Raw genomic sequence first — 52,986 nt, forward strand, 5'->3', positions numbered from 1 at the left:
GGACACGCTGGTAGAGCAGAAGACACGGAAAACGATGGATGACGACGAGTCAACACTCGCATAAGCATAGGAGAACATACATCCCCTTATCGATAGAATATCCTTACCCGTTTAGGACTACCAAAAATTCCATAGGAATGTTTCCCTCGTGAACAAACTTGCTGTTCAGCGACCTCTTAGCTTTCTCTTATTTTCGTGGATTAAAGCTATTGCATTCTTGTCTTTTACGTGATTTCTATCCTCAGATCTCAAATCACTATTCTACGTAGGTATAATGCATCGAATCTGCCATACATATATTCTTAAGTTGTCTATAAAAATTCCACTTTCCCATAATTTGAGGCAAACAACATGAATTTCATAGAGCGCTTTTTCGGCAGAATCTTCGGGAATATTCTATCTCGAATTCGACGCAGCTTTACTTCCTCTGTTGAACGACAAGTTAGGACTTCCGTTGAGAGACAGTATAACAATTCGGTTTCATCTAGGAGTAAGAAATCAAACAGTCGACAAGGACTAGAGCCTGACGAAATTGCTTAGGACTTCTTGTTAGGTTTCTTTTCTAAGAAAAGGTTGAAGGCATCTTAATTGCAACAAAGGTCTAATTGCTTTCAAAAAGTTTGCCTTTATCTTGATGATATCAAAGCGCATCTTACTCGCATATGCTTAACTCTCTTCTTCAAACCCTTGCGGAAATTTTAGCCAGCGGTACTGCCCTCGCTAGTACTGAGCAAATTGACTTCAGCCACCCTTCTGCATTTCTGCGGGAGACCGGTAGGGGTTCATCCTTGAATCTCCATCTGTATGATGTGCGAGCAAGCCAGCAAATGCCGCTAATGGGGCGTCAGGTTGAGCGCCACTATGAAGGCGGACGGCCGGTTGCTAGCATTCAACGGGCAGCCAGTTGGTTTGATGTTTCTATTTTGCTGACGGTTCGTGATCAGACTGTGCTTGGTGAACATCGCTTGTTTTCAGAAGCCCTTGCTTTGCTGATGCGCCATCCTGTTTTGCGAGAGGAGTTCTTGGTGTCAGACCTTCAAGGTTATGGTGACCTGCCCATCTCTCTTTCGCGCGATCCCCCGATCGATATTGGGAGCTTATGGAGTTCTCTGTCGGCTCCCATACGTCCCGCAATTTATTTGACAGTTACGGTTCCGTTCAATCCTTGGCACAAGACGACCGTTCCTCTGGTTGTCGAACGACGCCTCAGAGAAAGCAGTCGATTTCCAGATTCTATGGGCGAAGACTTAGCGGCGCATCGGGTTGCGATCGCAGGTCTGGTCAAGAATGAACTGACCCGAAGGCCGATTAAAAAAGTGCGCGTCATGTTGGAAGGCACAGAGAAGTCCGTGACCACTAATCCAGAAGGACTGTTCTTCTTCGAGAATCTGAGAACTGGCAGCTACGTTCTGCAGTTAATGCGCTTCGGTTATCAAGCTCAGAGCTGCAGTGTTCTAGTCGATCAGCAAATCGACACACCCCAGGAAATCTTTCTGATGCCTTCTTAAAGATTCCATCGAAGATTCCAAAACTTATTCATCACAGTAAATACGGAGTAATCCTATGGCTAGATTAGACTATTCGGCTCCAGGCGTATATGTAGAAGAGGTAGACAGAGGCGCTCGCCCCATTGATGGCGTCAGTACTTCAATAGCGGGCTTTATCGGTTTCACCGAAGATATTCGGGATGACGCTGAACTCTTTAAGCCTATGTTGGTCACAACCTGGACGCAGTACCTTCGCTACTTTGCAAAACCTAACTCTGATGGGTACACAGATTTTGATGCCTATCTCCCCTTTGCAGTTCGAGGCTACTTTCTTAATGGAGGCGGGCGATGCTGGGTCACCAGCATTGGTACTCAGCTCCCAGGAATGAAACAGGTTGAGGTAGAAGAAGAAACACCAGCTTTGGAAATTCCCCGACGCGGAAACCGCCCTAGCTTAAAGCTGAATCTCCTTCCTCAGCAGGCTGAAGAAGGGAACGTCAAGATTGAGATCATCGATGGCTTTCCCCGAGCGCTACCGCCTGGGATGGACGGAGATGAAGAAGACGCAGAGGGAACTGGGACTCTGGGGGGCAACACCTGGTCTGAGACACCACCGGATACCGGAGAGTTCTTCGATATCAGAATTTCTCGGGATGGCGAGGTCTTAGAGCAATATGAACACCTGAGTATGGACCCTGAGCCCCAAGCGGCCACCTACGTCGTCGAGGCGTTGAGAGGATCTCAATACGTTGCGATTGGTGACATTGCTCAGCCGGGACAACCCCTAGCGCGTCGCCCGTTAAATGGTGAGTATGAGGTAAAGGCTCCACTAGAGCAAACATCACCGGAGCAGTTCACTAAAAAAGTTGAAGGGGTGCGTGATGATCGCACAGGGGTACGCGGCATCTTTGAGATCGATGAGATTACGATGCTCTGCTTCCCTGATCTAATGCGTGCCTATGAGACGGGTCTCATTGATCTTGAACAGGTCCATGGCGTTATGGAGACCATGGTGAGTCTGTCGGAAGGGTCCAGTGATGGAGATATTCCGGGCGCCTCAAACCGAATGGTGGTGCTTGATCCCCCCCCGGATCAGACTCGCCCTCAAGATGTCGTCAAATGGCTAGATGCCTTTGGCCGCCGGTCGATGTTCTCTGCAATGTATTATCCCTGGATCAAGGTTCCGAATCCTCGTAAGGCAGGACGGCCCATTCTTATTCCACCCAGTGGACACATGATGGGGGTCTGGGGACGCACTGATGAAACCCGAGGAGTGCATAAGGCACCGGCCAATGAGGTACCGAGGGGTGTAACGGGTCTGGCATATGACGTCAACTTTCGTGAGCAAGAACTCCTTAACCCTTTGGGTATTAACTGCATTCGTAAGTTTCCTAACCGTGGCATTCGCATCTGGGGCGCTCGAACGCTAGTAGAACCTGACATAACAGAATGGCGCTACATCAGTGTTCGACGGCTGATTAGCTATATTGAGCGCTCCATTGAAATCGGGACTCAGTGGGCTGTCTTTGAACCCAATGATCCGAAGTTATGGAGCAAGGTCAGGTATGTTGTCAGCAGCTTTTTGGAACGAATCTGGCGCGAAGGTGCTTTGGTGGGCAGAGTGCCTCAACAAGCTTTCTTCGTGAAATGCGACGAAGAGATCAATACGCCTGAGACGATGGCACTCGGTCGTTTATATGTTGAAGTCGGCGTCAGTCCAGTCCGACCCGCTGAATTTGTGGTGTTCAGAATCAGCCAAATGAATTTCCAGTTAGATCAAGGTGACGATTGATGGATAGATTCAAATAATTTCTCAGCACAATTTATAACCTAGGAAATAAATCATGGCAGCAGAGCAGACATTTTGTACGAGTTTCGGTCTTGATTTAGGCGGAGGTGCGGAATTACCTGTCCTTGGGGTTCAGAATTTGGAGGTTGCGGTTAAGCTGGCTGAACACAATACAGGTACTGCTTCGGATGGATCATTCGGCAGTAAACCCGTTCCTGGCCCACGGAATGGCACGGTTGTCACAGTTGACTTTGCCTTAACCAAAAGCAGAGACGTCTACGATTGGTTTAACACAGTGAACCCTAAATACAATGTAGGTGCTACGGAAGACCCTAAAGATCTTACTTTATACGGCTATGACGGAGGGACAGCTGTTGGTTTGGAGTTGGTACTTGAAGGTGCTTACCCTATTCGTTGGAGTTTATCGGCTGCGGGTATTGAGGAAGAGGGCATCATGAAGGAATCCGTAGATTTTGTTGTTACCAATGTTGTGCAGGCGTAATTTCAAGCTGGGGCTGACGTCGCAAAAAAACAGCGCATTTCTAATGATGTCAGCCTCAATGAATCCTATTTACAGGGAAAATTCCCCTTATAAATAAGATGCGTCAAGTCAGAGCATAACTAGAACAAATATTCATATGTCATTAGATTTTTCTTCATGATTCCTAATATTTTGAAGAACAAAGACAGATCCAATTAACGCCTCATCAAGTCAATATATCAGGAGAATAATCATGGCAGATTCAAATTACGATGTTGCTTTTGCAAGTAAGTATGAAATTAATATTCCAGGATATACTGAGAATCTACCGATCTTTTCGATTGAGGAACTCTCAGCCAGTGTAGAGGTAATTGCAAGCAATGTCGGGAACAAGGCAGCAGAGCAACTTAGCTGCCCTCAGACTGGCCCCCGGCAGCCTGGAAATGTCATTATTACAGCACTTGCAAATACAGACAGCAAAGTATTGTTTGAATGGTTCGATAAAGTTAATCCTGTCGGTGGTATGGGGGCCGATTTATCAGGCAACTTACAACCACCCAATATCGTTATATCAGATGCAAGTGAGAAGCCGATCCTAACGGTCGACATGATAGATGCATACCCCTTCTCGGTTGTATATGAGGGTCTTGATTCTAAGCCTTCGGCTCCTGTAAAAATCAAGGTAACAATAGCTTGTTCAGATATTGACTGTTCGTAGCTCTGATCCAACTTATTTTTGAATGCCTAAGAAATTGCATAAAAAATATCTTCTTAGGCTAAATTACTTAGCCCTTAGTTCTTCGGAAGAAAAACAGCATGTCAATGATGTTTAAAAAGCCCGATCCTTTACCTTCTTCTAGGTTCGGTGTAGAACTTGATTTAGATGGTTCTAACAGCACCGATGGTTACTTTATGGATTGTTCGGGAATCAATTATACCCAGGATGTAATTGATTTTTGCGAAGTTACCTCTAACCAATGGGGAAATGCAGGTAAAGGACAGGTTGTCAGAACAAAGCTTCCTGGCAACGCCAAGTCCGGTCACCTTACGCTCCGCCGAGGGTTGATTAAGTCCATGGCTATATGGGACTGGCTTGAGATCGTGGAGCAAGGAAATTGGGCGAAGAAGCGAAAAAATTGCTCTCTGTATTTTTATGACAACAATTCCACGCGTACTGTCCATTTAGAGCTTGAGGCGGCCTGGCCTATAAGTTACAAGATCGGCGATGTTAACTCCAATGATGCTCAGGCCGCGCTTGAAGAAATCGAAATTGCCTTTGAGGGATTTAAACGGATCAAGGCTGGCGGTGCAAAGGATAAGGCGGTGGGGGCGGCGCGCAGAGCTTGGCATGGATAAAGGAGATAAAGCTCTCAATATCGTTATTGATTCGTGAGGCTCTCATGAATAGTGGACTTGCGATCGCATCTATAACTGCGGTCCTAAAAAATCTATTAGAAGACGGCTTAGTGCAGAATACAGCACTATCCAGCATGGGTAATATTCTGGTCACGACCCTTCCACCCGACCAGATTTCAGTCGGCGTCGATGGCCAGCCCCAGCTCAATCTATTCTTATACCAGGTTTCGCAAAATCGCAATGCAGACTGGATTGGGCATGGTGCTCAAGAGACAAATCCAGACAATTTCAGTCGTTCTGCTCAGGCGAACCCCCTGAATGAAACATCACGACTCGCCATCAACCTCCACTATTTAATTACCGTTTACGGAACTCAAGATTTTCAGACAGAGATGCTGCTAGGGTGCGTCATGCAGCTTATGCATCAAAGCCCTGTGCTCTCTAATGATGCGATTCGCAGTTCGCTAAAGCATGCTGCATCTATGAATCGCGCCGGACCTTTTGCTCAAGCAGTTGCATCGAACTCATTTGATGTCTTGATTAACCAACTCGGTCAAGTACAAATTGAGCCAGATCTATTCGATACCGAGCAAATGTCTAAATTATGGTCTCTGCTGCAAGGTTCGTACCGTCCCTCTGTTACCTACCAGGTTTCAATGGTGTCCATCTCCTCGGAGAAATCTTCTAACCCAATGGTGATGGATTCTAGAGAAGAAGCATCTAACGATAGAGAAGTCCCAGTTATTGAAAAGGTGATAGCTTCACCCGCGACCAATGGTGCGATCACACCGGGTTGCGATCTCATTCTCTATGGCAAACATCTAGACGGCGATATCACCAAAGTTCGTCTCGATGGGGATGAGCTAACTCCTACCGTTGTCGAAGATATAAGGCTTTTAGTGAAATCGTCGCCTACACTTCAGGCCGGGGTGCACCAGATTCAGGTGATTCATAAAGAGGTTACTGATCCTCTGTCTGCAAGTGGTATTTCCTCCAATGCGGCCACTTTTATACTTCGACCACGCATCACAGCTTCTGCCAAGATACCAAACAGCGATAGTCAACAGCAGTCTGAAGAGACAACTATAGCGGTTCAATTCACACCAAAAATTTCACCACAGCAGCAGGTTTACCTCAAATTAATTTCAGTTGATGAGTACTCAGATAAAGTCTATCAAATCAGAACTCCTCCCGGAGATTTAGAGACTGATACCGTTGAGATCTCGGTCAATGATATTCCATCAGGACCATATCTAGTACAGGCCCAAGTTGATGGAGCTGAGAGTCTATTAGATGTTGATCAGAGTAAGAATCGAGTCATAATTCAAACTCAAAATCTAGCCTCTAGCAACGAGGATGAAGAAATGAATGGAATGGAACATCAGGTTACTGCGCTAACAGGTGGTGACTTTTAATGTAGCTCCATCTCATTTGATTAAAGAATATTGGATTGCTTCGGACAAAGTTGAGACTAAAGGCAATCATTAGTAAAGAAAAAGGAGTTTAGATCACATGCCTACTACAAGAAGTGGAGGAAAACGAGCAAGAAGTACTGGTGGACACGACTTGAGAAATAGTGGTGGGACTTCAACCAACTACAACGAAACTCCTGCAGGGATGAAGTCTCGCCCTCAATGGAATGAGGATGTGAAGACACAAGTTTACGCAGACGCTCACGCAGGGGGAGGGCAATATCGATGTGCAGAAACCGACGGGCTTTACCCTAAAAATGAAATGTCAATCGATCACATAGTGCCGTGGAAACAATATTGCTATGAGAATTCGGATGTCAACGATAGAGCCTCTGTTACAGCTGCATACAACAACATAAGCAATCTTCGACTCGTGAGTAGAAGCGCAAACTCAAGTATGGGTGATGGAGGAAATCATTTAAACAACTTGTAATAAGATCTTATATTGCTTGGCGTCAGAATTTATTTTTTTGTCAGCCTCAAGAACAAAATATAGGTAAAAACTGTAAAAAACCTATATAGATAGAGGCAGTTTTGTTCTGACCTCAAAGGAGTAGAATATGATTTTTTCTTCTAAATCTGATGACTGGGACAAACTCAACCGAAGAGATTTAGTTGCTGCTATTGACGGTGTCTTTAAGACTCTCCACGATTATGTCGATGAGTCAAAAAATCACACGTCAAGCCATAGATTCCGCTCAAACACGAGCAATGCAGTTCACTCTCAAGAGGTCAATATGTCTGTGCCGACTGCTCTTGAGCAAGTCTGCAAGCACTTTGGTCTCACTGACTTTGAACGAAGTGTGCTTTTACTTTGTGCAGGGACTGAGCTAGATACACGATTTCAGCCCCTATATGCTAAAGCACACGGTACCAGTAGCCATAGATACTACCCGACATTCGGTTTAGCTCTTTCCGTCTTGCCCAATCCACATTGGAGCGCATTGATATCTAATGGACCACTGCGGCACTGGAACCTCATCCGTCTTGGTCAAGGGGATGCTTTGACAAATCGTTCTCTTTATATCGATGAGCGCATTCTTCATTATCTTGTGGGCACTCAAGCAATCGATGCCTCGTTGACAGAGATTTCTGACCTTCCACAAGAAACCAGACAGCTAGTCCCATCTCATCAGCGGCTGGCTGACGAAATCACAGCCCTGTGGCAACAGCAGTCTTCTGGGGATAGCTTACCAGCGATACAGTTGTGTGGACCGGAGATAGAAGATAAGACAGATATCGCCCAGGTTGTGTGTCACCAATCTAAGCAACGGGTGAGTTCTATGAGCTGCAATCGCCTCCCCGTCAATTCAGAGGACTTGGCTGCGTTCATTCGTCGATGGGAGCGAGAAAGCATTCTAGAGCAGAGAATCCTGCTCCTGAACTGTAATGACCTAGATCGGTCAGATCAGCTCTTGCAATCTGCTCTCAATCACCTACTTGAAGAAGTCGAAGGGCCTGTCATCATTACCTGCCGAACGCCATTTCAGGGCATTAGGCGTCAGATGATTCGCTTTGACGTTCCTAAACCGTTCCCTCAAGAACAATTGATGTCTTGGGAAGCCTCTATCGCAGAACTCAAAGCCCAGCTCAACGGACAAGGACATCTCGTACCCGAGCCAGAGCAGCTCTCTCAAGATTTGCAGGAACTCACGGCTCAATTTCAACTGGGTACCTCTATGATTCGACAAGCCTGCACGGCAGCAGTTGGACAGTTGAAAACGCAATCTACACCGTCCCTCAAACAGACGCTATGGCAGAGTTGTCGAGTTCAAGCGCGTCCAGGTCTAGATGAGTTGGCAGAGCGTCTCGAATCTAAACTGTCCTGGGATGATTTAGTCCTGCCGCCACTGCAGCAAGAGACCCTAGAATCAATCTCGGCCCACGTTCGACAACGGGCCAAAGTCTACGAAAGGTGGGGATTTGCTGCAAAAAACAGGCGTGGCTTAGGCATTACAGCGCTCTTCGCAGGACCAAGCGGCACCGGGAAAACCCTTGCTGCCGGGGTCCTCGCCAATGAGCTGAAGCTGGACCTCTACAAAATCGAGCTGTCGTCAGTGGTCAGCAAGTACATTGGCGAAACCGAAAAAAATCTCCAGCGGATCTTTGATGCAGCAGAGACCGGTGGCGCAATCTTGCTCTTTGACGAAGCAGACTCTATTTTTGGTAAACGAAGTGAAGTAAAAGATTCCAAGGATCGCTATGCCAACCTCGAGGTTAGTTACTTACTGCAGCGCATGGAATCCTATCCAGGGTTGGCTATTTTAACGACAAATTTGCAAAGCAGCTTAGATCCGGCTTTTCTGCGACGGCTGCGATTTGTGACTCAATTTTCTCTTCCTGATGCGGCTCATCGGGCCGAGATTTGGCGACGAGTCTTTCCATCAACGGCCCCGACAGCAGGGCTTGCTTTTGACCGACTGGCTCAACTCAATACACCGGGTGGAAACATTCGTAACATTGCCTTGAATGCCGCTTTTATCGCTGCCGATGAGGGAGATTCCGTTCAAATGAAGCATATTTTGAAGGCAACTCAAACGGAGTATGAAAAGCTAGGCAAGTCCTTAACCAGTGTTGAAGTCTCGGGCTGGGTTGACGAAAAAGTTCCTATTTGAGGAATATTCAGACCGATCTCGCTCGAGATGCGGATGGTGGATGGATAACAGCATTTTTCTCTCAGATCAGTATAATTAGTTGGCTGTAGCAGGTTAGTTTGCATGAAATGCGATCGCAACTCCCCTCTCTTCCCAAAACTTAGCTCCCTCTCGGCGCTAACTATAGGCCTATGCCTCAGTGTTGCGCCGCAGGATACCCTCGCACAACTAACGCCCGATCAAACCTTAGGGCCTGAATCATCACGGGTTGAGAGACAGCCGCAGCCTACCCCAACCAACCTAATTACAGGGGGTGCTCGTCGTGGACAAAACCTTTTCCATAGCTTTCAAGACTTTAATGTAGAGTCAGGGCAGTCTGTCTTTTTTCGCAACCCCAACGGCGTCAACAACATTCTGACACGGGTAACGGGTGGTTCTACATCAAATATAGATAGCGTGCTGGGCGTTCGGGGGGACGCAAATCTGTTTGTCATCAATCCCAACGGGATTATTTTCGGCCCTGATGCCTCTCTAGATGTCGGCGGCTCCTTTGTGGCGACCACTGCAGATGCTCTCCAATTCAATGAACAGGATTCTTTCAGTGCGACTTCGCCTCAGACCTCAAGCTTGCTGAGTATTCAGCCTTCTGCATTCTTCTTTAACCAAATCAATTCTGGAGAGATTACTAATCAATCACAGGCGTTCTTTGATTTTGCCAGCGGACTAACCGGAGGAATATCGACTGCAGGTCTAGGGGTTCCAGAGGGGAAAAGTCTCTTATTGGTTGGCGGAAATATCAATATCGATGGAGGAGGATTGAATGCTATCAGTGGCCGGGTAGAGTTAGCCAGTGTTCAAGCAGGTCAAACTCTAGAAATTGACGAAGCCGATGGTGAGCTATCTTTACAATCTTTGTCGCCCGCGCAGGCTAGAAATATCACATTTGATAATGCAGGTATTACCACGACAGGAGCGAGAGGCCTGATTCGTTTTCAAGGTAACAACCTTATATTGACAGATAGCACCATTAGTACCTTTATCCCAACTACTTCTAGTTCAGTAGAGGGAGTTAATACAGGTATTGTTCTGATGGCACAGGATCTCGTGTTAGACGACACCTCTATAACAACCGCTCTCTTCTCCTCTCCTGAACAAGTCGGAGATATTTTGATTGAAGCAGATCAGTTCATAGCACGAAATAATAGTTCTCTATCGGCAGGAACGTCAACTTCGGGTAACGAGGGAAACATTATTATTAAGGTAAAAGATTTATTCTCCCTCGATAGCAGTAGCCTTTCGACCGAATCAACCAATGTCATCCTCGACGCAGGCGAGAGTGGAGATATTGAGATTGATGCTGAAGAATTCACCTCTCTGAATAATGCAGAGATTTCCACTTCCACCATAGGTATAGGAAACGCAGGAGATATTTTAATTGAAGCCAGGAACCGAGTCCTACTTGATAATAGTCAAATTCGTAGTGAATCAAACCCATCCCCGTCAGATCCTTTTTCAGAGATAGGTGAGGCAGGTGAGATTCAAATAAAATCAGCACAATTCACGGCTCAGAATAATTCACAGTTATCCACGTCAACATCAACCACTGGGAATTCAGGCAATATCATCATTAAAGTGGATGACTTTTCATTAATAAGCAATAGTCGTATCCGCAACAACATAAGATCTTCAGCTAGCGGAGATGGAGGAAATATAAACATTGATGCTGGTCAATTTACTGTACAAGATGACTCAGTTATATCGACTAATCTCAATGGTCAAAGCAGCGCCGGAAGCATCAATATAAAAGCAGATAATCTTTCATTAATAAACGATGGACGTATTCGGAGTGATATAAATTCATTGGGTAGAGGAGATGGAGGAGACATCAACATTGAGTCTGATCAATTTACTGCACAGAACGACTCAGTTATATCTACCAATCTTTTTGGCCAGGGTAAGACAGGAAATATCAATATCAAAGCAGATGATTTTTCACTAGCAAGTAATAGTCGCATCCGTAGCGATGTTAACGCTTCTGCCATCGGAAATGGAGGAAATATTAATATTGATATCGACCGTTTTTCCGCACAAAACGACTCGTTCCTATTCACGATTTTATTTGGTCAAGGAACGTCAGGTGATATCAACGTCAGAGCAGATGATTTCTCACTAGTAAGTAACAGTCGCATCCGTAGCGACATTAATTCTTCAGCTGAAGGAGATGGAGGGGATATTAATATTGAAGCTGAACAGTTCTCTGCAGATCAAAATTCATCTTTGACCTCAAATCTTTTTGGTCAAGGCAAGGCAGGGAATATCAGTATCAAAGCTTCTGCTTTCGACTTGAACGATGAAAGCAGTCTTCGTAGTGATGTTGTTGATTTTGCCAGAGGCGATGGAGGAGATATTAATGTTGTCGCTGAACAGTTTTCTGCACAAGATGCACGGATATCTACTATCCTCTTTGACTTTGGCGAAGGCAACACAGGAAATATTGATGTTACTGCGAAAGATTTGATGTTAACTAATACCGATATCTCTAGTGATACTAGGCCTAGCTCTAAAGGTGATGCAGGAAATATTCAGATTAAAGCCGAAAAGCTTATAAGTCAGAACAGTAAGTTTCTCACAACAACGTCAAGCCGGGGAAATGCAGGGGGCTTGACTTTTAATGTTAGTGATAAGTTTCTGCTTGTGGATAGCTCTATTTTGAGTGATAACTTTCAGACTTTAGAGGACGACGGCAGAACTATCTTTGTAGACTTTGTGGGCTCGGGTGACGCAGGCAACATCGAGATTAGTGCTAGACAACTCATTAGTCGTAATAGTTTGTCCTCTAGTACAACACTGAGTCAGGGCAATGCAGGGAACATTACTTTCAATATTGACGATTTGCTCCAGATTAACAACAGTCGTATCTTCAGTGCTGTAGGCTTCGAAGATGCAACAGGTGGTGCAGGTAATGTTGAGATTAATGCTGGACAGCTGATCAGCCAAAATGGTAGTGGGTTTTCGACATCAACATCCGGTCAAGGCGATGCAGGAGACTTGACTTTTGATATTGGCGGTCAGCTTTTGCTTAACAACAGTTCTGTCTTGAGCGAGTCAGGTCCCCGAGCCACGGGGCGCGGAGGCAATATCAATATTCAAACGCAGGAATTACAGGTTACGAATGGGGCGGTAGTCTCTGCAGCAAATTTTGGTAATGGCGCAGGTGGTAATCTAAGCGTCTCTGCCTCAAAGGGGATTGAATTAAGGGGCACAGATAGTCAATTATCTGTCGCATCAGATGCAATGGCCTCTGGTAACGCAGGCAGCTTAAACGTTGAAACTCAGGACCTAGCCATCGCTGGTGGTGCTCAAATCACAGTGAGCAGTCTTCAAGCCCAGGCCGGAACCCTGACAATCAATGCGAATTCGCTCGAACTCAATCAAGGAACTCTAAGTGCAGAAACAGGTGAAAGTGGTCAAGAGGGAGCCAACATCAATCTACAAATCTCTCAAATCTTGACGCTTAGAAATGAGAGCCTTATTTCTGCTGACGCATTTGGAGAGGCCAATGGTGGAAATATCTTAATCAATGCTCTTTTGCTCCTTGCATTGTCGCCAGAAGGCCCCAACGGCAGTGACATCATCGCCAATGCCATCGATGGTCAAGGTGGAAATATCAGCATTACTACTCAAGGACGCTTTGGCATTGAACCCCGCGATTCGCTAACGCCACTGAACGATATTACGGCAAGTTCAAGTACTAACCTTCCGGGGGAAATTTTCATTCAAACTTCGGAAGTTGATCCTAGCGATAACATCATCAGTCTTCCTATTCGGCCCCCCGAGGTGAAAGTCGTCAAAAGTTGTTCAGCTCGGCAGGGCCGCAGCGATTTTGTGGTGACAGGGCGAGGTGGATTGCCACCGACAGCCCAAGAGTCACTGGGGCAGGATGCCTTTCAGGTAGGTTTAGTGACGCTCGATCCTTCGACAGAACCCAACGTAAAAAATCACAATGTGCTGCCCCAAAAAACGCAATCACCACCATCTAAAAGTTCAGTGCAGCAAATAAACGAAGCTCAAGGCTGGAGGAAAAATGCGAAAGGGAAATTGATGCTAATAGCTGAAACTCCATCGGCAAGCGTATCGCCCCAGCCCAGCTGTCAGGGGTAAGTTATGAAGATTATGTTCTACCTTCAGCTACTGTGCAGATCCGCTATTTATGTTTTCTTGATGAAGAGCAAGTACCCACTGCCTGCTCTAGCAATCTCAGCAGTCAGGATGTTATCCACCCAAAAACGCCACCGACCTGAAGTGATAGCAGCCCCTTTCACGTCTACTCAGGGAACAGTCGTGACTCAGCCCAATTGTAATTTAGCCCCAACAGTCTCTGTGAACTTTCTTCAATGCGGTTCAAAGTCTGTCTATCCCCGCTCTTTTTTGTTGCTGAGCACAGTCTGCCTGTGTTTATCCACAGCACCTGCAAAAGCTAATACAGCACGGACGTTCCAAGTTGCTTCAGAACAAGCAGCTTCAGAACGACCTGCCCCCACGGCTAATGCTGAAGATCTAGTCCGTCAGGGCCGAACGCTATACGACTCAGGACAGTTTACTCAGGCAGCTCAGGTCTTCCAGCAGGCTGCACGTGCATTCCGCGGTGGTGGAGATGCATTGAGACAGGCAATGGCTCTGGGCAATCTTTCCCTCACCTATCAACACCTGGGGCAATGGTCAGCGGCAGAAAAATCTATTTCAGATGGACTTGTACTTCTGAGAGAAGATCAAAATCAAGAGAAGAGCCTGCAACAGCCGCAGGCAGAGCAGAGGTCTCTACAGGTCTTAGCCCAGCTACATGATATTGAGGGACGCCTAGAATTAGAGCGCGGACGGCCTCAAGCTGCACTGACCCGATGGCAACAGGCCGCTGCAGCCTATACCCAGCTTGATGATCCTGCAAAACTTTGGCAGAGCCGAATCAATATGGCCCAGGCCCAGCAGGCTTTAGGGCGATATCGTCAGGCCCGTTCCATGCTGTTAGAGGCTAAAACTCAGCTCGCCAGCCAGTCAGACTCAATATTGAAGGCAACAGGGCTACGCAGTCTAGGTAATGTATTTCGAGTTGTAGGTGATCTCCAGCTTTCTCAACAAGCGCTAGAAGAGAGTCTGGCGATTATGACTCAAGTTTCAGATGCTCAAAATACTCAGGATCAGGTTAGCACTCGCTTGAGTTTAGGGCGGACCCTGCGTGCCCAAGGCGAGATTTATCAGGCGTTAGCGTTATTTCAATCGGCTGCAAACAGCACTGACTCGCTAGAGCTGCAGACTCAAGCCCAGCTTCAGGAACTATCACTGCGCGTCGCCAATCAAGAGCTAGCGGCGGCGGAGGCTCTGTGGCCCCAACTGGTGTCTCAGATCAAGCAGCTTCCTTCTGGCCGGACGGCGATATACGCCAGTGTTTTCCTAAGTGAGATTCTTGCTCAGCTGGAAACGGCTAACGCCAGTGGTGCAATACGGCAATCATCGTCTAGCTCTCGCGAGAGTGCTCAGCTATTGGCAGCGAGTATCCAGCAAGCCAAGTATTTGGGTGATTTGCGGGCCGAAAGCTTAGCTTTGGGAGCTCTCGGTAAGATTTACGAGAAAAGTCAGCAGCAGGCAGATGCGATTGATCTGACCCAGAAGGCTTTACTCCTGTCACAATCGCTGGATCTGCCGGATCTGTCCTATCAATGGCAGTGGCAGCTAGGCCGGCTGCAGCAAAGCGAAGGAGAGATCGAAGCCTCTATTGCCTCATATTCTGATGCGGTGAACAATCTTCAGACTTTGCGGCAAGATTTAGCGACGCTCAATCCAGAGGTGCAATTCTCCTTTCGGGACAAAGTGGAGCCGGTCTATCGCGAGTTGGTGAGCTTGCTTCTGCTGGCTCCAGATGGGATACCTCCGAGTCAAGCGCAACTCCAGCAAGCGAGAACGGTGCTGGAGTCTTTAAAAATTGCAGAACTGGAAAATTACTTTCGCTCAGCCTGTCTTGATGCGACGGAAACCATTGACAAAGTGGTCGACCAGCAAGATTCAAATGCGGCTGTCCTGTATCCCGTTGTGCTCAAAGATCGGCTGGCGCTGATTCTCAAGATTCCACGACAGGAGCAGCTTGAGTTCTTTAGTACAGAGGTGTCTCAGGGTACGTTCGAGGAAACGGTTAACCAGCTCCAGGTGTCTCTGCCCGATATTACCCGCGTGTCTAAGGTCAAACAGTCGTCGCAGCAGGTTTATGACTGGTTGATTCGCCCGATTGAGCAGACGCTGGCGGCCAATGAAATCGATACGTTAACTTTTGCCTTGGACGGTCCGCTGCGAAATATTCCGATGGCAGTGCTCTATGACCAGCAACGGCAGCAGTATCTGGTGGAAAAATATGCGATCGCACTTGCTCCCAGCCTCCAGCTCGTCACTCCGAAGCCGCTTAAAAAAGTCCCACTTAACGTCTTGGCCGCTGGCATTAACGAACAGCGAATTGTAGAGGGACGCGAGTTTGCACCGTTATCCAATGTCAGCAACGAACTAAGTCAGATCGATACGCAACTTTCAAACAGTCAGAATCTGATCAATCAGCGATTCACTGTCAAAAACCTAACCAGTACGCTGCGGGCAAAGCCGTTCTCTATCGTACATATTGCTACCCACGGAGAATTCAGCTCTAGCCTGGACAACACCTATCTGCTCACTTGGAACCAGCTTCTCAAAGGGAATGAGTTAGCAACTCTACTGCAGCAGAGTGATGATGATCAAAACGGTATTGAACTCCTGGTGCTGAGCGCTTGTCAGACCGCCGTCGGAGATGAGCGAGCCACGCTTGGATTAGCGGGCATTGCTGTCCAGGCGGGGGCACGCAGTACGCTGGCTACACTGTGGTCCATTGATGATCAGTCTACTTCTGTGCTGATGAGCCAGTTCTATCAAGCGCTGAAGGCCGGACAAACAAAGGCGGAGGCATTAAGAACGGCCCAGCTAGCGGCTTTGGACCAAGATCGACGCCCCTATTTGTGGGCACCCTACGTCTTGGTCGGAAACTGGCTTTAAAGACTCACGCTCCATCCCTGCTACTGAGGGGAGAACTGCTCAATGATGGGTTCATCCGCGACATCCTGCAGTCCGGCTTCAACGAGAAGATTGGACCAGTTACGACCCTGCGATCTCGCCGACCGGGTCAAGGTGTCATACCAAAAAACACTTTGAGAGCCTGCTACATCTGTGGTCGCTGCACTTGCTGACGGTGTGTTCGGCGCTGGAGATTCTCTTTTGAGCCAAGCATCGACGTAAAAGTACTCTGACTGAGCCGTAGAGTCACCGCAGTATAGTTTGAAGTACCAATGGTATTCCTGGTCAGGCTGCAGTGCATACTGCTCTGCATTGGGAAGATTGATGCCAATAGAACCGGATGCTGACGATAGCGGCAAATCGGTTCGGTAAAGATCTTCTCCGGCTTTATTCTGCAGCACAAATTCTCCCGCTCTCGCCTGATTGCCTGCAGGAACATAAACCCAAAACGTGGGGTAAGCTACCGCGGTCGAAGCCATGTAAGAAATCGAACGTTGACTCTGTCCAGACGTGCTTTCAACACCAGGAACCAGCGCCGTCAGCGGCTTAGAGGCTGTTGGACAGTTATTCCGGCTAGCACCACCTCTGCGTCGTCCAGTGGGCGCGCCTCGATCTTTGAGCTTAGGCAGTGTGCCGGTTGCGTTATTGGGACTCGCTCCCCCCCTTTGACGCCCCACTGGGGCACCCCGATCCTTGAGCTTGGGCAGTGAGGATCCTTCAGATAGCTTTTTCACGCTGGTTGCAGCCGTCTGCGCCAGGGCAGAGAAAGGTGTGGCACCGAACAATAGGGGCAAAGCGATGCCCACTGACATCAGGGAAACTGACGAAGGCTTACTTCTCAGGATAGACGTCTTTTCCATAGGAACAGCACAGCTAGTTGGGCTGAGAATAATGCGATCGCGGCAGGGACAAGCGGAATCCATCCACCTTGAGTTAGTATACCAAAGCTAATTCCGAACAGGAGGGTGAAGGACATTGCTCCTGCAATAGCGAGATATAGCGGTTTATGCACCGCCCAGGCCAATATGCCGCCCAATAACGACCAGGCTCCGATCCAAAGCGCCTCTATCGGTAGGGACCACCACCAGAGTTGCGATCGCTCTTGCAAAGCAATGCTCAGCAGTTGGCTAATCATCTGAGCTTGAATAAAAACGCCAGGGGTCTGTTCTTGGCTGGGGTCAGCGGTATTGCTATAGGGCGTTTGCCAATTATCTGTGGTGCTCGGAGCCGTGATCCCAATCAGAACAATCCGATCTTTGAGTGACTCTAGTGACTCGGGCGGAATTTTATTCTCTAATAGGTCTTGAAGAGAGATTTGCTCAGCAACACTGTCAACGGTCCGCAGCGAGCGATAGTTGAGCAATATTTGATGTCCAGAGTCATCAATCCCCTGATACCCACCTGCATGGGACGGCAAGGGTTTGAGGACCGCCGGACCCAGCGTCAGATTTCCGTCAGGGTTGGCACCGGGCTGAATACCGTCTGCGGCCAAGTAATGAGAGGCAAGCTGCAAACTGAAGGCATAATCTGCTGAGCAGCTTGAGTTGACCGGAGGTGTTAAATAGATCAGATGACGGCGCACGGTATTTCCGGCGTCATCAATAAAGTCGCTAAAGCCCACTCTATTGCTGGGTAGTTCGGCCGGAGGTGGGGTGGCATCCGGTGCACCGTCTAGGGGAGAAGCGACTTTGCAGATGCCGAAAAAATTGGGGTTTTGCTGAAGGCGCGTCGCCAGTTCTGGAACCTCAGGTGTCACTGAAAAATCGCGATAGATATCTAGCCCAATGGCTCGGGGCTGGTAGGTTTCAAGAGTTTCTAGAGCCTGATTGAGGGCCTGATCTGAGAGCGACCACCGCATCGACATATTCTGCTGATTTTGATACTGAATGTCGGCTTCATCAACTGTGACTAGCAAGAGCCTAGAATCAGGCATATCAGCAGGGCGCAGCCCCATCAAATGGTCAAAGGCTTTTAACTCTAGAGGCTGTAAAACGCCCAGGTAACGAGCGCCGAAGATGAAGGTTGCGATCGCAACTCCTATCCCCAACACCCCCATCAGTGGCTTAACCATTCTGGTCTCATCACGAGTAGGGGCGGGACTCACAACCTCAGCAGTCGTCTCACCGGGGAGTGAAGGACTGATCTGCTTCAACGTGGTGTTTTCTGAGGTCTCAGAGTTTGGAATACGGGTCTGTTCTAAGGGCGCATTAACTGCCTCTGACATCCAGGCAAGGCGCAGCGCCAGCACCTGAGCATTATACAAACGCTCCTCCGGGACAGGTGCAATCAATTCATCAATCAAATTGGCGAAGTGATCAGATATCTGCGGTGCCGCCTGTCTCCATTCCAGACGGCGTTCTTTATCTTTAGAGAACTCATCAGGACCAACCCCAGTGAGTAGATGCACAAAGGTACGACCCAAGGCAAAAAAGTCAGAGGAATAGTTCGCCTGTCCTTCGATCTGCTCTGGTGCAGTGTAACCAGGCGTGTAGATACGCGTGACGTCTTCGTCTTCCAGTTTTTTGAGATATGTCGTTGTCACCTTACGGGCAGCCCCAAAATCAATCAGGGAGACGCCCCCATCCGGACTCACCATAATATTGGAGGGTTTTATATCACGGTGAATCAGGCGCTGCTGATGGATGCCCTCTAATATCGGGACTAATAGCTGTAGCCACTCGATCGCGAGTGCTTCCGAGAGCAACTCATTCTCAGCGATCCACTGCTGAAGATTTAAACCGGGAATTTTTTCCAGGACGAGACAGTGCAGATCTTTGGGGCCATGCTCTGGCGTAAAGCGAAAATAGTTATCGACCCGAGAGACTGACAAGTGCTTTAGATCCTTCAGTATCTGAGCCTCTTGCTCAAATAACGTCACCAGCCTACGGCGCTGGTTCGTTAGGACTTTAATAACCTTGGGCACGCCTAGATTATCGACCTCAAACACTTCCGTACAGTGATCGGCTTCTAGCTCCCGCAGCGGACGGATGATTCGATAGCGCTCATTGATAACCAGGCTGGTTCCACAAGTTTGGCAATAATTGTCCTGCTCTGAATTTTGGCGTTGGGAACAATCAGGATTGATACAAAAACTCATCTATTCTTCTCAGCAGGATTGTGGAATTGTCGCATCAACGCGCTTAAATTTGGCGACGAAGCTCATTCCGCGCTTCGAAGGTTAAGGTGGCCCCCAACAAGATTTGAAGATTATTTCTGGCATACCCCACAGCTAAAGACGGCTTGTCCTCTAGAAATGCCAGAATTGCCACGAGTTGGGTCTCCATCACTGACTCATCTCGGAACAAACGATAGAGCTTATCCTGAATCGGCTGCTGTATGAATCGCTGCTGCTGCTTGGTCTGTGTGGGGTCATCTTCAAAGCCAATTAGGTGACTTCGCAGCAAGTCCAACGTCTCGATTTTTAGGGTTTGACTCTCGGCCTCAATCTCAGCATAAATCTGATCGATCAAGCGTCCTAGAACATAGTGGGAGACAACAGGCTGCTCAATGGAAAAGAGAATATCACCCGCATCCGCACTGCGGTCAATCAACTCTCGCCTTAACAATGACCCCAAAGCCTCAAATAACTCCCCTGTTGAAATAGGAGACAGCAGATTAGCCTGCAGCTTTTCTAAAGGAATGGGCTGGCCTTCAATCGCCAACCAGTACAGCAGCTCCTGCTCTAGCGCCGACAAGCGCTCAAATTGCTCATCGAGAATATCATTGAGGTCGCCAAATACAATAGTCTGCTGCCCCAAAAAGGCAGAGACATCTCCCCCGAAAATATTTTTGACCATTGTAGCCACAATTTTGAGCGCTAGCGGATTGCCCCGATACAGGCGAATCAGATCGTCCCATTTCTCAGGGTGTGAAAGATTCCGCTCCTTCAGCAATTCCTCTGCGTCAGACTTCAGCCCCTTCAGCCGCAGCGATCTCACTGGCAGCGTATCCCCCTCCCAGCGATCAAACTCACTGGGCTTTTCATTGCTCACAAACACGACCGCACTTTGATGTCGCTGCTGCCCTATACGCTCAAGGAACTGACCATAACCTTCATAGCCGTCGCGGTATTGTCCGGCTAAGTAACCTTCCTGCAAAATCGCAGTCCCAGCATCCAAAATAATCAAATAGCGATGCTGTCGCAGAACCGCCATCAGACGCGAAAGCTGATGATCAAGACTCTCACCAGCCTCTACGCTCTGTTGAGTGATCGACTGCAGCAGGTCATTTACGAAATCGCTCACCGAAGGAGACTGATGCAAACTGCGCCAAATCACAGCATCAAACTGATCCTGAAGCAGATGACCGCACCGCACCGATAGAGCCGTCTTTCCGATGCCAGCGCCCCCCGTCAAAGCAACGAGGCGACAGTGATCCGTCACCAACCACTGCTTGAGCGTCGCTAATTCTTGCACTCGACCGTGGAACACCGAGACTTCCGGCGCATTTCCCCACAGCGCCTGCGTCTGATCTTGAAGCTCTAGGGCGAAATCAACGCTAGGAGCCATCTCTACAGGAGACGGGTCAGCTGCAAAGGTCGGCTCCCTTAACTCTGAATAATGTCGCTCCAGCAAAACCCTTACATTCTTCTTACTGACTTTCTGACTATAAACCTGAGACAACAGCTTCCATAGCCTTGGACCCGTGACCTGCTTGATGTAAGCCAAGCTGTACTGACACTCTTCAGCCATCTGCTCATAGGTCTTTGCCTGCCAGGCACCTTGAAGAACCAAGCGTTCGACGGGTTTAAGAGCGCGCCCTACATGGGATAAGACGGCCTGATTGACGTTATTGATCACGGCTTCAAAGTTCATGTCCCACCCCGTTATTACCCCTAGAGTTCATACTTTTCTGTACGCTTATTGTTAACAATGGTATGTTAATACCCTTGACACGTCAATAGTTCATATTGTATTAACTAAGTTAATCTCTCGTTAAGTCCGAGGGGCAGCGCAGAATCAGTATCGTCCATAGGTATTAGGTTCCTGTTATCTATTAAACAAAGGAGTTTGAGGGCTATGAAATTAAGCACTAGCGCCACTATGACTGAGATAGGACGAAAAGCAGAAGTTAATAAGAAAGGATTATCTGCAAGTTCGGGAACCTAAACAAAGCGATATTCATCTATGACTTTTAGTGAACAACTGCATAAGTTAATTTTGAGTTAATATTTCTGCAGCCCACTTACCATCGCACCCAACTGAAAGGGTAGACATTAGACCAAGACAAGGCCAGCCACCGCTGCCGAATTAGACCCCTAATAGCACCCAGAGGAAAGAACGATGAGTCAAATTAATCATCTCAATACCCATCTCAAGCTCGTCAGAAAGTCCCGGCCCCCAATGCAAAAGAGCCGGAAGAGTAGTAAGGTGGAGCGCTTCTTACAGCTACAGATTGACCAGCTTGTCAGTCAACCTCAGATTAAGTGGGCAAGAGTGGTCTGCGAAGATCCGTCATCGATCCACCATCAACTCGTGGCTCATGCCTCCCAGATCCCCTTCCAGATGTCTCGGGCGACCCTCGCAACCATCCGAACTGAGGACTGGTTGACAGAGGTTTCTTCTCATTTGGGTTTAAATCCTGTTGCTGGACTGACGACCGGATTCTACTATTGCTCTCTTAACGATCAGAAACCGCAGTATTTGCTGCTCTTTATAGACGGATCTCCTTCTCATCTCTTGCGCCAGTGGATTAAGCGTACTTCTGAAGTTCTAGAGGAGTCTCTAGAGAGCTATCAACAGGCCGCAAAACAATCGCGCAAGATTGAATTGTTGGAAGAAGTTGTGCAGCGCGTGGGGCATCAACTCAGGCATCCGTTGAGCCTCATAAACCTGTATGCCAACAATCTAGCGGTGGTTCTACCTCAAGGGCCAGAGCAGGAGCAGGTCACTGTTATCAATCAAACTGCGCAAAGTCTCAACCAAATGCTGACGGAGATTATGCAGTGCGCCAAAAATGACAAGCTGCAGCTCATTTCTCAAGATTTGCGAAGTCTAATGCAAGAGACGCTAGCAGATTTCCGAGGTTGGATTCAAGAGAAAGGAATTCGAGTCCGTTTACCTGAGCGCACGGTTAATCTGCCTCTTGATCCACTCCAGATTAAGCAGGCTTTCAATAATTTAATCAGTAACGCCATTCACTTTAGCCCCGAAAACAGTGAGCTTTTGATCAACTGGGAGATGGCTCAGGGGAATGTACGGCTGAGTATTTCGGATGAGGGTCCAGGATTGCCGCAAGACGATCTAGATAATCTGTTTAAACCGTTTTTTACCCGTCGAGAAGGAGGAACAGGCCTGGGTCTAGCCATTGTCCAGAAAGTTGTCCGTGCTCACGGGGGCAAACTGTGGGCCAAGAATGTAGCCGGTCGCGGCGCAGAATTTTCAATGAGTTTACCCCGTCTATCTGCAAATCTATCCGAGGATATCGCATGTTAAATCAAGCCGAAAAAACCAAGACTCTCTCTGCTGTATTGGTGGATGACGACCATCAGTTTCGAGCAGGTATCCGCTCTCTTCTCAATTTCTATACTGTTCAAGATCAGTCCATTTCGGTTGTGGGAGAAGCCAATCGCCCCGATCTAGCCCTCTCTTTAGTGGGCGATAAGCAGCCTGACTTTGTTCTAATTGATATGGAGCTAATTGGAGGAGATGGTCTCTCCTTGCTTCAGCAGATCCAGGACAGTGGTTCATCCTGTAAGACGCTTGTTCTGTCGGGCCACGAGGAAGATAGCTGGATTTACCAAGCCATGCAAACGGGCGCAGATGGCTATGTGTTCAAAAGCCAGGTAACCCAGCAGCTTCAAGATGCGATCGCATCCATCATGGATGACCAAATCTATCTCCCCCCTGAAGTCGCCACAGGTTTCTTCCGCCGCTTTCAGACCACCCAAGCCTCTCTACCTAGTCAAATCGGTCAACCCTGCGACCTGTCTGAGCGAGAAAATGAGGTTTTGTATTGGCTGGTGCAGGGCGCTTCAAATGTGGTTATTGCCAAAGAACTCTATATTTCTGTGGCCACGGTTAAAGCACATCTCACTAATATCTTTCTGAAGCTGCAGGTGACAAGCCGTACCCAAGCGATTGTGGCCGCCATCAAGATGAATCTAGTTCAGTCGTAGCGTGTGAGGACTTTATGTCGATTGTTGATCCTCTCACTCAAGCCTATCGATGTACCCAAAACACACCGCTGGGCTGCAAAAAACCGAGAGAGACCATTAAAGAGATCCCCGGTGCCAAGTTCTGTCTAGAATGTGGTTTTCCAACGCCGCTGCCTGCTCAGTCAGAAATACGGGGCCGTTTGGGAACCTATCGCATCTCCAACCTGCTCCGATCTCAAGGGCTGGGGCGACTCTATAAAGCGATTCAGATCAGTAATGGTCAACCCGTAGTCGTGAAGGAATTTTTGCTGCCTAACCGCTGTTTTAATTCTGCTGAGGCAGCTCAGCGGCGGTCAGTCGTACGTCAAATGCCATTCAATACGTCCAAGAGTCGCGAGTTTCGGGTAATCACACCCGTCGAAGCTATTGCGGATCCGAGTTGCGATCGCATCCACCTCATCTTCCCCAACTCAACAGCATCCACCTCCACACTCAAGCAAACGCTACAAAAATCAGGAGCCTTTCCCTCTGACAAAACTCGCCAAGTGCTATTACAGGTTTTGCAAACCCTACACTTTATCCATAATCAGTCCACTGCTGGCGCGAAGCCTTTCGGCGCAGCCCACGGTAACTTGAGCCTCAATAGTCTCCTTATCAGCGATGATGCCTATGTCTACACTTGTGACTTAGCAGACTGGGAACAACTTTTTACGACGGCTTCGCCCCAGGCATCGTCACCTGCACAGGATTTAATCGATCTCGGATTGATAGGCTTCTCCCTATGGACGGGACAGGCAATAGAGTCTGGCGCATTGCCCAATCTCAGAGAGACCCAACATTGGCCCCAGGATGATCCACCCCTCAAAGACTTTCTGCACCGCTTACTTGCCTTAGATGCACCTTTTGAGAATGCGGCCGAAGCGCGGCAGATGTTACTCAAACTCCCACAACCTGATTCAGCAAGGATTGTGCAAGCGAATCGAGAGCCAGAAAAAAAGCGTAAAAAGCGTTCTCGAAAATATTGGTTGTTGAGTTTGCTAGCCTTACCCATTTTGGGAGGATTACTGTGGCTAATCTTGCCTCGCTCTAGCTCCCATGCTGAGTCCAATCAGTTTAAGCGTCTGCTGCCCTCGTTTGCCGATGTGAATGGGATTCAGCCCGGACAGTATCCCTACACAGGGGAAGCACTGGGAACCTGGAGTACAGTTTTGGGGAAAAAGCCGGTCAGCGATCGCAACATCAGAACTTTGCTCACTCAACCTAAATCAGATGTTGAAGCAACGTTTGAGTATCGTGGGTATCGTCCTGAGCGGTCGCCACTGAATGAGGTGCTGACAGCGAATGGGAAAGCTGAGTTTGCGATCGCAAGTCTATCCACTCAACTTCCCGACGGCTTACTTCAGGAACCCATCGCCTACGATGGTCTTTTGGTCTACGTCCCTGCCTACAAAAGCAAAAATCTACCGCATCTCCTGAACGGTCAGATTAGCCTTGAGCAACTACAGCAAATTTTCACCGGGCAGATCACCAACTGGCAACAGCTCGATTCTGGTTTGCCGGACCTACCCATTAAGCCCTATCGCCCCAAAGAACCTGAAGCCCTGCGTCTATTTCAACAGAAAGTCTTAGAGAATGATCCACAACTGATTGCCCAGTTTAGAAAAGTTGAGCAACGGTCCACCTTTGATACCCTGCGCTCCATTGCGACAGGGGAACAGCAGAGCGAAGCAGGCTCTATTAGTTTCGGCCTCTTGACCCAGACCTGGGACCAATGCAAAGTCTATCCTCTAGCCTTGAGCCAGAACAATAAAACACCAGTGCAGCCTTTGCTGCGGCAAACGACCAGTGGGATCGTGAAGTCGATCTCACCCACAGACAATCTTTGCCTAGAAAAAAAGCCGCTTCCCAACCTATCGGTCTTTCAATCCGGACAATATCCGCTCAACATGCCCCTGATCGTGGCCTATCCCCTTGACAACAATCTTCCTGGGCATAACTCAGGTCCACTCTTTGCTAAATTTCTCAAAACGCAAGATGGGCAGTATCTCCTCCAGCAAGCAGGGCTAGTCCCCCTCCAGTCCACGCCCAAAACGCATCAATTATCACAGCCTATTGTCAATCGCTAGGAAGAATATCATCATGGGAACCCATCGCTGTCCCGAGCCAAGTTGCTCCTTTTTTAATCAGGTACTACCCCACAATGCCAAAGTCTGCCCCATGTGTGGCACCCCCCTCGGGCAGGCTGTCCAAACCCTACCAGAAACAAGAAATTCCTACCCTCAGCCCTTTTCTTTACCGACCCAATCGGCTGACATACCAGTCGATCAGCCTCGCCCGCAAATACAGCTACACCATGCCAGTGGAGCAAGCTTTGTGCTGATTAGAGAATCGGGCATCATCGGTCGACAGAACTCAACAAGTGGGACTCGTCCCGAGATTGATTTAACCAATGTTCCCCATGCAGGGGTCATCTCTCGCACCCATGCTCACCTCTTTTGGGATGCAGGACAAAGCACCTACATGGTGATTGATGACAGTCGTAACGGCAGCTACCTCAATGGAGAACTCCTTTCTCGGGGTGCACCTCATCCCATTCATCAGGGAGATGAACTGCAGTTAGGTCAAGATCGACTGATTTGCCTTCAGATCGAACTGAAGCAACCAGCAAATCAGTTTGCGTAGCGTCTTAGTTTACCAACGGTCAAAAAATTGGTCCAACATCTAGGTCATTGGGCAAATACCTCCAAATAGTGAAGGAATTTCTACGACAATAATGAACACCTCAATAAAGCGGGCTTTCGCAATGACGAAGGTCCAAACATCAAACACAACCAGGGTATTGAGTAAAATATTTTCTTCGGTACTACACGAGTTACCAGCAATGATCACAACAGGATATGCCGATCAGCTGCATCTATGAAAAGAATGCTTACACCGAGAATTTAAATCCTCACTCCTTAGTTGAACACGACTAAGGCTCATAAGTTTCTACCCAGGAATGATCTTATGTATTCAGAATCAAGACAAGCACCAGCAAGACAAGACTCACGACGACAATCACCACGACTAGTAGAAAAAAGAGGGCGAGATAGCAGTGAGGATAATGATACCCAGAGAAATCTAAGATCTAGACATAATAGGAATTTACTTGCAGGAATAACTCAAGTTCACCCAAGCCCCGACGAAGAAGTCAATAACTGCCATGAAAGATCTAATTATTATCGTGAGAATGTCAGTACTGTTGAAAGAGACGGGGAAGAAATAGAAATATATGATCTGAATACCATTAGCAAGAAAAAGTATGATCAAGCATCTAAAGGAGCACGCGTTACCAAAGAGACGGGACACACGAGCATTGCTCTTCAAAAGGGTGAAAAGCGAAAAGACTGGGTGATCAATGAGTCAGTCCTTGAATGGAACTCAATTCAAAAAAGGTTCGTAGCAAAAAGAAATTTCAAATTACCAGTAAGCTGTATTGAATCTACAGAACATATTATTAATTACGCAGACGAACAAAAAATTGAAGACTGGGACAAGGATGATAAAAACAAAAAAGTCAATCTTTATTTGGGGTCAAATAAGCATGGCGATAAAAATCGTAAAGCCTTTAGCATAAGTGAAAATAATATAAGCACAGAAAACCTGCCTAAACAGCCTAAAAGCTATAACTTCGACACCTCAAACTTAAATATAAATGAAGGACTTATGGTTTTTAATCCTGATGAACCAGAAAGCTCAATTCACGCTGTTGCAGTCGTAGGCATAAACTCTGTAAACAAACACATTATTGTTGTCGAGCGAAATGCTGGATACACCTCGGGTGGAGCAAATTTTGTTGATAATAATTGGCTAATAAATTCTTATGATTCACCTAACGCGTTTAAGCTAGATGTATCTGGTGATGACAAAGAACTAGTCATTGGTAAGCTAAAAGCTGGATGAGACAGAGATAAAAGTAAATAATTTCATTGAAACACGTACTGACCAGCGTAAGCTTTACACGAACTTCTGCATCAACCTAAAGCTTTAACTCTTGATTTTTCTTGTAAAATAACGCCTAATTTAATCAGTTTTTTTAACAAGCGTACTTCAATCCTCTTTTAGATAGGGAGTCAACAGCTATAGAATATAGATTTTAATATTAAATATCTGGATCGCCATCAAGTTTGCATCAATCAAATAATCGATTAAAGAATGCTCCCCAGCCTGAGGAGCTTTTTTGTCCAGGTTTAGACATCGCTTCTAAGTCAGCTTTTGACGACTCCTGTCCCTCTTTTGCTGCCGCTAGATCAGTGGCATATCTGTCCGCAATACTCGATCCTGTATATTTTGCTTCGTACACCCTGTATTTTCCAAATTCACGGTAGCCAATCTCATCCACTCCTCCCTCATCAGTTTGATCAATCCATGCACTTTCATTAGCGGCTTTTCCAAGGAAAAGGAGATCGATGGAACCAATAGGAGAGTCAACCCAATAGTGACTGGTGAAGACCCAATGCTTTCCACCATCGACGTTCCCTGTGGCATTGTTTTGATCCAAAACTTTCCCGCCTCCAGGGACAAAAAAGTCTTTCGTCTTAGAACAGACCTCTAAATTCTCAATACCAAAGTACTCGTGGGCAATTTTGACATAGGCTCTTGCCAGCGTACTGCAGTCTCCATCTTTTCTTCCCTTAAGAAAAGCCTCGGGTGCGGTAGCAGCCATACTGTAAGTAAATCCAGATTTGAGAAATGCCTCCTTTAATGCCTGCAGGCTTTTTTGCGGATCGGTTTCATTGATCTGTTCCACCATCTTGGCTGCGACTGGATAGTCTTGTAAGAATTTTTCTCTTTCAGCGCTTGTATCAGGCTCCACTAAATCCGATGCTGAGGTGCCTCGTTTAGGAGGATAAGCGGAGACCTTGCTCAGTACATTGCTAGTTCCAGCATCACCCTGTCTACTGGGTCGTGACGTTTCTTGGGTCGTTCTTCGTGATGTTACGCCATCTGCACTGCGCCCTCGCTCTGGCGTTGGTGCTTGTCGTCGTAGACGATCAGAGGAAGAGTCTGAAGATTGTCGCTGGAACATGCAAAACCTTGTACTAAGAAGAAAATAGGAAACAATGAATCAAGCCGAGTCTATCTAAACCGACACAGAGAAGCAGATGTATTTAGTAATGAGAACGGGAAGCACTGTTTCTGCAATTAAGGCCGATGTCTCGCTCTATGCTCCTGCTCATTATCTCGAGCCGACAAAAGACATGAGGGGCTGATGGCGAGTTTCTGCCGCTTGCCGTGCAATTCTCACTGCAGACTGATAGTGAGAGACGAGACAGATTAGTTCAGAATCGGTCGGTTTTTCCTGTTCAGTTCGCAACTCTATGCCCTGGGAGGTTTGATAAATCGCAAAAGGCTTAGCTGTGGGGATAGCCATACTGCCTGAGTTAAGTACATCAAACTGGACTCTACAGCTTTCCTTAGAGAGTTCCTTGCTACCTTCGGATAGATTGGGTGACGCTATGCCGCCGAATTATCAATGAATCTACGTTTGTGGCCATATCATCCTTTGCGTACCTAGACTTTCGACTGATAGAGACTTACTGATTGCCAGATAGTCTGATTCTCATACCCGAATTCTGAGGGCAAAAAGTATGGCATATCTCATAGGTGAGCAGCCACAAGAACATCTGGGGACAGGTCTAGCTTTTCCCTTACAGGTCAATGTGCAGGGCGGACTCCAGCTCAGCTCTGAGGCCCAGAAAGTCAAAGAGTCGATCTGGCTGATCTTGCGAACTGATCTAGGAGAGCGTCTGTATCGCCCTAACTTTGGCTGTCGGCTATCAGAATTGGCGTTCGCCCCCATGAATACCGATACGCTGCTGCGAATTCGAATCTATGTGCAAGAGGCACTACAAACCTGGGAGCCTCGGATTCTACTTGATGAGGTGCGCACAGATACCGACTCGATCAGGGGACGGGTCAATATCGTGATCAACTACCGTCTCAAGTCTCATCCTGATCCCTACAGTTTTGTCTATCCGTTCTATTTACAGTCAGAGGTTGAGGAAGACTAATGGAATTTGATTTTCTACCCGAACTCCCCAGCTCTCGCCTTGATGACCGGAGCTTTGATGATTTAGTTGAAGAGTGCCTGCTCCGTATTCCCCGCTATTGCCCAGAATGGACCGATCATAATCTCAGTGATCCAGGAATCACACTGGTTGAGCTATTCTCTTGGCTTACCGATCAGATGCTGATGCGGTTTAACCAGGTACCGCGTAAAAACTATGTTGCGTTTCTAGAGCTATTGGGAATTCGTTTGCAGCCCCCGGCCTCGGCCCAGGCTCGCCTCACGTTTTATCTGAGTACGAATTTACTCGAAGACTACACAATTCCAATGGGAACCGAGGTCGCAACAGAGCGAACAGAAACCCAAGAGGCTATTAGCTTCAGCACGGACCGAGATTTGGTGATTGGTCAGCCGCAAATTAAGCATATTTTGTCAGCGGTGGGCGATTCTCTCCAGTCTTTAAACGACCATACGGGGGAGTGGCAACCTCAGCAGAGCAGTCTGGCATCCAATCATGAATTCATGGTGTTCCCACAGCAGCCGCAGCCCGGTCATAGCTTCTGCCTTGTCTTCGAGCCAGACGCACTATTGGAGGGAAATGTGCTGGCGATTCATTTCACTGGAACCCAAGGAACCCCAACGGGCATCGATCCCAATCATCCCCCCCGCCGTTGGGAAGCCTGGGATGGTGAGGCTTGGATAAATGTGCTACTTCAGGAGGCCGATGATACGACCAATGGCTTTAGCTTCAATGAGCATAAGGTCGAAGGCAGGCAGTCAGAACCCAGCGGAGAGGTGACGCTCCATTTGCCAGAGTGCTGGGCTGCTCAGAGCTTTGCGGCTTATCGAGGGCGGTGGCTACGCTGTATCTTGACTGAGCCGACGGCTCATCAGCCGGGATATTCACATCCGCCTCGAATCCGAACAATGGGTCTCCGGGCGATGGGTGGGTCGGTTCAGGCCAGCCAGAGTGTGAAGGTGCAGGATGAACCCTTGGGCGTTAGCAATGGGAAGCCGGGGCAGAGTTTTGAGATCCAGACGGCTCCGATTCTAGAGCGTCGAGTAGGAGAGCATTTACTTGTTTCCCCGCCGGGACAGCCCCCCGAGATCTGGGAAGAGGTGGAGGACTTTGCGGAGTCTGGACCACATGATCGCCACTATCTGATTAATTCATTGGAGGGCACGCTTCAACTGGGGCCGCTGATTCGCGAGCCTCAGTCCCTCAAGCGCCAAACTCAGGCTCGTGCCTACCTGCAGCAGGTTCTCCCCGAAGAAAGAGCGCCCGGTCAAGATCTCGATGCTCAAATGATGGAGCATCAATATGGCGAGATTCCGCCCCGAGGGGCCGAGCTGATGTTCTCTTATCGGACGGGGGGTGGTAAGCAGGGGAATGTGCAGGCACGGACGCTGAATTTTCTGAAGACCACCATTCCCTACGTGGCTCAGGTGACAAACCATGAGGCAGCGGTAAATGGGGCAGATGCTGAGTCCCTGAATCAGGCGGTTTTACGCGCTCCGCATTTGTTGCGATCGCATGATCGGGCCGTAACCGCAGCCGACTTTGAAGCCTTGACCTTAAAAGGAAGCGGGGGTGCGATCGCAAGATCAAAATGCTTACCGACATCAGCAAACCAACCGGCTGGCAGCGTTAGCATCTGTGTTATCCCCCAAGCCAATACCGATCTGATTGATCGGGGGCAGGGCATCGCACCAGAGACCTTCAATCTCAATCCTGCGCTGCGGGAGCAGGTCATGCATTATTTAGACGAGAGACGGTTGCTCGGCGTGCAGCTCCAGCTCCAGCAGCCCAACTACGTGGGCGTTTCTGTACAGGCAGAGGTCACGTTGGAACCAGCCTATCAAAATCCGGTTGCCCAGGCTGAAATCCTGCACCAAATTCAAGTCGATCTGTATCGCTATCTCAATCCATTAACGGGTGGTCCCGAGAGGGACGGCTGGCCCTTCGGTCGCCCAGTTTATCCCTCAGACATTATGGCTCTGCTCCAGCAGAGGATCGGTATTCAGTATCTAGGTGCCATTCTTTTATTCCCTATTCAGTACAACGGACAGACCTGGCAGCGGCAAACAACACCGGTTCCCTGTATTGATCCGGGTCCCCTGGGCTTGCTGTGTTCGTGGGCAGATATCCATGAGCGAACCGGACATAGCGTCAATGTCCTGACGCCCCAAGCTGTTGCCATGAGGGCTTGATGGTGTCAGCTCTAATGACGAAAGGTGTCAGCCTCCAGCTCACGCCTATGCAGATTCCTGACTCAATTGCTCAGTCGGGAAGTGATGTCGGGATTGAGAAAAATGCCGTATCACAATCAGAAATTGTGGTCCATCCGGGCGAACTTTGCCGGGTTGCTCTAGAGCTGAAAAACTGGGAATCGCAAGCCCAGCAGCTCACCCTAAAGCTGGATGGAACCTTTCCCTTAGAGTGGTGTAAAACGGAGGCAGAGCCACAAAGAATAGCCCCGTTGGAACAGGGATCAACTCACCTGGTAACGGTGGAAGTCCCGGCTAAGAAAAGCTGGTACACTGACCTTTGGTTTCGGGTGCCTCAAGCGTTTTTCGAAGACCAGGAGGTCTTGTCTACCCATTCTGTCCAGCATCTTGAACTAAATTTTCGGGGCTGTCTGTCCGTTTGCCCAACATCGGAGTCAGAGGCAACGCGACGGTCTCCGACCGGCCTACGGCCATCGCCTATTGAGCAGTCCAGTTTTGAACTTTACGTTCGACCCCGAAGCACTTACACCACGTTTTTGCCCACGGTCTATCAAGAAATTGACGTCATTCATCGGTTCGTCAAAATCTTCGAGGAAGCCTTCGATCCAGTGGTGAATAGCTTCTCCTCCATGTGGGCCAATCTAGATCCATTAACGGCTCCGCAATCGCTGCTGCCGTTTTTAGCCCACTGGGTAGACTGGCCCCTTGATGCACAGCTTAGTTTGACCCAGCAGCGGCGACTGATTCGCCGAGCGGTAGAAATTTATCGGTCACGGGGTACCCGTAAAGGACTGCGATTTTATCTGCATTTATATACAGGATTGCCGCTCGACGAAGAGATGAGCCGGGAAGAAGACAAATCAATCAGCATCACCGAACCGTCTGGACAGGGTTGTTTACTAGGCGTGGCCCAGATGGGTGTGGATACGGTTTTAGGAGGTGGCAAAGCCTACCACTTTGAGGTTCGCTTACGCTGTGAACCAGATTATCCCATCGATGAGCAGCTTGTTCGGCGAATCATTGAACAGGAAAAACCAGCGTTTTGTACCTACGACCTATGGATAGAACATCGCTAAGCAAATTATGGTCTGTTTTATACAAAATCTAGAGTTCAGCGATGACGGTCGTATACACAGATTATGAAAAGACTTCAATGCACTTCCCCACCGTCTGCTGAGCGCTCACGTCGAAGCCTAGCTTCCCCAGTTCCGGGGGGCAGTGCAGTCATGCTGCCTATCAGAAAAATATATATACAGTAGCCACTTTAAGGAGAGATAGTCATGGCCCATTCATTTCCGACACCTGCGATCGCAACCTTACAGCGCCAACAAGTCAAAGACGGCCTCCTCCTCAATGCCGAACGCTGGCAGCGTGCCCATGCCTACCATCGCCAGCGCCAAAACGTTCACTATCAGTCGCTCAATCAACCCGGCATCGTTTGCGGTTTAGGAGTTCATGCGATTCCAGCTCCAGAATCAGTTGCGGCAGAATATCGTGATTCTCGCTGGGTCAAGATTCAGCCCGGAATTGCGATCGATTTAGAAGGAAATCTGATTATTGTGCCGCAGCCGCTGAATTTTCGGCTGGCCACCGAGGTCAAGGAGTCAGAGCCACTCACCGTATACCTGGTCGCCCAATACCGAGATCCCGATCAGCTAGAGGATACGCCTGACCACGAAGTTGTCCAAGAGACCTTCAGGATTGATGAAAGAAGTCGTCCCCCCGGTCGGTTAGACGTGGAGCTGTGCCGCGTGTTGTTGCGAGAGCAGCAGTCTTCCATCTCAAAACCCAGCGACGTCTTTTTCCCTGGATACGGCGATATCGATCTGCGCTATCGCCATCAGGCTCAGGCCCGCCCCCAGGGCTTAGTTCGCATTGCAGAACTGCAGCACGGCAGTGCAGACTGTAGCCGCAATTTTTTTAATCTCACCTATTTATCGCGCTCCGTCGAAGATATTTATCCATCACTGAGAGGAGCAGAAACAGTGGATCAGGTCACTTGGGAAGACGATCTACAGCCCTATGAGCTGATCTACTTGACAGGACGCGAGAGCTTATCTCTGAATAGCCGTCAATGTTCAATGCTGTCTAGGTTTCTGGAGCAGGGAGGAACGTTACTGGTGGATGCCCCCAGTGACGCAAAAGAGCTGATTCAATCGGTTCAGATCCTAGCTCAACAACTACAGACACCGTTGAAGTCATTGCAAGAATCCCGCCGTGACCACCCGCTACGAATGAAGCCGTTCCTGTTCTCTGCATTGCCGGTGGCAGATCAAACTAGGATTCAGCTTTTATCAGGTGGAGGGATTATTCTCTCCATTGGCAACTTAGCCGGACTGTGGGGGTTAGATGAGGGATTGTTGCGATCTCGAGATGAAATAAGAACGGCCCAGGAATTAGGGGTCAATATATTACACTTTGCGTGGAAACGCAGGCAAATGTTTGCTTGAGGAACAAGAAAAGTGAAGTACTGATGACGCGATTTGGATCGAAGAAACAGACACGGGCGCGACTATCCAATTCCATATCATCTATATCTCAGACCACATCCCTATAAACTCCCCGCTAGACCGAAGCGCGATCGCAACCACGCAAACCCGATATCACCGACAAGGCAACAGCCCCATGCTGCCGAGAATTTTGAGCGAGGAATCCTGGGAAGGATTGACGTATACAGAGTTGTCGCGAGAGGGGCACTTTTTGGCTGGGGCAGAAGTATACGTTGATGATGATGTACAGACTTCCGTCTCATTCATCGTGATTGTTCTGATTCAAGAAGCAGATGGATAGCTTCCTATCAACACCGCTAGAATAGCAAAGCACAGTCTTTTCGAAACTGTGCGACTTTACCTTCATTTTCTGGACAACAATCTATGTCAATTTACGTCGGCAATCTATCCTACGATGTGGCCGAAGAAGACTTGAGCGGTGCTTTTGCCGAATATGGCACTGTTAAAAGTGCAAAACTCCCTACTGACCGTGAAACTGGACGGCCCAGAGGCTTTGGCTTTGTGGAGATGAATACAGAGGCCGAGGAAACAGCAGCTATTGAAGCCCTTGATGGTGCCGAGTGGATGGGACGCCAGCTCAAGGTCAACAAAGCGAAGCCCCGAGAAAATCGCGGTGGCGGTAATCGTGGTGGTGGCTCTGGCTGGTAACTTCTTGGATTTAGGCTGCTAGCGATAACGCAGCTCTATCAATAGAAACGCAAGGGACTGTTTTTGGGCAGTCCCTTTTTGGTGAATGCCTCTGTCTCTATGTCGGGACAAGGTCAATGCTGGTCTTCGAGGAAAATGGGACAACCAGGATTCAAGAAAAAACCACGATCGATAATGTTGTCTATTCTTGGTTGGGCAACAATAGTCTAAGTTAAAGCCGATAATAGCTGCTGAACGATCGCGATCTCCGAACGCAGACAACCGTTGCATCAACCGACCATGTTTTTATGTTCCGGTACAGCATAGTTGTTCGCCTGCTGGGACAACGGCATCCCTTTCACGGCTCGCTCGATGTCACACTGTCTAAAAACTGCATTACAGCTTGATTGAATAGCTCAGGGAATTCCATCCAACAGTTATGTCCGCCACGCTCTAATTCTACTAGCTCAGCTTTTGGAATCTTGCCAGCAAGTTCTTCTGAAAACTCCACAGGAATGAAGATATCATCTCCACCAATCAAAACCAGAGTCGGAACTGAGATTTGGCTGATTCGAGATCGCGTGTCATGCTTAATTAGCGCAGCAACTTGTCCGGCAAAACCATGTGTAGATAGCGGATGAGGATGATTACTCGCAAGATTGACTGAAGCCGTCACCGTTTCGTCATGTTTAAAGAAATCGTCTGTGTAAACCCACAAAAACCCTTCTCGTATACGGGTTTCTAAAGATACATTTTCGTTAAGCATTCTCAGCCAGTTCTGAACTATGTATTTTGCTTTGGCAGGAAGTTGAGCAGCGGTTGTGTTGAGTATCAGACTTTTCACTAATTCTGGGCATTTTAGCGCAACGATTTGGGCAATCATGCCACCCATTGAAAAGCCCAAAACATGAGCGTTATCCACCTTCAAAAACTGTAGCAAGGCAATCGTATCGTCTGCCATCATTTCGGTTGAGTAATCTTCATTAGGAGCATCCGTTTGTCCAACACCGCGATTATCGAACACGATGACTTGAAACTTCTGTGAGAGAACAGAAACTTGATTGAGCCATGTGCTGCTATCCATGCTCAAGCCGTGAATCAAAACGATAGGTTCACCTCTGCCGTGAACCTCGTAGTACATCTCAATATCACCGATCCTAGTTCTGGGCATTTTGCATCTTCTCCACCGCAGCAACGACGATCCTATTTTGCTCCATCAGCATCTCTGAATCAGGAATGAGCCATTTCGAGGCAGCCTGGTTGATAATGACCATTAGTTAGGCACGGCCCATCGTTCAATGATGCAAAGCGCCCATAACCGATTTGCATAAGCTGTTTGGTTTTGGCACATTAACTTTTCAGAAGTCATGCCAAGACACGTGAAATAGAAAGTGTCAGAACTGAGTACACAAGAGGGCACTATTCACTTTTTCGTTCCGCCGCCAAAGAGGAAAATGAACTGCTTGCCATCTTGAGCCAGATAGATCCAATACCCCCTACCCCCCAATTAATCCAATACTCCCCAATGGGTTATGTCGTCTCTCCAATCGCTAGCCTAACGGCTAGCCCTAGACACAACTCATCTACAGAGATAACACAACCCTCAGGCAGTGGCTGAGGAACCTAAGTCCGGCGGCACATCTTGCCAGCGTCCCTGTCCCACAGCCTGAATCGCCTCTTTCAGAGCAACGTCACCGGTATACAGCGCCCGCCCCACAATGACGCTATTAACCCCTACAGGCTCTAGCGCCAACAGGCTCAGTAAGTCGGTCACCGAACTGACGCCACCAGAGGCGATCACGGGCACCTCAATGGCCTGGGCCATTTCGCGCAGCATGGGAATGTTCGGACCTTTCAATGTGCCATCACGATGAATATCGGTGTAGACGATAGCAGCAGCATGAGGCATACGTTGAGCGAGATCGATGGCCTCAATCTCTGAGGTTTCTAGCCAGCCCCGGGTAGCAACCTTGCCGTCACGGGCATCAATGCCAATCACAATTTGCTGCGGGAACTCCTGGCAGAGCTGCGTCACTAACTCAGGATTTTCGATAGCGACGGTGCCGAGAATGACGCGATTTACTCCGAGATCAAGAAGTTGGGTGACCCGGTTGCGATCGCGAATCCCTCCCCCGACCTGCACGGGCACATCAATGGCGTTTACAATCCGGCTAATCGGTTCAAGATTGACCGGCTCCCCAGTCTTGGCGCCGTCAAGATCCACCAGATGAAGCCAGTTTGCCCCTTGGTCCACCCAGCTTTTCGCCACCTCAACCGGATCTTCGGAAAAGACCTGTGACTGCTCATAGTCACCTTGATAAAGACGCACACAGCGTCCTTCTAGTAAGTCGATGGCAGGGAGAATTTCCATTGTTGCTTTGAGAGTAGGGAACTAGTTCCATTGAAGCAGTTTCAGGCTCTGCTGGTTGCTGCTGCTCAGTTTATATTGAAGACGTAATGTCAGAGGACGAACAGACAGGATGGGAACGGCACTAATTACTGGCGCATCTTCTGGGATTGGCGAGGCATTCGCCGAGGAACTCGCGCAGCGTGGGATGGATGTTGTGATCGTAGCGAGATCAAAGGACAAGCTGGAGCAATTGGCGGAACGGTTGAGATCGCAACACTCGATTCAAGCCGAGGTGATTGTCCAGGATCTAACGACACCCGAAGCCGCAACAGCCGTCTACAAGGCAGTGGAAACTCTAGGCTGGCCCATTGATCTGTTGATTAACAATGCGGGCTTTGGGGACTATGGCGTATTTTGCGATCGCCCCCGCCAAAAACAGCTCGACATGATCCAGCTCAATATTTCAGCGTTAGTGGATCTCACTCACCAGTTTTTACCCAGAATGATAGAGCGCCAGTCAGGCAGCATGATCAACGTGGCCTCTATTGCCGCCTTTCAGCCGTTACCCTACCTATCAGTTTATGCTGCCACCAAAGCCTTCGTCCTGAGCTTTAGCGAAGCCCTGTGGGAAGAGAATCGCAAGCACAACATCTCTATATTGGCAGTTTGCCCCGGTCCCACCGAGTCCCAGTTTTTTGAAGCCGCAGAGTTTCCCTCAGCCCTCGCGGGCGGCAGTCAGAAGGCAACCCCTGCAGAAGAGGTCGTCAAGGAAGCGCTTCAGGCTTTAGCCGAGAAACAATCAAATGTTGTGACCGGTGGTATCAGCAACTGGCTAATCAGCAATGTCCCTCGGCTTTGGCCGCGTCAGTCGCTGGTGAAGGGCGTTGCTAAGGTGATGCAGCCTCCAGCAACAAAGTAGGTTGCGGTCACTCAATTCACAAACAGTAACAGGAGATTCAGTTTTCTTTTTCTCCCATGACATAGAATTAAAGTATTGCAATGATTAAGGCTGTTTTTCAGAAGAGACGCTTAGACCGCTCTCGTTCTTAACAACCCCAGCCCCGTCATCCTGCCCGGTGTGAGAGAGATTAAGGCCATCAATACAGCGCCCCATAGAAATCTGTCTTGATACAGATTCTGTAGGGCTGCCGAAATTCACTCCCAAGGAAGAACTGGACATGAAAGGGGCAATTGTTGCTGCACTCACGCTTCCCTGTTTAATCGCGACAGGGACGACAGCCTATAGCCAAGTGCCAGGAGAAGCTGGCCTGAGGCTAGAAACAGACGAGATTACCACCACATTTCAGGGGTATCTAGCCCAGTTTGGGGGAGACTGTCCCGGTAGCGAATGGTCTGGACCTGCGGCCAGCGACGATATTCGGTTCATTTCTTTTTTGACGCCGCCTGCTGAGAGCCGGAAAGTTCAGCTAACGAGCCTAACGACAGGCGAAAGTCTGGAGAAGGCGTACGAACAGGAAAGTAAAGGATCGTCAGATTTCTCATTACAAAAGCTCGGAGAGACTGACGGCATCCACGAGATTGAATATCTAATCTTTGATAAAGATACGGAGAGCGTTCTTGAAGAAGGTTCATTTACCTACACCATAACCACATCGCAGACCGTTCTTTACGATTCTGGTCAATGGCCGGAAAGCCACTATTGCCATGATGTAGCCAGCAGCTATACCCACTTTGGGGCTATCGGTTTTGGCGGTATAGGCCTTTACTATTGGCCTTACCTCGGAGGCCATCACGGCAGGCGGCTGCAGCACAGGCACTATCTGAAACACAAGCATTTTCTAAAAGGTAAACATCTAAAAGAAAAGCAGCACTTTAAATCTCACTTCAAGCAGCACGAACATCTGCCTCACAAACCTATGCAGGCGAAAAAGCGAGGAGACGCCCACAAAGCGCTGCCGTCAAAGATGAAGTCGCAGCAGGTCCATTCTCCTCACTCAAAAAGGAAAGCGCTGCCGCAGCAGCCCGCAAAACCGCGTCCTCAAAAGAAAGCTGTAGAAGTAAAGCAATCAGAGGTTGTCAAGCCGCGGCCAAAGACTACCCAACAAAGGCAGAGACAGCCCTCACGCACGCAGGCTCCACCGCCAATCAGGCCAACAGAGAGGCAGAAGCGAGAGATAATTGTCCCTCGCAAGACTGAGCAGAGAAACAAACTCTCACCGCAGCGGATCAAGCCGAATCAAAAAGCGGCACCTATCAAAAAGCGGAAGGTCGTTAGGACAAGTCCTCGAAAAGCAATCAAGACAAAAACGGTAAAGAAGAAGCAAACGCCTCTTCAACAGCGCAGAAGTCGTCTCCAAAGAAGGCGTGGGGTTAGGCCGCCGAGTCGAACCTCAACCCCTTCCCGGCAGTACGGGCAGCGAAGGGCGATTTATCAAGCAGCACCCAGACAAATACAGCGACGGAGCAGAAGAAGGGCTAAGCCTCAGTCCAAGAGACAAGCGAACAGGCGAACTCGAAGGCCGATCCAAAGATGAGGGGGATGGAGCTGCTTACGAGACAAGGTCAGGTCTGGCTCATCCGCCGTCGATCTTCGACGGTTATCAATCCCCGTTGATGAGCCCTCAATTCGAATTCTATTCTTGACGGCAGTTCGTTCCTCAACCAATTGTTGGCGTGTTCGTGATACTAATCGATGAGATTCTTCTGCTTCACTCGGAATACGAATTCCTGGCAAACGCCTCACTTCAATCAATGCAGAGAGTTTGAGAGCATCTCGTTGATCTATTTTGACCCGATTTTAGACTGTCGTTTCAATGCTGGCGGCATTGACGACTTGATTAGCGATGCCTACATTTGTTAGCTGCCGATGCAAGATAAAGCCTGAGAAGCCGGCTTCGTAAACACTATGGAGCAGGGCTTTAGGAAAATAGGCTGTGAGCTGATGGGCAAGTTTCACTGGGTCTACTAACGTCTGCCATTTCTTGACCAGCCCTCCCTCCATCACCACTGCAACTGAGTAGGTGTATTTATGACCATCAATACCAATGAAGAGGTTTTTACCTTCGTATGATTGCTGCCTTAATGAGCTGTTCAGAGCAATCTCCTTTGGGACGATTACTTGTCGTCTCTTCAATCACTAGCCTAACGGCTAGCCCTAGACACAACTCATCATAGAGACAACATGACCTTTTTTCTGATTAACCGCAGATTTTGTCAGCAAGATGCGATCTCGCTGAGTTCTGGCTTTCTAAGCCAAGCTATGATGAACGTCTAGGACAAACGCGATCGAGTAAGGAAAGCCTCGTTATTTTGCCATGGTTAATTCTGCAGGATCAGCAGTTAGAGAAACAGGCGTCGATGGCCGAGAATGGTGGGCACAGCGCTGGGTTGACGTTCTAGAATCCTTCGGATGGCGTCGCCGTCTTGAAAGGGCACGCAATTACGTGCGTGAAGGACGAGTGTTAGAGCTGACCTTCGAAGGGCCAGAGGTCTCAGCTCTAGTTCAAGGAACGGCTCCAGACCCCTATGAGGTCACTCTGTCCCTTGACCCTTTTGATGATGAGCAGTGGTCTTATGTGATTGAGGAACTATCACAACGCGCTATCTTTGCTGCCAAGCTGCTGGCTGGTGAAATGCCGCAGAATATAGAAGAAGCCTTTACCGCTAGTGGATTGAGCCTATTTCCGTTTAGCAAGTTTGATATTCACAGCCGCTGCAACTGCCCCGATCCGGTTAACCCCTGTAAGCACATCGGAGCGGTTTACTATCTCCTAGGAAATCAATTTAGCCAGGATCCGTTTATTCTATTTCAGTTAAGGGGACGGACAAAAACTTCTATTATTGAGGCGCTGCGTCAGAATCGCAGTAAGACTTCTGAAACAGATCAATCAAAGGAGCAGAAACAACAGACTGAATCATCTACTGCTGTGAAGCTTGACGCAGGGTTCTGGTCCTATAGCGAGCAGCTTGATCCTTCTTTAGTGGTGATCGCACCTCCCCCAACGTCTGAGACCGTGATTGATGTTTTGGGGCCGATGCCTACTGAATCATTTTCCCAGACCGGCACCGGAACACCGTCCAAGATTTCTGATGGGCAAAAGTTACTGGAGTATCTGAAGGATGTTTATCAGCGAACGGGACAGCAGGCTATGATGATGGCCATGTTGAGCCGAGATTCTGATTGATGCAGCCTCTAACAGCATCCCCAAAATGGTTCGTGCCTGGGGATATTGATGGTTTTTTTGGCCTGTTGGTTGATAACTTAATTCAGATTCTACTGATTGTGGGATTGTGTCAGGGCGTATTGGGTTTCCCTGCAGAACTAATCTTTGCTCGTATTTTGCCTGGAGTGGCCTTGAGCCTGATTCTAGGAAATGCTTACTATAGCTGGCTGGCCTATCAGCAAGGGAAGCGAGAACAGCGTGATGATTTAACGGCGCTGCCCTACGGCATCAATACAGTGAGTTTGTTTGCCTATATTTTTTTGGTGATGTTGCCGGTTAAGCTGTTGGCTATCAATCAGGGGAGCAGTCCGGCGCAAGCTGCAGAAACCGCATGGCAGGCGGGACTGGTTGCTTGTCTGGGATCGGGTTTGATTGAACTAGGTGGTGCCTGGTTCGGGGAGCGATTACGAAGGGTTGCCCCTCGTGCCGCGATGCTCTCGACGTTGGCGGGAATCGCGCTGACGTTTATTGCGATCGGCTTTTTGTTTCGCACGTTTGCCAATCCGATGGTGGGCATTTTGCCGTTGGGCGTCATTTTGCTCAGTTACTTTGGGGGTGTTAAGTTTGGAATTCCAGGCGGGTTGTTTGCGGTTCTACTGGGTGTTTTGCTGTCGTGGACTACTGGGTTAACGATCTGGGACGGTCAGCAGTGGAGTGCGGCGATAGATTCTTTGGGTGTATACGTACCTAAGCTTTGGATTGGTGGACTTTGGGAGCAGCGAGGCGTGTTGCTGCAGTATTTCACCATTATTTTGCCAATGGGCTTGTTCAATCTGGTGGGCAGCTTGCAGAATCTGGAAAGTGCGGCGGCGGCGGGAGATCGCTATCCCACAACCCCCTGTCTAGCTGCTAACGGCATTGGTACCATCGTCGCAGCCTTCTGTGGCTCCTGTTTTCCTACCACTATCTACATCGGGCATCCCGGCTGGAAGGAGATGGGGGCTAGAGTTGGATACTCTTGGCTAAATGGATTAGTTTTAGGTGTGCTTTGCTTGACAGGCAGCATCAGCATTCTGACGTATTTAGTGCCAATTGATGCCGGGATGGCGATTGTTCTGTGGATTGGCATCGTGATCGTGGCCCAGAGCTTCACGGTGACTCCCCTGCGCCATGCACCTGCGGTCGTGGTAGGTCTTTTGCCTGGGATTGCTGGATGGGCTGCTTTGATCGCAAAGAATAGCTTCCGAGCCGCAGGACTAGGGACGCCGGAGCAACCCTTTCAACCCGACGTATTGGTTCCTGCTTTGCGGCTGAGTGATATCTATATTGAAGGGGCGTTTGCACTAGAGCAGGGCGTTATTTTATCTGCAATGCTACTGTCTGGAATGACGGTTTACATTATTGATCGAGATTTTGGGAAAGCGGCTCTGTGGTCATTGATCGCGGCATTACTCTCCTGGATAGGGCTGATTCACAGCTTCCAGTGGACGCCCACTGACACCGTAGTGAAACTGGGATGGGGGGCTGGAGCGCAGTGGGCTGTTAGTTATTTATTACTTACCCTGTTGTTTCTCTATGCTGCTTGGCGGACTCGGCTACAGAAAAACAATACTCTTGAAGCAGATCTTGAACAAAGGCCTTAGCCAGATGTTTGCCAGTACTGATAGGCTGCATAGGCCATTGTCATTACTCCCGTAACAATAGCGGATTCATCAGCTTTAAATTCAGGGTGATGGAGTGGGTGATTGATCCGTTCGTGGTGTCCAACACCCAGGCGAAACATCGAACCTGGCGCATGTTCTAGATATAAGGAAAAATCTTCGGCTCCTAATGATGCTTCTGGAAGAACCTGGATTTTTTCTGATCCCCAGAGTTGTTGGGCGGAAGATTCAATCAGCTTTGTGAGACCGGTGTTGTTGCGCACTGCAGGAACTCCGGCCTGAAAATCAACATGGTACTTGGCGCCGTAAGGCTGACAGATACCCGCGACTATTGCTTCGATCCACTGGGGGAGTTGCTCGCGAGTTTCTGGATGCAATGATCTCACCGTGCCCTGCAAATGGACCTGATCGGCAATCACGTTGGGGGCTCGTCCTCCATTGATTTGACCAATGGTGAGCACCACTGGTCGGAGTGGATTTTGAGTTCGACTAATAGCTTGTTGAAGTGTTGTAATGACCTGAGCTGCAATCCAGATGGCGTCTGTTGCTTCGTGGGGGCGAGCGCCGTGACCTGATTCTCCGATGATTGTGATTTCTAGGTTGTCGGCAGCAGCTGTTAAGCTACCGTAGCGAACAGCAACGGTACCGGCAGGAATGCTAGGGAAGACGTGGGTTGAAAGAATAGCACTGACGTTTTCCATAGCGCCATCGTCGATCATCCACTTGGCTCCTTGGGCAATCTCTTCAGCGGGCTGAAATAGGAAACGAACGTTACCGGGGAGCTGCAGTTCTGCCAGGATCATGGCGGTTCCTAATCCCACGGTGGTGTGAATGTCGTGACCGCAGGCATGCATGATCCCTGGCTTGCGTGAAGCAAATGTGAGCTCCGTCATTTCTTGGATGGGTAGGGCATCCATATCAGTCCGAATGGCTAACTGGCGAAGATCTTGACCGCTACCTCGAAGGTCACCGACGACTCCCGTTTTACCAACTCCCTCTTCTACTCGGAGACCGCAGGAGGACAATACTCCGGCAACATAAGCTGCCGTTTGGTGTTCTTGACCACTGAGCTCTGGATAGGTGTGAAGGTGCCGGCGGATTTCAATAAGACGAGGTGCAAGGGTCTCGGCTAGGTTTTTAATCTGGGTAAGCATAGATTTGGGACGATCACGACTTTTGGTCAGGTCGTGCTGGATCAGAAAAGCTAAAGGCTATCTGTTCCTAGGATAAACGGATACAGAAAAACTCTGCATGCCAATAAACATTCAGGAATGCGTATAAAAGCCGACATTCCGGCCTAAATTGGTGCTCGATCCACTATACGGAAGCTTAATATTTTGCTGATTAGAGGCGCTTGAGGTTGTCAGCCTGCTTTGTGAATTTATCTGTGAAGATGCTCATGATCGTTCGCTTACGAACTTTGATATTTACATTGACTGACATGCCAGACTGCAGCGGCAGGTTAAGGTCATTCTTGGTAAGCCTTTGTTCTTCTAAATCAATCGTCGCGGGAAAACTATAGAATTGGCGCACTTCTGTCGGGGGCAGTGCATCGGACCCTATTGAGGTGAGTGTTCCTTTGACATCACCAAATTCACTGAAAGGGAAGGAGTCAATGCGAACATCGACCTTAAGTTCTCCTTTTTTTTCAAAATTTTGTTTCACAAAGCCAATCTCTTGATTGGTAATGAAAACCTTGGCTTGTAGATTATCTGCAGGCACAATCTTTAAAATTGGCTCGCTAGCGTTGACCACAAAACCACTGGTGTTGGGTTTGAGGTCAAATACGACACCATCGACGGGTGCTCTTAGCTCTTGGTATTTCATCGTCACCTGTGCTTGGTTCAGGCGGTTGTCGATTTCAGCGATTTGACGTTTATTATCTTCAATTTGTTTGTCGTCTGCGATCGCTTCTTTGCTTAACTGGCTATCAATTCCCGCAATACTTTGCCGATTGGCTGCCATACGGTCTTGAATGGTTCGTTTGTCAGTGGCACCTTGGTTGCGCCCTTCCGCCCGTGTCTGAGCTGTGCGTTCTAGGATTTGACTTTTTTCTTTTCGTAACCGAATCTCTTCTTTCTGGAGGCGGGCGACTTCAGCTAGCCCTGTTTGCACCTCGTTTAACTGGTTTTTGTACTGGATTTTCGCAATTCCACCTTTTTCAAAAACCTCTTTGATATCATTAGCTGTTTCTTGATTAAGCTTTAGGGTTTCCTTGCTGCTCTCTAGCTGAATTTGGTTCTGCTCAAGTTCAATATTTTTGGCTGCCAACTCTTCACTGAGCTGGGCTAAGCGTGCGGACAAACTGGCTTCATTCGATGATTTCTGTGCCAGACCAGATTGCAAGCGCGCCAACTCTTCTGCTGAAAAATTAGAGCTGGTTGCTTCGCCACTGAGCTGGGCTCTCAGAAGCCGATTCTCTTCAATGAGAGCTTGACGATCCTGTGTTTTAGAGCGTCGGGAGGATAAGTTTCCGATCTGTTCACTACCGCTTCCCAGGGTTGGATTAGCATAAAGCTGATTTTGTCGTACTAAGTTGGCCCGAATGCGCCGTAGCGAAGCTAATTCCGAACTTGTGGCCTCAGGATCTAAACTAAGCAAGAGCTGGCCTTTTTTGACCCGTTCACCATCCTTGACGTGAATTTCGCTGACGACACCAGAGACAGGGGGCTGAATTTCTTTGACGGCTCCCAGAGGTTCTAATTGACCTGTTGCTGGGATCGCTTCTTCAAGTTTTAGGACGAACGCGAGCAAAATAGCGATAGCGGTGCCGCTGATAATGGTCCAAATGATAATGCGTGACCACAGCGGTGACTGCTTGAGCACGACTGGACGATCGAATTGCGTAACGGCGCGATTCCGCTCTGCTGGCATCGGGAGCTGCCCGTTCCCGTTTTGGCTGATGCTTTTGCCATTGTTGTGACCGTTCGTCTGAGGAGACGTTTGGCGCCCATTCGCAGAAATATTTGTCATCCTTGAGTCTCCTGTTGCTGGTAAAGCCAGTAGTATTGGCCTTTGAGGTCCATTAATTCGGCATGGGTGCCCATTTCTGCTACTTTGCCCTGATCCATCATCACAATTACATCGGCAACCTGCAGCGTTTTGAGACGGTGTGTGATGAAGAAAACTGTTCGATCATGAAAAATCTTCGATAGATTCTGGATCACTTGGCGCTCAGCATTGAAGTCCAGCGCGCTTGTAGCTTCATCCAAAATCAGCATCTGGGGGTTTTGCAGGACGGTACGTGCGATCGCAATTCGCTGTCGTTGTCCTCCAGAAAGGGCGGATCCTCTTTCTCCCACGCGGGTGTTATAACCTTGCCCCAATTCCATAATGAAGTCATGAGCAAAAGCGACCTGTGCCGCTTCAACGATCTCTTCTGATGTGGAATCAGGAGCGGGGAGTGCAATGTTTTCCTGGATGGTGCCATCAAAAAGTAGGCTATCTTGCAAGACCATGCCAATCTGGCTACGCAAAGAATACAGCTCTACCTTGCTGACATCGTACTTATCCATTAGGATTTGCCCGCTCTTGGGCGTGTAGAGCCGCATCAGGAGCTTCATGAGGGTGCTTTTGCCGGATCCACTCTGTCCGGCTATACCCACAAAGGTACCTGGCTTGAAGTCTAAACTGACATTCTTAAGCTGCAGAGGGCCATTCGGCGTGAAGCTAAAGTTAATCTCATTGAAGGAGATGCCTCCCTGAATCGGAGGCAGGGGGATGTTGTTGCGGTCCTCTTCGTTGACTTCCTGTGGATGGTCAAGAATATCACCCAGGCGCTCTAGAGAGAGCGCTGTTTCTTGGAAGTTCTGCCACAGTTGAACCAAGCGCAGGAGTGGGCTAGTGGTGTAGCTAGCAATAATTCGAAATGCAATCAGCTCACCTAGGGTTAGATCTCCCTGAAGAACGAGGCCCGCACCCACCCAGAGCAGTAGTAGACCCGAAAGCTTATTGAGGAAAGCACTGATGGAGCCGGCTGTGGTGGAAATAGTAACGGCTTTAAAGCCTTCGCTAACGTAACGGGCGTAGCGCTCTTGCCACTGCCAACGCGACTTGAGTTCAATATTCTGAGCCTTAACGGTTTGGATGCCGGAGACGACCTCTACAAGATAGGACTGGGTTTTTGCATTTTCTTCAGCCTTGACGCGCACCTGTCGCCGGATCATGGGAGAGACGAGAATGGTCAGCAGGGCGAATAGGGGCACTGTGGCGAGCGCAATGATGGTGAGTAACCAGCTATAGAACAGCATCACAAAGATGTAGATCACTGAGAACAGTGAATCTAGAACGACGTTGAGGGCCGTCCCGGTTAGGAATTTGCGAATGTTCTCTAGCTCATTAACTCGGGTCGAGAGTTCCCCGACAGGACGACGGTTGAAGTAACTCAACGGCAGCCTTACCAAGTGATCAATCACCTGGGAGCCTAGGCTCATATCAATGCGATTGGTGGTGTCAACAAACAAATAGGTCCGGAAACTGGTGAGTAGGGCTTCAAGAAGAGCAACAAGAAGTAGACCCATGCCCAAGGCATTGAGGGTGTCAGGACTATTCTTGCTCAGTACCCGGTCAATGATGAACTGGATTCCTAAGGGATTGGCAAGGGCAAATAACTGCACCAAAAATGAGGCAATCAAGACCTCAGTTAGCACCCCACGGTAGCGGGACACTGAGGGCCAAAACCAACTTAGACCAAACTTTTTCTCAGGGGTAGAATCGGTTTTCTCCAGCAACAAAACCTGGCCTGATTCTCCCCAGTCGTCGAGGAAATTTTCAGGTTTTTTACGCCGAATGCCTTGCTCGGGGACGGCAAAGACCAGCTCCTTAGGAGAGTTCTCGTACAAAACAGCAAAGCTATCTTGCCAAGCAATAATAGCTGGGGTGGGCAGACGCGTAAAAACATTGGCTGGAGCTTCAATCAGTTGGGCCTTGAGACCCATCATTTCTGCGATCCCACCGCAGGTGGTCAGGGAAACCGTGCTGTTACGAGCTAATTGATTTTTTATGATGCGGCGAATGACGTCTTTGCGAAACGGTATGCGCCAATATTGAGCCAGCATCTGGAAGCAGGCCAACGGAGCATCCGTTGGACCCCGACCTTTCACGTGAGGATACTTCCGGGATCGACTCTCTGTCTCGAGAACAAAGGGATCCTCTGTTTGGACGTTGGGGGCGTAGGGAACTTCTATGGCTTCGGATTCTTCGACTGCAGCCAAGCCGCTGATCTCTACTGGAGGAGAGATAGAGGGTTTAGAAAGGTTCGCAGGGCTAATGATATGCTCTGGGAGACCCACCAGCCGTAGGGTCCCAGATTTGCCGATCTGGAGTGTTTCTGTCGGATCGAGTCGCCGACCAATGGAGCCGTTACTGGCCGAGCCGCCACTGAGTAACCAAAGGTGCTGGTCATCAAGGTCAAGTTGATGCTGTCCACTGGAGAAGGTCTGCACCTTGCTCGCGTCATGGGCCTCTAGAGAAAGGGCTTTGAGATCGGAGATGCCATCGGCACGGCGCTCAAGTTCAGCACCCAGTAAATCGAAGACTTCAACTAAACTACAGCGATCGCGAAAACCTGCAGCAAAGTTTGGCTCAGTATCAATTAAGTCCAAGAAGTCCTGGCTTGGGAGATTCAGGCAAAGGGTTTCTTGAGATGCGAGGGCTGTCTCGCAGGCTTTATTTCGCAATAAACTGATCCAGCCTAAAACTTCTCTCGGTTCTAGTAGCTTGAGGCTACGGGGGGTATTGCTGCGGGGATCTTGACCCAGTAGTCGCGCTTGCCCCTCATAGATAATTGCGATTTGAGCAGGGAGACTGTCTCGTACGACAATCGCTTGCCCCATACGATAGCGGAGGAGTTTACAGCTCTTTAGACACTGCTCCATGCCTTGGCTAGAGAGTTGATCAAAGGGAGGGACTGATTGGAGAAAGGACTGGATATCCGTTTTGCTGTAGGTCATGGCTCCGCCGTCTCTGGTTCTTGTAGGACTGCTGGGGAGGCAGTTCGTTCTTCTGAGGGGTTCTCTTCTGGAAAATGCAGCGAAACGGTCTGTTGTTGCTGTTTTAACCAGCGCTGAAATAAATCGTTCAGCAATCGTTTTTCTGTGGGGTCATCGAGTTGTGCTGGGAGAAGTTTCTCTAGCTGGACAATTAGAAACCATTCATCTAAGCGAACGGGAGGGAAAATCTGGCCGGGTTGGCTGGTGCGGAGGAGCTGCGCGAGTTTTGGATGGGCCTGGCTTAGCTCCATGGGACCAATGAGGCCGCCGGTCTGAGCTTCTGGGCCTTGGGAATATTCTTTCGCGAGTTCGGCAAAGGTCGCTTCGCCTTCTTGGATGCGAAAGTATAGTTCCTGTGCGATCGCAACATCTTTGGTGCGAATCAACGAATAGATGACTCGGTCAAGGTGCTGCTTCTGTTTCAGGAAATGATTGCCGAGCTGAGCGCCCCACGTGTTGCGTTTAAATGTCTCTAGCTTAATGGGTCGCAGTATTAGGTGCTTGAGCTGCGCTGGCGTAACGCCATTATGCTGCAGCCAAGCTTGGAGATCTGAATCTGAAGTCAGTTTATTCTGGGCAAAAAACTGCTGGCGTGCCTGCTCTTCTTCTTCTGGCGTGCATTCGACCTCAGCAATTGCTTGATCGATAATCATCTCCTGTGAGACCTGTGGCAGCATTTGATAGGCCACTAAGTGTTGCACCACCTCTGTCGCAGAAAAAGATTGGTCACCGACCTGAAGAACTGCTTTCATTGACTTTGCCCACCTGCTCTAGTCCATACCCTTTGAGAGTGCCCGGAAATTTGCATAAACTGACGTTGAAAATAGCTGTAAGACTTTAGATACATCGGGAATTGGAGAACATTGTTATCGTACTTTTGATCGAACAGAAGACCTAAATATGAGATGTATTAGCTTAATGATCTCTCTAATCTGTTTCTAGTCAAGCGGGCGCGAAGATATTCTTCAACACTACTGTATGACATAGCTTGCTTACGATCACTGGTTGCCCTCACTACAATTTCATTAAAAAGCTCGCAGCTTAGGCAAAGTCCTTGGTAGAGCCGTGACAGCTTCTGTTGATTTGCTACGACCTTTATAATTTGTAAACTAGCCGTAACCCTCACACTGCTCAGGGCCGTTTCAAGCTCATGGAAGAAAAATTGGATCATTATTCTTGCGTACTGAGATAGGCGATATTTCAACTGCTCATGATGAGTCTTTGAGGCTTTTGATTTTTCTCTGGCGAGCTTAGAACATCCGAGTTATATTACAGCCTTGCCTCTCTTTGCGCTGGCTCTTAATTTATCAATCGGCGCGTCGTGAAGTTATTATGCATGACTGAGTTGAATTTGTGAGGTTGTTAGCTTTAGATAATGGAGACCTTGTGTAGCTGGTTCCAGCGGCCTTAGATTTCGCTAATTGTCTTAGTGCTGCGGCATAATATTAGCCAAGGGGAGCCTCGGGCCATCCCATTCGCAACTTATCTTGGATTACTCGAAGGCAATCTATGACGAAGACCACCGTGAATACAAGCATCCCAGCCTCAATGGATACTGAAAAACGTGGACTGCCGGTCACTATCATTACGGGCTTTCTCGGTAGCGGTAAAACCACGCTCTTGAATCACATTCTCAGCAATCAGGAAGGACTCAAAACAGCGGTTTTAGTGAATGAGTTCGGTGAGATTGGGATCGATAATGATCTGCTGATCACCACGGGTGAAGATATGGTGGAACTCAGCAACGGCTGTATCTGCTGCACGATCAATAATGATCTGGTGGAGGCCGTTCATCGGGTGCTGGAGCGCTCGGACAAAATTGATTATCTGGTGGTGGAAACAACGGGGCTAGCAGATCCGCTGCCGGTGGCGCTGACTTTCTTGGGCACTGATTTACGAGATTTGACGCGCTTAGACTCGATTGTGACAGTGGTGGATTCAGAAAACTTCAGCCTAGATCTGTTCAATAGTGAGGCGGCTCAAAGTCAGATTGCGTACGGCGACACGATTTTGCTTAACAAGGCCGATCTCATTGATGAGGCTGATCTCGATTTGCTAGAGATTCGGATTCGTGAAATGCGAGAGGGAGCCAGAATTTTGCGGACCGTGAAGAGCGAGGTGCCGCTGCCGCTGATTCTTAGCGTGGGTCTGTTTGAGTCTGAGCAGTATTTTGCTAAGGAAGAGCAGGCCGAGGCCCACGATCACGGAGACCACGATAATTGCGATCACGATCATGGACATTGTGAGCATGACCACGACCATCACGAGCATTCTCATCATTTAGATAACGATGGGTTTGTCTCTCTCTCTTTTCAGAGCGATCGCCCGTTTTCTGTGCGTAAATTCCAGCATTTTCTAGATGAGCAGATGCCACTCAATGTCTTCCGAGCTAAGGGAATTCTCTGGTTTGATGAGAGTCCAAAGCGTCATGTCTTTCACTTGAGTGGTAAGCGGTTTTCGCTCGACGATGAGGAGTGGAGAGGCGAACCTAAAAATCAGCTTGTTTTGATTGGCCAGAATTTGGATCTCGAAGGGTTGCGATCGCAAATCGAAAAATGCTTAGCCACGACCTCTCCTAATCGAGGTCAGGGCTTCGGTGGCTAGCGGGCGTCTGATGTAAGCTTGGAAGCGTTGTTTTTGCGATCGCAACCCAATGCCCCAATCTGTCTCGGCGCTGGCAAATCTATACAAAGATGCGCTACTCGAAAACGTGCTGCCTTTTTGGGAGCATCACTCTATTGATCGAGAGCAGGGTGGATTTTTCACCTGCCTCAATCGAGAAGGAAAAGTCTACGACACCGACAAATTTATCTGGCTGCAAAACCGTCAGGTGTGGACCTTCTCAATGCTCTATAACCGGCTAGAGAAACGGGAAAACTGGCTGCAGATTGCCGCCAACGGTGCTAAATTCCTCGCTCAGCAAGGCCGAGACAATCAGGGAAACTGGTATTTTTCTCTCAATCGCGCTGGGCAACCTCTAACACAGCCCTACAATATTTTCTCCGACTGCTTTGCGGCGATGGCCTTCAGTCAATATGCCTTAGCCTCTGGAGAAGACTGGGCTAAAGAGGTGGCCCAGCAGGCGTACAGTAACGTTCTACATCGTCAGGCAGATCCCAAAGGGAAGTACAACAAGACCTATCCGGGAACTCGCCCGATGAAAACGCTGGCGGTACCGATGATTTTGGCAAATCTGTCCCTGGAAATGGATTGGCTGCTAGAGGGCGACCGCCTAGAAGAGGTTCTCAATCAAACGGTTCAGGCCGTGATGATGGACTTTTTGGATGCCGAGCAGGGGCTGCTTTACGAGAACGTGACGCCAGAGGGCCAACACCTCGACTGCTTTGAGGGCCGTTTGATTAATCCGGGGCACGGCATCGAAGCCATGTGGTTCATCATGGATATCGCCCATCGTCGTCAGGATACTGAGCTGATTAATCAGGCTGTTGATGCCGTCCTTAAGACGCTGCAGTTTGCCTGGGATCAGACGCATGACGGCATCTACTACTTTATGGATGCAGAAGGCCATCCGCCTCAGCAGCTTGAGTGGGATCAAAAGCTGTGGTGGGTTCATTTAGAAACCCTGGTGGCGTTGGTAATGGGCTATCGATTGACGGGCCGGACCGAGTGCTGGGACTGGTTCTGTAAGGTTCACGATTACACCTGGAACCACTTTGTTGATGCTGAGCATGGGGAATGGTTTGGCTATCTCAATCGCCAGGGTGAAGTGCTGCTGAGTCTTAAGGGCGGCAAGTGGAAGGGCTGTTTCCATGTGCCGCGCGCTCTATATCTATGCTGGCAAGAGCTTGAGGGGACGAGTTCAAGTGGTGTCTGCTGAGTTTTGAGTGGTGTTAGGATAGCCCAGTAGGTCTATCGAATGTGGATTAAACCCTGAATGGAACCTACGCCTGAGCAGCTATGGGAACTATACCTCTTAGGTCATGAAATGACTTTGCAGCTTAGGATCGAGGAATAAATAATATCCAGAACCTCAATGGAAGAATGATAGTCTGAGCATCCTCCCCTATTTGGTTTGAGATGAATCCTTACACAGTGAATATTGAGCAGCAAATGCAACGGCTCTACAA

General features: G+C 48.7%; 38 protein-coding genes. 26 read left to right on the top strand and 12 right to left on the bottom strand.

Annotation, left to right across the window (positions count from 1 at the left end; translation table 11 throughout):
• Positions 1-662 precede the first annotated feature (662 nt).
• From C1752_RS24025 to C1752_RS24065, 9 genes are all read left to right on the top strand, one after another.
• Positions 663-1,508 carry a Pvc16 family protein gene (locus tag C1752_RS24025; protein ID WP_110988593.1) on the top strand — a complete coding sequence of 282 codons (846 nt, stop codon included), beginning with the start codon at positions 663-665 and terminating at the stop codon, positions 1,506-1,508.
• Between the two features lie 55 nt (positions 1,509-1,563).
• Positions 1,564-3,279, top strand: coding sequence for a phage tail sheath family protein (locus C1752_RS24030; protein WP_110988594.1), 1,716 nt, complete (start codon positions 1,564-1,566; stop codon positions 3,277-3,279).
• A 52-nt stretch (positions 3,280-3,331) separates the two neighbouring features.
• On the top strand, positions 3,332-3,778 hold the full coding sequence (locus C1752_RS24035; RefSeq protein WP_110988595.1) for a phage tail protein: 447 nt from the start codon (positions 3,332-3,334) through the stop codon (positions 3,776-3,778).
• 232 nt (positions 3,779-4,010) lie between these two features.
• Positions 4,011-4,475 carry a hypothetical protein gene (locus C1752_RS24040; protein ID WP_110988596.1) on the top strand — a complete coding sequence of 155 codons (465 nt, stop codon included), beginning with the start codon at positions 4,011-4,013 and terminating at the stop codon, positions 4,473-4,475.
• Positions 4,476-4,573: 98 nt separating this feature from the next.
• Positions 4,574-5,113, top strand: coding sequence for a phage tail protein (locus C1752_RS24045; RefSeq protein ID WP_110988597.1), 540 nt, complete (start codon positions 4,574-4,576; stop codon positions 5,111-5,113).
• A gap of 44 nt (positions 5,114-5,157) precedes the next feature.
• A complete protein-coding gene (locus C1752_RS24050) occupies positions 5,158-6,528 on the top strand; it encodes a Pvc16 family protein (RefSeq protein ID WP_110988598.1) in 1,371 nt (456 codons plus the stop codon).
• A gap of 617 nt (positions 6,529-7,145) precedes the next feature.
• Entirely contained in the window at positions 7,146-9,200 is a 2,055-nt protein-coding gene (locus C1752_RS24055) for an ATP-binding protein (protein WP_110988599.1), read from the top strand.
• Positions 9,201-9,302: 102 nt separating this feature from the next.
• Positions 9,303-13,340 carry a two-partner secretion domain-containing protein gene (locus C1752_RS24060; RefSeq protein WP_110988600.1) on the top strand — a complete coding sequence of 1,346 codons (4,038 nt, stop codon included), beginning with the start codon at positions 9,303-9,305 and terminating at the stop codon, positions 13,338-13,340.
• 180 nt (positions 13,341-13,520) lie between these two features.
• A complete protein-coding gene (locus tag C1752_RS24065; protein ID WP_158535175.1) occupies positions 13,521-16,244 on the top strand; it encodes a CHAT domain-containing protein in 2,724 nt (907 codons plus the stop codon).
• 20 nt (positions 16,245-16,264) lie between these two features.
• Here C1752_RS24065 and C1752_RS24070 read toward each other — a convergent pair whose 3' ends face one another.
• The 3 genes from C1752_RS24070 to C1752_RS24080 are packed head-to-tail and all read right to left on the bottom strand — an operon-like array spanning position 16,265 to position 21,076.
• Positions 16,265-17,122: a DUF928 domain-containing protein gene (locus tag C1752_RS24070; protein WP_158535176.1), complete on the bottom strand. Its 858-nt coding sequence runs from the start codon at positions 17,120-17,122 to the stop codon at positions 16,265-16,267.
• On the bottom strand, positions 17,101-19,359 hold the full coding sequence (locus tag C1752_RS24075; RefSeq protein WP_110988603.1) for a CHASE2 domain-containing protein: 2,259 nt from the start codon (positions 19,357-19,359) through the stop codon (positions 17,101-17,103). Before C1752_RS24075 ends, C1752_RS24070 begins: the two co-directional genes overlap by 22 nt.
• 43 nt (positions 19,360-19,402) lie before the next feature.
• Positions 19,403-21,076, bottom strand: a complete 1,674-nt coding sequence (locus C1752_RS24080; protein ID WP_110988604.1) for a helix-turn-helix domain-containing protein — start codon at positions 21,074-21,076, stop codon at positions 19,403-19,405.
• A gap of 468 nt (positions 21,077-21,544) precedes the next feature.
• Here C1752_RS24080 and C1752_RS24085 point away from each other — a divergent pair, with 468 nt between their 5' ends.
• The 5 genes from C1752_RS24085 (at position 21,545) to C1752_RS24105 (ending at position 27,300) form a co-directional block, all read left to right on the top strand.
• Positions 21,545-22,696 carry a sensor histidine kinase gene (locus C1752_RS24085; protein ID WP_110988605.1) on the top strand — a complete coding sequence of 384 codons (1,152 nt, stop codon included), beginning with the start codon at positions 21,545-21,547 and terminating at the stop codon, positions 22,694-22,696.
• The gene (locus C1752_RS24090) at positions 22,690-23,379 is read left to right on the top strand and encodes a response regulator (protein ID WP_110988606.1); all 690 of its coding nucleotides are present in this window, start codon (positions 22,690-22,692) and stop codon (positions 23,377-23,379) included. The genes C1752_RS24085 and C1752_RS24090 overlap by 7 nt, the downstream gene beginning before the upstream one ends.
• 14 nt (positions 23,380-23,393) lie before the next feature.
• Positions 23,394-25,484, top strand: a complete 2,091-nt coding sequence (locus tag C1752_RS24095; RefSeq protein ID WP_110988607.1) for a substrate-binding domain-containing protein — start codon at positions 23,394-23,396, stop codon at positions 25,482-25,484.
• A gap of 13 nt (positions 25,485-25,497) precedes the next feature.
• Positions 25,498-26,040: an FHA domain-containing protein gene (locus tag C1752_RS24100; RefSeq protein ID WP_110988608.1), complete on the top strand. Its 543-nt coding sequence runs from the start codon at positions 25,498-25,500 to the stop codon at positions 26,038-26,040.
• A gap of 324 nt (positions 26,041-26,364) precedes the next feature.
• A complete protein-coding gene (locus C1752_RS24105; protein WP_110988609.1) occupies positions 26,365-27,300 on the top strand; it encodes a hypothetical protein in 936 nt (311 codons plus the stop codon).
• Positions 27,301-27,529: 229 nt separating this feature from the next.
• Here C1752_RS24105 and C1752_RS24110 read toward each other — a convergent pair whose 3' ends face one another.
• Both C1752_RS24110 and C1752_RS28605 read right to left on the bottom strand, forming a co-directional pair.
• Positions 27,530-28,213, bottom strand: coding sequence for a hypothetical protein (locus tag C1752_RS24110; protein WP_110988610.1), 684 nt, complete (start codon positions 28,211-28,213; stop codon positions 27,530-27,532).
• Between the two features lie 363 nt (positions 28,214-28,576).
• Positions 28,577-28,771 (bottom strand): hypothetical protein, encoded by a 195-nt coding sequence (locus tag C1752_RS28605; RefSeq protein ID WP_110988611.1) that lies wholly within the window; start codon positions 28,769-28,771, stop codon positions 28,577-28,579.
• 217 nt (positions 28,772-28,988) lie between these two features.
• On the opposite strand from C1752_RS28605, the gene C1752_RS24120 reads away from it, so the two are divergent.
• The 6 genes from C1752_RS24120 to rbp all read left to right on the top strand — a co-directional run bounded on the left by C1752_RS24120 (position 28,989) and on the right by rbp (position 34,794).
• Positions 28,989-29,411 carry a GPW/gp25 family protein gene (locus C1752_RS24120; protein ID WP_110988612.1) on the top strand — a complete coding sequence of 141 codons (423 nt, stop codon included), beginning with the start codon at positions 28,989-28,991 and terminating at the stop codon, positions 29,409-29,411.
• Complete coding sequence (locus tag C1752_RS24125; RefSeq protein ID WP_110988613.1) at positions 29,411-31,618, top strand: putative baseplate assembly protein; 2,208 nt, start codon at positions 29,411-29,413, stop codon at positions 31,616-31,618. Before C1752_RS24120 ends, C1752_RS24125 begins: the two co-directional genes overlap by 1 nt.
• Positions 31,619-31,632: 14 nt before the next feature.
• A complete protein-coding gene (locus C1752_RS24130; RefSeq protein ID WP_199464507.1) occupies positions 31,633-32,712 on the top strand; it encodes a phage tail protein in 1,080 nt (359 codons plus the stop codon).
• Between the two features lie 204 nt (positions 32,713-32,916).
• Complete coding sequence (locus tag C1752_RS24135; RefSeq protein ID WP_110988615.1) at positions 32,917-34,086, top strand: DUF4159 domain-containing protein; 1,170 nt, start codon at positions 32,917-32,919, stop codon at positions 34,084-34,086.
• Positions 34,087-34,117: 31 nt separating this feature from the next.
• Entirely contained in the window at positions 34,118-34,426 is a 309-nt protein-coding gene (locus C1752_RS29775; RefSeq protein ID WP_110988616.1) for an RNB domain-containing ribonuclease, read from the top strand.
• A gap of 83 nt (positions 34,427-34,509) precedes the next feature.
• A complete protein-coding gene (gene rbp / locus C1752_RS24145; RefSeq protein WP_110988617.1) occupies positions 34,510-34,794 on the top strand; it encodes an RNA-binding regulator in 285 nt (94 codons plus the stop codon).
• Between the two features lie 337 nt (positions 34,795-35,131).
• Here rbp and C1752_RS24150 read toward each other — a convergent pair whose 3' ends face one another.
• Positions 35,132-35,914 carry an alpha/beta fold hydrolase gene (locus tag C1752_RS24150; RefSeq protein ID WP_158535177.1) on the bottom strand — a complete coding sequence of 261 codons (783 nt, stop codon included), beginning with the start codon at positions 35,912-35,914 and terminating at the stop codon, positions 35,132-35,134.
• A 462-nt stretch (positions 35,915-36,376) separates the two neighbouring features.
• Positions 36,377-37,144 carry a 1-(5-phosphoribosyl)-5-[(5-phosphoribosylamino)methylideneamino]imidazole-4-carboxamide isomerase gene (gene hisA / locus C1752_RS24160; protein ID WP_110988619.1) on the bottom strand — a complete coding sequence of 256 codons (768 nt, stop codon included), beginning with the start codon at positions 37,142-37,144 and terminating at the stop codon, positions 36,377-36,379.
• Between the two features lie 109 nt (positions 37,145-37,253).
• Here hisA and C1752_RS24165 point away from each other — a divergent pair, with 109 nt between their 5' ends.
• Together C1752_RS24165 and C1752_RS24170 are read left to right on the top strand one after the other, a co-directional pair.
• On the top strand, positions 37,254-38,042 hold the full coding sequence (locus C1752_RS24165; protein WP_110988620.1) for an SDR family NAD(P)-dependent oxidoreductase: 789 nt from the start codon (positions 37,254-37,256) through the stop codon (positions 38,040-38,042).
• Between the two features lie 259 nt (positions 38,043-38,301).
• Positions 38,302-39,618 carry a hypothetical protein gene (locus C1752_RS24170; protein WP_110988621.1) on the top strand — a complete coding sequence of 439 codons (1,317 nt, stop codon included), beginning with the start codon at positions 38,302-38,304 and terminating at the stop codon, positions 39,616-39,618.
• Between the two features lie 263 nt (positions 39,619-39,881).
• On the opposite strand, the gene C1752_RS29095 is transcribed toward C1752_RS24170, so the two are convergent.
• Positions 39,882-40,217, bottom strand: a complete 336-nt coding sequence (locus C1752_RS29095) for a hypothetical protein (protein ID WP_199464508.1) — start codon at positions 40,215-40,217, stop codon at positions 39,882-39,884.
• A gap of 181 nt (positions 40,218-40,398) precedes the next feature.
• Here C1752_RS29095 and C1752_RS24180 point away from each other — a divergent pair, with 181 nt between their 5' ends.
• A complete protein-coding gene (locus tag C1752_RS24180) occupies positions 40,399-41,268 on the top strand; it encodes an SWIM zinc finger family protein (protein ID WP_110988622.1) in 870 nt (289 codons plus the stop codon).
• Complete coding sequence (locus C1752_RS24185; RefSeq protein WP_110988623.1) at positions 41,268-42,890, top strand: NCS2 family permease; 1,623 nt, start codon at positions 41,268-41,270, stop codon at positions 42,888-42,890. The genes C1752_RS24180 and C1752_RS24185 overlap by 1 nt, the downstream gene beginning before the upstream one ends.
• Here the strand turns inward: C1752_RS24185 and C1752_RS24190 are convergent.
• From C1752_RS24190 to C1752_RS24205, 4 genes are all read right to left on the bottom strand, one after another.
• Positions 42,887-44,062, bottom strand: coding sequence for a M20 family metallopeptidase (locus C1752_RS24190; RefSeq protein WP_110988624.1), 1,176 nt, complete (start codon positions 44,060-44,062; stop codon positions 42,887-42,889). The two genes, C1752_RS24185 and C1752_RS24190, sit on opposite strands and share 4 nt — an antisense overlap.
• A gap of 190 nt (positions 44,063-44,252) precedes the next feature.
• Positions 44,253-45,881 carry a beta-barrel domain-containing protein gene (locus tag C1752_RS24195; protein WP_110988625.1) on the bottom strand — a complete coding sequence of 543 codons (1,629 nt, stop codon included), beginning with the start codon at positions 45,879-45,881 and terminating at the stop codon, positions 44,253-44,255.
• A complete protein-coding gene (locus C1752_RS24200; RefSeq protein WP_110988626.1) occupies positions 45,878-48,859 on the bottom strand; it encodes a type I secretion system permease/ATPase in 2,982 nt (993 codons plus the stop codon). The genes C1752_RS24195 and C1752_RS24200 overlap by 4 nt, the downstream gene beginning before the upstream one ends.
• Entirely contained in the window at positions 48,856-49,650 is a 795-nt protein-coding gene (locus C1752_RS24205; protein ID WP_110988627.1) for a peptidylprolyl isomerase, read from the bottom strand. The genes C1752_RS24200 and C1752_RS24205 overlap by 4 nt, the downstream gene beginning before the upstream one ends.
• 757 nt (positions 49,651-50,407) lie before the next feature.
• Between C1752_RS24205 and C1752_RS24210 the strand changes: the two genes are divergently transcribed.
• Positions 50,408-51,502 carry a CobW family GTP-binding protein gene (locus C1752_RS24210; protein ID WP_233501862.1) on the top strand — a complete coding sequence of 365 codons (1,095 nt, stop codon included), beginning with the start codon at positions 50,408-50,410 and terminating at the stop codon, positions 51,500-51,502.
• Between the two features lie 49 nt (positions 51,503-51,551).
• Entirely contained in the window at positions 51,552-52,736 is a 1,185-nt protein-coding gene (locus C1752_RS24215) for a n-acyl-d-glucosamine 2-epimerase (RefSeq protein ID WP_110988629.1), read from the top strand.
• Positions 52,737-52,986: the final 250 nt, after the last annotated feature.

It is taken from the genome of Acaryochloris thomasi RCC1774 (genome assembly GCF_003231495.1).
Taxonomy (GTDB): domain Bacteria; phylum Cyanobacteriota; class Cyanobacteriia; order Thermosynechococcales; family Thermosynechococcaceae; genus RCC1774.

Coding starts and splice junctions, on each gene's coding strand:
- C1752_RS24165 (WP_110988620.1), top strand. CDS start 37,254: ATGGGAACGGCACTAATTACTGGCGCATCTTCTGGGATTGGCGAGGCA.
- C1752_RS24090 (WP_110988606.1), top strand. CDS start 22,690: ATGTTAAATCAAGCCGAAAAAACCAAGACTCTCTCTGCTGTATTGGTG.
- C1752_RS24120 (WP_110988612.1), top strand. CDS start 28,989: ATGGCATATCTCATAGGTGAGCAGCCACAAGAACATCTGGGGACAGGT.
- C1752_RS24205 (WP_110988627.1), bottom strand. CDS start 49,650: ATGAAAGCAGTTCTTCAGGTCGGTGACCAATCTTTTTCTGCGACAGAG.
- C1752_RS24100 (WP_110988608.1), top strand. CDS start 25,498: ATGGGAACCCATCGCTGTCCCGAGCCAAGTTGCTCCTTTTTTAATCAG.
- C1752_RS24045 (WP_110988597.1), top strand. CDS start 4,574: ATGTCAATGATGTTTAAAAAGCCCGATCCTTTACCTTCTTCTAGGTTC.
- C1752_RS24095 (WP_110988607.1), top strand. CDS start 23,394: ATGTCGATTGTTGATCCTCTCACTCAAGCCTATCGATGTACCCAAAAC.
- C1752_RS24130 (WP_199464507.1), top strand. CDS start 31,633: ATGACGAAAGGTGTCAGCCTCCAGCTCACGCCTATGCAGATTCCTGAC.
- C1752_RS24075 (WP_110988603.1), bottom strand. CDS start 19,359: ATGAGTTTTTGTATCAATCCTGATTGTTCCCAACGCCAAAATTCAGAG.
- C1752_RS24070 (WP_158535176.1), bottom strand. CDS start 17,122: ATGGAAAAGACGTCTATCCTGAGAAGTAAGCCTTCGTCAGTTTCCCTG.
- C1752_RS24170 (WP_110988621.1), top strand. CDS start 38,302: ATGAAAGGGGCAATTGTTGCTGCACTCACGCTTCCCTGTTTAATCGCG.
- C1752_RS24060 (WP_110988600.1), top strand. CDS start 9,303: ATGAAATGCGATCGCAACTCCCCTCTCTTCCCAAAACTTAGCTCCCTC.
- C1752_RS24180 (WP_110988622.1), top strand. CDS start 40,399: ATGGTTAATTCTGCAGGATCAGCAGTTAGAGAAACAGGCGTCGATGGC.
- C1752_RS24080 (WP_110988604.1), bottom strand. CDS start 21,076: ATGAACTTTGAAGCCGTGATCAATAACGTCAATCAGGCCGTCTTATCC.
- C1752_RS24025 (WP_110988593.1), top strand. CDS start 663: ATGCTTAACTCTCTTCTTCAAACCCTTGCGGAAATTTTAGCCAGCGGT.
- C1752_RS24085 (WP_110988605.1), top strand. CDS start 21,545: ATGAGTCAAATTAATCATCTCAATACCCATCTCAAGCTCGTCAGAAAG.
- rbp (WP_110988617.1), top strand. CDS start 34,510: ATGTCAATTTACGTCGGCAATCTATCCTACGATGTGGCCGAAGAAGAC.
- C1752_RS24030 (WP_110988594.1), top strand. CDS start 1,564: ATGGCTAGATTAGACTATTCGGCTCCAGGCGTATATGTAGAAGAGGTA.
- C1752_RS24190 (WP_110988624.1), bottom strand. CDS start 44,062: ATGCTTACCCAGATTAAAAACCTAGCCGAGACCCTTGCACCTCGTCTT.
- C1752_RS24215 (WP_110988629.1), top strand. CDS start 51,552: ATGCCCCAATCTGTCTCGGCGCTGGCAAATCTATACAAAGATGCGCTA.
- C1752_RS24150 (WP_158535177.1), bottom strand. CDS start 35,914: ATGTACTACGAGGTTCACGGCAGAGGTGAACCTATCGTTTTGATTCAC.
- C1752_RS24035 (WP_110988595.1), top strand. CDS start 3,332: ATGGCAGCAGAGCAGACATTTTGTACGAGTTTCGGTCTTGATTTAGGC.
- C1752_RS24185 (WP_110988623.1), top strand. CDS start 41,268: ATGCAGCCTCTAACAGCATCCCCAAAATGGTTCGTGCCTGGGGATATT.
- C1752_RS28605 (WP_110988611.1), bottom strand. CDS start 28,771: ATGGCTATCCCCACAGCTAAGCCTTTTGCGATTTATCAAACCTCCCAG.
- C1752_RS24050 (WP_110988598.1), top strand. CDS start 5,158: ATGAATAGTGGACTTGCGATCGCATCTATAACTGCGGTCCTAAAAAAT.
- hisA (WP_110988619.1), bottom strand. CDS start 37,144: ATGGAAATTCTCCCTGCCATCGACTTACTAGAAGGACGCTGTGTGCGT.
- C1752_RS24200 (WP_110988626.1), bottom strand. CDS start 48,859: ATGACCTACAGCAAAACGGATATCCAGTCCTTTCTCCAATCAGTCCCT.
- C1752_RS24125 (WP_110988613.1), top strand. CDS start 29,411: ATGGAATTTGATTTTCTACCCGAACTCCCCAGCTCTCGCCTTGATGAC.
- C1752_RS24195 (WP_110988625.1), bottom strand. CDS start 45,881: ATGACAAATATTTCTGCGAATGGGCGCCAAACGTCTCCTCAGACGAAC.
- C1752_RS24105 (WP_110988609.1), top strand. CDS start 26,365: ATGTATTCAGAATCAAGACAAGCACCAGCAAGACAAGACTCACGACGA.
- C1752_RS24210 (WP_233501862.1), top strand. CDS start 50,408: ATGACGAAGACCACCGTGAATACAAGCATCCCAGCCTCAATGGATACT.
- C1752_RS24055 (WP_110988599.1), top strand. CDS start 7,146: ATGATTTTTTCTTCTAAATCTGATGACTGGGACAAACTCAACCGAAGA.
- C1752_RS24135 (WP_110988615.1), top strand. CDS start 32,917: ATGGCCCATTCATTTCCGACACCTGCGATCGCAACCTTACAGCGCCAA.
- C1752_RS24040 (WP_110988596.1), top strand. CDS start 4,011: ATGGCAGATTCAAATTACGATGTTGCTTTTGCAAGTAAGTATGAAATT.